Source organism: Vreelandella nanhaiensis (assembly GCF_003990185.1).
Taxonomy (GTDB): Bacteria; Pseudomonadota; Gammaproteobacteria; order Pseudomonadales; family Halomonadaceae; genus Vreelandella; species Vreelandella nanhaiensis.
In genome coordinates this window covers 57,769-113,751 of sequence record NZ_RZHF01000022.1, presented here as the reverse complement: position 1 = coordinate 113,751, position 55,983 = coordinate 57,769, and the positions used below count along the sequence as shown (strand labels likewise).

At 55.1% G+C, this 55,983-nt stretch carries 53 protein-coding genes and 1 tRNA gene (2 of these 54 cut by a window edge); 24 read left to right on the top strand and 30 right to left on the bottom strand.

The features are described from left to right. From ELY38_RS14755 to ELY38_RS14735, 5 genes are all read right to left on the bottom strand, one after another. On the bottom strand, window positions 1-481 hold the 5' portion of the coding sequence (locus ELY38_RS14755; protein ID WP_185858995.1) for a ribose-phosphate pyrophosphokinase. The gene continues 461 nt to the left of window position 1, outside the view; the window shows 481 of its 942 coding nt (coding positions 1-481); the start codon lies at window positions 479-481; its stop codon lies beyond the left edge, outside the window. 57 nt (window positions 482-538) lie between these two features. Beyond that, window positions 539-613: transfer RNA gene (locus ELY38_RS14750), tRNA-Gln, on the bottom strand. A gap of 30 nt (window positions 614-643) precedes the next feature. Further along, window positions 644-1,495: a 4-(cytidine 5'-diphospho)-2-C-methyl-D-erythritol kinase gene (gene ispE, locus ELY38_RS14745; RefSeq protein ID WP_127063006.1), complete on the bottom strand. Its 852-nt coding sequence runs from the start codon at window positions 1,493-1,495 to the stop codon at window positions 644-646. Window positions 1,496-1,520: 25 nt separating this feature from the next. Continuing rightward, window positions 1,521-2,159, bottom strand: coding sequence for a lipoprotein insertase outer membrane protein LolB (gene lolB / locus ELY38_RS14740; RefSeq protein WP_127063005.1), 639 nt, complete (start codon window positions 2,157-2,159; stop codon window positions 1,521-1,523). Between the two features lie 122 nt (window positions 2,160-2,281). Beyond that, complete coding sequence (locus tag ELY38_RS14735; protein ID WP_127063004.1) at window positions 2,282-4,060, bottom strand: tetratricopeptide repeat protein; 1,779 nt, start codon at window positions 4,058-4,060, stop codon at window positions 2,282-2,284. Window positions 4,061-4,304: 244 nt separating this feature from the next. On the opposite strand from ELY38_RS14735, the gene hemA reads away from it, so the two are divergent. The 5 genes from hemA (at window position 4,305) to ELY38_RS14710 (ending at window position 8,875) form a co-directional block, all read left to right on the top strand. Continuing rightward, entirely contained in the window at window positions 4,305-5,615 is a 1,311-nt protein-coding gene (hemA, locus tag ELY38_RS14730; RefSeq protein WP_127063003.1) for a glutamyl-tRNA reductase, read from the top strand. Further along, window positions 5,612-6,700 carry a peptide chain release factor 1 gene (prfA, locus tag ELY38_RS14725; protein ID WP_127063002.1) on the top strand — a complete coding sequence of 363 codons (1,089 nt, stop codon included), beginning with the start codon at window positions 5,612-5,614 and terminating at the stop codon, window positions 6,698-6,700. The genes hemA and prfA overlap by 4 nt, the downstream gene beginning before the upstream one ends. Further along, window positions 6,700-7,542: a peptide chain release factor N(5)-glutamine methyltransferase gene (gene prmC / locus ELY38_RS14720; protein WP_127063001.1), complete on the top strand. Its 843-nt coding sequence runs from the start codon at window positions 6,700-6,702 to the stop codon at window positions 7,540-7,542. Before prfA ends, prmC begins: the two co-directional genes overlap by 1 nt. A gap of 72 nt (window positions 7,543-7,614) precedes the next feature. Continuing rightward, window positions 7,615-8,115 (top strand): Lrp/AsnC ligand binding domain-containing protein, encoded by a 501-nt coding sequence (locus tag ELY38_RS14715; protein ID WP_127063000.1) that lies wholly within the window; start codon window positions 7,615-7,617, stop codon window positions 8,113-8,115. Between the two features lie 4 nt (window positions 8,116-8,119). Then, complete coding sequence (locus tag ELY38_RS14710) at window positions 8,120-8,875, top strand: HesA/MoeB/ThiF family protein (RefSeq protein WP_127062999.1); 756 nt, start codon at window positions 8,120-8,122, stop codon at window positions 8,873-8,875. Window positions 8,876-9,120: 245 nt separating this feature from the next. Here ELY38_RS14710 and ahpF read toward each other — a convergent pair whose 3' ends face one another. Next, window positions 9,121-10,677 (bottom strand): alkyl hydroperoxide reductase subunit F, encoded by a 1,557-nt coding sequence (ahpF, locus tag ELY38_RS14705; RefSeq protein WP_127062998.1) that lies wholly within the window; start codon window positions 10,675-10,677, stop codon window positions 9,121-9,123. A gap of 234 nt (window positions 10,678-10,911) precedes the next feature. Next, a complete protein-coding gene (ahpC, locus tag ELY38_RS14700) occupies window positions 10,912-11,475 on the bottom strand; it encodes an alkyl hydroperoxide reductase subunit C (protein WP_127062997.1) in 564 nt (187 codons plus the stop codon). 315 nt (window positions 11,476-11,790) lie between these two features. On the opposite strand from ahpC, the gene ELY38_RS14695 reads away from it, so the two are divergent. From ELY38_RS14695 to ELY38_RS14680, 4 genes are all read left to right on the top strand, one after another. Then, window positions 11,791-12,894, top strand: a complete 1,104-nt coding sequence (locus tag ELY38_RS14695) for a polyamine ABC transporter substrate-binding protein (RefSeq protein WP_127062996.1) — start codon at window positions 11,791-11,793, stop codon at window positions 12,892-12,894. A 92-nt stretch (window positions 12,895-12,986) separates the two neighbouring features. Then, the gene (gene potA / locus ELY38_RS14690; protein WP_127062995.1) at window positions 12,987-14,159 is read left to right on the top strand and encodes a polyamine ABC transporter ATP-binding protein; all 1,173 of its coding nucleotides are present in this window, start codon (window positions 12,987-12,989) and stop codon (window positions 14,157-14,159) included. Between the two features lie 34 nt (window positions 14,160-14,193). Beyond that, window positions 14,194-15,105: an ABC transporter permease subunit gene (locus ELY38_RS14685; RefSeq protein ID WP_127062994.1), complete on the top strand. Its 912-nt coding sequence runs from the start codon at window positions 14,194-14,196 to the stop codon at window positions 15,103-15,105. Next, on the top strand, window positions 15,102-15,944 hold the full coding sequence (locus ELY38_RS14680; RefSeq protein ID WP_127062993.1) for an ABC transporter permease subunit: 843 nt from the start codon (window positions 15,102-15,104) through the stop codon (window positions 15,942-15,944). Before ELY38_RS14685 ends, ELY38_RS14680 begins: the two co-directional genes overlap by 4 nt. On the opposite strand, the gene ELY38_RS14675 is transcribed toward ELY38_RS14680, so the two are convergent. Beyond that, entirely contained in the window at window positions 15,941-16,150 is a 210-nt protein-coding gene (locus tag ELY38_RS14675; RefSeq protein ID WP_127062992.1) for a zinc ribbon domain-containing protein, read from the bottom strand. The genes ELY38_RS14680 and ELY38_RS14675 overlap by 4 nt on opposite strands. Before the next feature lie 137 nt (window positions 16,151-16,287). On the opposite strand from ELY38_RS14675, the gene ELY38_RS14670 reads away from it, so the two are divergent. Beyond that, window positions 16,288-16,716: a DUF3617 domain-containing protein gene (locus tag ELY38_RS14670; RefSeq protein ID WP_127062991.1), complete on the top strand. Its 429-nt coding sequence runs from the start codon at window positions 16,288-16,290 to the stop codon at window positions 16,714-16,716. A gap of 63 nt (window positions 16,717-16,779) precedes the next feature. Here ELY38_RS14670 and ELY38_RS14665 read toward each other — a convergent pair whose 3' ends face one another. Together ELY38_RS14665 and ELY38_RS14660 are read right to left on the bottom strand one after the other, a co-directional pair. Beyond that, window positions 16,780-19,917, bottom strand: coding sequence for an efflux RND transporter permease subunit (locus tag ELY38_RS14665; protein WP_127062990.1), 3,138 nt, complete (start codon window positions 19,915-19,917; stop codon window positions 16,780-16,782). Continuing rightward, window positions 19,917-20,984 (bottom strand): efflux RND transporter periplasmic adaptor subunit, encoded by a 1,068-nt coding sequence (locus tag ELY38_RS14660; RefSeq protein ID WP_127062989.1) that lies wholly within the window; start codon window positions 20,982-20,984, stop codon window positions 19,917-19,919. The genes ELY38_RS14665 and ELY38_RS14660 overlap by 1 nt, the downstream gene beginning before the upstream one ends. 124 nt (window positions 20,985-21,108) lie before the next feature. Between ELY38_RS14660 and ELY38_RS14655 the strand changes: the two genes are divergently transcribed. After that, window positions 21,109-22,293: a BaiN/RdsA family NAD(P)/FAD-dependent oxidoreductase gene (locus ELY38_RS14655; RefSeq protein WP_127062988.1), complete on the top strand. Its 1,185-nt coding sequence runs from the start codon at window positions 21,109-21,111 to the stop codon at window positions 22,291-22,293. A gap of 24 nt (window positions 22,294-22,317) precedes the next feature. Here ELY38_RS14655 and ELY38_RS14650 read toward each other — a convergent pair whose 3' ends face one another. The 4 genes from ELY38_RS14650 to ELY38_RS14635 all read right to left on the bottom strand — a co-directional run bounded on the left by ELY38_RS14650 (window position 22,318) and on the right by ELY38_RS14635 (window position 24,460). After that, window positions 22,318-22,620 (bottom strand): YqjK family protein, encoded by a 303-nt coding sequence (locus ELY38_RS14650; RefSeq protein WP_127062987.1) that lies wholly within the window; start codon window positions 22,618-22,620, stop codon window positions 22,318-22,320. Further along, complete coding sequence (locus ELY38_RS14645; RefSeq protein WP_127062986.1) at window positions 22,592-22,999, bottom strand: phage holin family protein; 408 nt, start codon at window positions 22,997-22,999, stop codon at window positions 22,592-22,594. Before ELY38_RS14645 ends, ELY38_RS14650 begins: the two co-directional genes overlap by 29 nt. Next, window positions 22,999-23,331, bottom strand: a complete 333-nt coding sequence (locus ELY38_RS14640; protein WP_127062985.1) for an ElaB/YgaM/YqjD family protein — start codon at window positions 23,329-23,331, stop codon at window positions 22,999-23,001. The genes ELY38_RS14645 and ELY38_RS14640 overlap by 1 nt, the downstream gene beginning before the upstream one ends. 94 nt (window positions 23,332-23,425) lie before the next feature. Beyond that, on the bottom strand, window positions 23,426-24,460 hold the full coding sequence (locus tag ELY38_RS14635) for a phospholipase A (protein WP_127062984.1): 1,035 nt from the start codon (window positions 24,458-24,460) through the stop codon (window positions 23,426-23,428). A 108-nt stretch (window positions 24,461-24,568) separates the two neighbouring features. Here ELY38_RS14635 and mscK point away from each other — a divergent pair, with 108 nt between their 5' ends. Next, window positions 24,569-27,970, top strand: coding sequence for a mechanosensitive channel MscK (mscK, locus tag ELY38_RS14630; protein WP_127062983.1), 3,402 nt, complete (start codon window positions 24,569-24,571; stop codon window positions 27,968-27,970). Here mscK and ELY38_RS14625 read toward each other — a convergent pair. Genes ELY38_RS14625 through ELY38_RS14615 form a run of 3 tightly spaced genes read right to left on the bottom strand, consistent with a single transcriptional unit; the run spans window position 27,967 to window position 32,050 of the window. After that, window positions 27,967-28,725 (bottom strand): TlyA family RNA methyltransferase, encoded by a 759-nt coding sequence (locus ELY38_RS14625; RefSeq protein WP_127063051.1) that lies wholly within the window; start codon window positions 28,723-28,725, stop codon window positions 27,967-27,969. The genes mscK and ELY38_RS14625 overlap by 4 nt on opposite strands. A 28-nt stretch (window positions 28,726-28,753) precedes the next feature. After that, on the bottom strand, window positions 28,754-30,796 hold the full coding sequence (locus tag ELY38_RS14620) for a hypothetical protein (protein ID WP_127062982.1): 2,043 nt from the start codon (window positions 30,794-30,796) through the stop codon (window positions 28,754-28,756). Between the two features lie 30 nt (window positions 30,797-30,826). After that, window positions 30,827-32,050: an ATP-grasp domain-containing protein gene (locus tag ELY38_RS14615; RefSeq protein WP_127062981.1), complete on the bottom strand. Its 1,224-nt coding sequence runs from the start codon at window positions 32,048-32,050 to the stop codon at window positions 30,827-30,829. 208 nt (window positions 32,051-32,258) lie between these two features. Between ELY38_RS14615 and ELY38_RS14610 the strand changes: the two genes are divergently transcribed. The 3 genes from ELY38_RS14610 to ELY38_RS14600 all read left to right on the top strand — a co-directional run bounded on the left by ELY38_RS14610 (window position 32,259) and on the right by ELY38_RS14600 (window position 33,977). Then, window positions 32,259-32,588: a DUF1820 family protein gene (locus tag ELY38_RS14610; RefSeq protein ID WP_127062980.1), complete on the top strand. Its 330-nt coding sequence runs from the start codon at window positions 32,259-32,261 to the stop codon at window positions 32,586-32,588. Between the two features lie 80 nt (window positions 32,589-32,668). After that, window positions 32,669-33,298: a TIGR04211 family SH3 domain-containing protein gene (locus ELY38_RS14605; RefSeq protein ID WP_127062979.1), complete on the top strand. Its 630-nt coding sequence runs from the start codon at window positions 32,669-32,671 to the stop codon at window positions 33,296-33,298. A gap of 46 nt (window positions 33,299-33,344) precedes the next feature. After that, window positions 33,345-33,977 carry a thiopurine S-methyltransferase gene (locus tag ELY38_RS14600; RefSeq protein ID WP_127062978.1) on the top strand — a complete coding sequence of 211 codons (633 nt, stop codon included), beginning with the start codon at window positions 33,345-33,347 and terminating at the stop codon, window positions 33,975-33,977. 21 nt (window positions 33,978-33,998) lie between these two features. On the opposite strand, the gene ELY38_RS14595 is transcribed toward ELY38_RS14600, so the two are convergent. The 5 genes from ELY38_RS14595 to cysP all read right to left on the bottom strand — a co-directional run bounded on the left by ELY38_RS14595 (window position 33,999) and on the right by cysP (window position 38,490). Beyond that, window positions 33,999-34,592 (bottom strand): YajG family lipoprotein, encoded by a 594-nt coding sequence (locus ELY38_RS14595; protein WP_127062977.1) that lies wholly within the window; start codon window positions 34,590-34,592, stop codon window positions 33,999-34,001. Window positions 34,593-34,697: 105 nt separating this feature from the next. Beyond that, entirely contained in the window at window positions 34,698-35,792 is a 1,095-nt protein-coding gene (locus ELY38_RS14590) for a sulfate/molybdate ABC transporter ATP-binding protein (RefSeq protein ID WP_127062976.1), read from the bottom strand. After that, window positions 35,789-36,616 (bottom strand): sulfate ABC transporter permease subunit CysW, encoded by an 828-nt coding sequence (gene cysW, locus ELY38_RS14585; RefSeq protein WP_127062975.1) that lies wholly within the window; start codon window positions 36,614-36,616, stop codon window positions 35,789-35,791. The genes ELY38_RS14590 and cysW overlap by 4 nt, the downstream gene beginning before the upstream one ends. Next, the gene (cysT, locus tag ELY38_RS14580; RefSeq protein ID WP_127062974.1) at window positions 36,616-37,470 is read right to left on the bottom strand and encodes a sulfate ABC transporter permease subunit CysT; all 855 of its coding nucleotides are present in this window, start codon (window positions 37,468-37,470) and stop codon (window positions 36,616-36,618) included. The genes cysW and cysT overlap by 1 nt, the downstream gene beginning before the upstream one ends. A gap of 9 nt (window positions 37,471-37,479) precedes the next feature. Continuing rightward, window positions 37,480-38,490, bottom strand: a complete 1,011-nt coding sequence (gene cysP, locus ELY38_RS14575) for a thiosulfate ABC transporter substrate-binding protein CysP (RefSeq protein WP_127062973.1) — start codon at window positions 38,488-38,490, stop codon at window positions 37,480-37,482. A gap of 291 nt (window positions 38,491-38,781) precedes the next feature. Here cysP and rpe point away from each other — a divergent pair, with 291 nt between their 5' ends. Then, a complete protein-coding gene (gene rpe / locus ELY38_RS14570) occupies window positions 38,782-39,477 on the top strand; it encodes a ribulose-phosphate 3-epimerase (RefSeq protein ID WP_127062972.1) in 696 nt (231 codons plus the stop codon). A 10-nt stretch (window positions 39,478-39,487) separates the two neighbouring features. Here the strand turns inward: rpe and ELY38_RS14565 are convergent, their stop codons facing one another. Further along, a complete protein-coding gene (locus ELY38_RS14565; RefSeq protein WP_127062971.1) occupies window positions 39,488-40,786 on the bottom strand; it encodes an NAD(P)/FAD-dependent oxidoreductase in 1,299 nt (432 codons plus the stop codon). Between the two features lie 176 nt (window positions 40,787-40,962). Here ELY38_RS14565 and ELY38_RS14560 point away from each other — a divergent pair, with 176 nt between their 5' ends. Continuing rightward, window positions 40,963-41,664: a phosphoglycolate phosphatase gene (locus tag ELY38_RS14560; RefSeq protein ID WP_127062970.1), complete on the top strand. Its 702-nt coding sequence runs from the start codon at window positions 40,963-40,965 to the stop codon at window positions 41,662-41,664. Window positions 41,665-41,684: 20 nt separating this feature from the next. Here ELY38_RS14560 and ELY38_RS14555 read toward each other — a convergent pair whose 3' ends face one another. Beyond that, the gene (locus ELY38_RS14555; RefSeq protein ID WP_127062969.1) at window positions 41,685-42,599 is read right to left on the bottom strand and encodes a metal ABC transporter solute-binding protein, Zn/Mn family; all 915 of its coding nucleotides are present in this window, start codon (window positions 42,597-42,599) and stop codon (window positions 41,685-41,687) included. Between the two features lie 303 nt (window positions 42,600-42,902). Between ELY38_RS14555 and ELY38_RS19120 the strand changes: the two genes are divergently transcribed. Beyond that, window positions 42,903-43,064: a hypothetical protein gene (locus tag ELY38_RS19120; RefSeq protein WP_185858994.1), complete on the top strand. Its 162-nt coding sequence runs from the start codon at window positions 42,903-42,905 to the stop codon at window positions 43,062-43,064. 80 nt (window positions 43,065-43,144) lie between these two features. Here the strand turns inward: ELY38_RS19120 and ELY38_RS14550 are convergent, their stop codons facing one another. Beyond that, the gene (locus tag ELY38_RS14550; RefSeq protein ID WP_127062968.1) at window positions 43,145-43,342 is read right to left on the bottom strand and encodes a hypothetical protein; all 198 of its coding nucleotides are present in this window, start codon (window positions 43,340-43,342) and stop codon (window positions 43,145-43,147) included. 226 nt (window positions 43,343-43,568) lie between these two features. Here ELY38_RS14550 and ELY38_RS14545 point away from each other — a divergent pair, with 226 nt between their 5' ends. Genes ELY38_RS14545 through trpC form a run of 3 tightly spaced genes read left to right on the top strand, consistent with a single transcriptional unit; the run spans window position 43,569 to window position 46,027 of the window. Continuing rightward, on the top strand, window positions 43,569-44,159 hold the full coding sequence (locus tag ELY38_RS14545) for an anthranilate synthase component II (protein WP_127062967.1): 591 nt from the start codon (window positions 43,569-43,571) through the stop codon (window positions 44,157-44,159). Window positions 44,160-44,195: 36 nt separating this feature from the next. Next, window positions 44,196-45,218, top strand: coding sequence for an anthranilate phosphoribosyltransferase (gene trpD, locus ELY38_RS14540; RefSeq protein ID WP_127062966.1), 1,023 nt, complete (start codon window positions 44,196-44,198; stop codon window positions 45,216-45,218). Between the two features lie 5 nt (window positions 45,219-45,223). Further along, the gene (trpC, locus tag ELY38_RS14535) at window positions 45,224-46,027 is read left to right on the top strand and encodes an indole-3-glycerol phosphate synthase TrpC (RefSeq protein WP_127062965.1); all 804 of its coding nucleotides are present in this window, start codon (window positions 45,224-45,226) and stop codon (window positions 46,025-46,027) included. Window positions 46,028-46,046: 19 nt separating this feature from the next. On the opposite strand, the gene ydiJ is transcribed toward trpC, so the two are convergent. From ydiJ to ELY38_RS14520, 3 genes are all read right to left on the bottom strand, one after another. Continuing rightward, window positions 46,047-49,151 (bottom strand): D-2-hydroxyglutarate dehydrogenase YdiJ, encoded by a 3,105-nt coding sequence (ydiJ, locus tag ELY38_RS14530; RefSeq protein ID WP_127062964.1) that lies wholly within the window; start codon window positions 49,149-49,151, stop codon window positions 46,047-46,049. Window positions 49,152-49,240: 89 nt separating this feature from the next. Then, a complete protein-coding gene (locus ELY38_RS14525) occupies window positions 49,241-49,822 on the bottom strand; it encodes a DUF4202 domain-containing protein (protein ID WP_127062963.1) in 582 nt (193 codons plus the stop codon). 90 nt (window positions 49,823-49,912) lie between these two features. After that, the gene (locus ELY38_RS14520; RefSeq protein WP_127062962.1) at window positions 49,913-51,169 is read right to left on the bottom strand and encodes a dicarboxylate/amino acid:cation symporter; all 1,257 of its coding nucleotides are present in this window, start codon (window positions 51,167-51,169) and stop codon (window positions 49,913-49,915) included. A gap of 202 nt (window positions 51,170-51,371) precedes the next feature. Between ELY38_RS14520 and serS the strand changes: the two genes are divergently transcribed. After that, window positions 51,372-52,649, top strand: coding sequence for a serine--tRNA ligase (gene serS, locus ELY38_RS14515; RefSeq protein WP_127062961.1), 1,278 nt, complete (start codon window positions 51,372-51,374; stop codon window positions 52,647-52,649). Here serS and ELY38_RS14510 read toward each other — a convergent pair. Further along, window positions 52,594-53,412, bottom strand: a complete 819-nt coding sequence (locus ELY38_RS14510; protein WP_127062960.1) for an SIMPL domain-containing protein — start codon at window positions 53,410-53,412, stop codon at window positions 52,594-52,596. The genes serS and ELY38_RS14510 overlap by 56 nt on opposite strands. 181 nt (window positions 53,413-53,593) lie before the next feature. Here ELY38_RS14510 and ELY38_RS14505 point away from each other — a divergent pair, with 181 nt between their 5' ends. Then, a complete protein-coding gene (locus tag ELY38_RS14505) occupies window positions 53,594-54,739 on the top strand; it encodes an AI-2E family transporter (protein WP_127062959.1) in 1,146 nt (381 codons plus the stop codon). A gap of 42 nt (window positions 54,740-54,781) precedes the next feature. On the opposite strand, the gene trxA is transcribed toward ELY38_RS14505, so the two are convergent. Continuing rightward, window positions 54,782-55,105, bottom strand: a complete 324-nt coding sequence (gene trxA / locus ELY38_RS14500; protein ID WP_016914369.1) for a thioredoxin — start codon at window positions 55,103-55,105, stop codon at window positions 54,782-54,784. A 318-nt stretch (window positions 55,106-55,423) separates the two neighbouring features. Between trxA and cysB the strand changes: the two genes are divergently transcribed. After that, window positions 55,424-55,983: the 5' portion of an HTH-type transcriptional regulator CysB gene (gene cysB / locus ELY38_RS14495; RefSeq protein ID WP_127062958.1), read on the top strand. The gene runs 415 nt beyond the window's last position; only the first 560 of its 975 coding nucleotides appear in the window; the start codon lies at window positions 55,424-55,426; the stop codon falls past the right edge of the window.

The window sequence follows — 55,983 nt, the reverse complement described above, 5'->3', positions numbered from 1 at the left end:
AGTTCTGACGCTCAATATCATCCAGAAGAATAGGCGAGCCGTAGACGTTGTCCACCGGCACGTCGAAGAACCCCTGGATCTGATCGGCATGCAGGTCCATGGTCATCACTCGGTCAACGCCAGCTTTGACCATCATGTCCGCCACTACCTTGGCAGAAATGGGAACACGCGCAGAGCGCACACGGCGGTCCTGGCGGGCGTAGCCGAAGTAAGGAACCACTGCGGTGATACGAGCCGCCGAGGCGCGACGCAGGGCGTCGACCATCAGGATCAGCTCCATCAGATTATCGTTCGTCGGTGCACAGGTGGACTGGAGGATAAACACGTCCTTACCGCGCACGTTCTCATTGATCTCGACTGCGATTTCGCCGTCACTGAATTGGCCAACCGTGGCGTTACCCATGCGGCTGTCCAAGCTCTCGGCAATCTTGTGAGCGAGTTCGGGATTGGCATTCCCGGTGAAAACCATCAATTTTGACACGCGCAGCCACCTTTGCAGTGTTTGGAATCAGGGGAGAAAACGCAGATCATGTCAGGTTGGCTGGGGTACCAGGATTCGAACCTGGGAATGCCGATACCAAAAACCGGTGCCTTACCACTTGGCGATACCCCAGCAATAACCTAATGCGATGACCGGGCGCTTTCAGCAGCCCAGAGCATCTTGTAGGGGAGAGGTGTTAAGTCCGCGTGCTACCCATGTCGGCCAGCATTGACCTGCCAATTCAGCGACTGTGCGTGCGTCTTTTTCGGATTCGAAAGTCGCAAACAAACAGGCGCCAGTACCGGTCAGCCGACTAGGTGCATACTGCGCGAGCCAATCAAGCGCTTCCGCCACTAGCGGATAGCGTTTTTTAACGATGGCCTCGCAGTCGTTACGCCACTCAGACACTCCCCCCTGCAGTGCGCGCGCCATAGTAATGGGGCGGCTGTCGCGTGTCAATTCCGGGTCCTGGAAGATCAGGGGTGTCGAGACGCTCACGCTTGGGTGAATAATCACAAACCAGGGCGTATCCAGCGCGACGGTGGTCAGCTTTTCTCCGATACCCTCCGCCCAGGCGCTGTGGCCGTGAATAAATACCGGTACGTCCGCCCCCAGCTGCAATCCCAGCGTGGCCAGCGCCTCACATGACAACCCTAGCTGCCACAGCTGATTCAACCCGGCAAGTACAGTGGCGGCGTTGGAGCTGCCACCGCCCAGCCCGCCCCCCATGGGAAGCTTTTTTTCGATGCTAAGGGTTACCCCTTTGGTGGTGCCTGACGTACGTTGAAGTAGGCGGGCTGCGCGCACTATCAGGTTATCTTCATTCGCGACGCCACTTATCGGCGTGGCAAGCTGAATCTCGCTATCCTCGCGCAGCGACAAGGTGAGCCGATCGTTTAGGTCGATAATCTGGAATAGTGTCTGTAGCTCGTGATAGCCGTCATAGCGACGGCCCACAATATGCAACATGCGATTGAGCTTCGCGGGTGCTGGCAGTGTTAATGAAGCTGACATGACAACTCACTTACTAAAACGTGGATCAGGAGCGCCACTGATTAACGACCAGGGTGATGCGCACATCTTCATAATTCATGACCAGGCGTCGCGGCAGCCACATGCCTTCCACTTCTTCCCAGTCGCGGTAGTCAATTTCCCAGCCATCCTGCTGCAGGTTGCGAGGAAAGCCCAGTTCATCGGTTTCCAGTTGGTAGCTTGCGTGCTCACCCGGCAGGCCACGTACCCAGTCGGGCATGGCGCTAACCGGCAGCGACCAGCCAAGCTGCTCTTCCATCAGGGCTTCGGGGGTTTCAGCTTCGAAGCGGCCTTCGCCTGTGGTGAGCGAGAAGCGGCCTTCACGGCCTTCAAGCACGCTGCGCCCACCGCCAAATGGCCCGCTGATTAACATGCGAAAATAGTGAGGGTGCTGGCTCCAGTCCAGGTTGGCGCTTTGATTCTCCTGCGGTGTGCGCAGGCCTGCTTTGCCGATCATTGTCCAGGTGTCGAATGCCTTGACCTCTGTCTGTTGGCGCTCCCACTGGCCTGCCTGGCGACCGCCAGCTTCAAGAGGCGCCTGTGAGGCACAACCTGCCAACAATAGCAGGGCCATTGCGGCAAGCCATAGCCGCAGGGTAAATGCTGTGCCGGTCGAGTATTTGGCGGTAGGCCGTGTGGTCAACATAATAGACTCCATGTCCATGTAGTAAAATCGATGTCATTAAAGCGGCGCTTTAATAGTTAAGGCGGCGCATTCAGCATGTACTACGCGTATCACGCGCGTCTGTTGATAATTTGGCCAGCTAGTTAGGGTGCGTCTGCCGGGGTTAGTTCAGGGTAGCGCTCAAGTAGCTCATTAATCAGTGGGTGGCGTGAGGTGCTCTCTTGTATGCGCCTGATCACCTCGCGTGCTTCGTCGCTGCGCTCCAGCGCATGCAGCACTTCTGCCAAGTGAGCAGCCACTTCCTGATCGGGCAGTTGGCTATAGGCACTTTCCAGCCAGGCGAGCGCGTCTTCTGGTCTGCCCAGGCGGAAATAAACCCAGCCCATGCTATCGAGAACGGCTGGGTTGTCAGGGTCAGCCTCATAGGCGCGCTCAATCAGCGTACGTGCCTCTTCCAAACGGCCCGGTAGATTCAAATCTGCTAGCGTATAACCCAGCGTGTTCAAAGCGACCGCGTTGTTAGGCTCAATGCGCAACAGCCGGCGCAAGTCTCTTTCCATGCCCGAAAGATCACCTGCCTCCCAGGCGCGCATGGCACGTAAATAGAGCAGGTTGGTGTCATCGGGCGTGCGGGCCAGTTCACGGTTAAGCAGCGCCGAGGCCTCATCAGGTTGTTTGAGCTGATCAAGCAATTGGATTTCCAAGGCTACCAAGTCGCCAAAATAGCGGTCGTAGCGCATCCTCTCAATGCGCAGGAAAGCCCGGGCATCAATCAGCCGATCATCTTCAATCAGCATTTGCGCGGCGGTAGCGCGGGCAGGCAGAAACTCATCGCCTTCGCTTACCTGACGATAATAGAGCAGTGCGTTATCAATATCGCCTTGTGACTGGGCAATAGCCCCTAATAGGTAGTAAGCCAGGTTAGGTACGCGCTCCTGACCAATAAGCGGCTGCAGCAGACGATAAGCAGGCTCGCTATGTCCTTCTTCCAGATAGAGCTGGGCAAGTGCCAGGCGTAAATCTTGATTGCCGCCGTGGCTATCCAGTAAGGCGTCAGTCTGGGTTTCGGCAGCGGCAATATTGTTCAGGCGAATTTCAGCCTGTGCCAGCATGAGAATAAAACGCACGTCATCTGGGGCAATGCTGACGCCTTGCTGGGCGGCGCGCCGGGCGGTTTGCAAATCGTCGGCTTCCAGCGCCAGGCGTGCCTGGGCAAGCCAGAGCGATGGTGAAGCGGGATCGCGCTTGGCAACCTCATCCAGGCGTGCCTGGGCTTGGCGGGTGTCGCCGAGCGCTGCTTCAAGCAGGGCGGTAGCAAGCAGGACATCGCTATGGTGCTCAAGCTGCTCAGCGCCAGGCTGGGCCAGGTGGTCGCGCATTTGCCGGGCGAGCAGAGTCAAAGGCGCACTTTCCTCACTCACAGCAACTTCGGCAAACGGGGTTAATTCGCCGTTGCCACCCGCTTGGGTAATGGCCAGACGCTGCTCCAGGCTGTCCAGCCAGTCGCCACGTTGCAAGGAGATCGAGGCCAGCAGCCGATTGGGTAGTTCTGCTTGTGGAGCCAACTCCTGCCAACGTAAGGCCGATGCTTCCAGAAGGGTTATATCTTCGCCAAAGCGGGCTGCGAACGTTGCCCGTTCAGCAAGCGCTGGCACACTATAGCGCTGCGAGGCCTGTAAATACCCCTGACTGGCGTAGCGGTAGTCGCCACGCTGGCCGGCAAGCTCCGCACTAAGCAAGGTACGCAGCCCATCGGCATCCAGGCCGCGTGTGACAGGCGGTGCTGAGCGCATGGGGTCATCGGTAAACAGGCTGGTCGAGCCACCTTTAAAGGAGGGCGATGATTGGCAGCCGCTCAGGAGTACCACGGTGGCGGCCAGGGGCAGCAGGGGTGAACCCGATAATAGTGAGCGAAGGGGCATGCGTCTCTCATTTAAGTGGCCGAATGCTCAGCATAGCGGCTTGACTGGCTGCGGCAAAGTGGTGTGCGCCAGATGTTGGTGTGCTGTGATAGAATAGTTGACCTTGAAAGGTAGCCATACAAGCGCAATTGAAGATTTTAGAGACGCTGCCAAAGCTTGCGTTACCAAGCGCAAGACATATAAACCGAGATTTCAAGACCGATAGCGACGTGACGACCCAACCACTAGCGAAGACGCATACCGCATGACGCTTCTTGCCCTGGGAATCAATCATCGTACTGCCAGTGTGGCCGTACGTGAGCAGGTGGCTTTTTCACCGGCGCAGTTAGAGCATGCGCTGGAGCAACTGCGTGCCCTGCCACATATCAGCGAAGCCGCGGTGCTTTCAACGTGCAACCGTACAGAGCTTTATTGCGTAACGGATGCCGCCGGCGAACAAACCGTTCTTGAATGGCTTGGGCGTTTTCATAACCTGAGCATTGATGAGCTGACCCGATGCGCCTATCACTATCTGGACAACGACGCTGCCCGTCATTTGATGCGCGTGGCCGTTGGTCTTGATTCCATGGTGCTGGGCGAGCCACAAATACTCGGTCAATTAAAAGATGCCTATCAGCAGGCCCGCCAGATGCAGGGGCTGGGCGGCGAGCTTGAACGTCTGTTTCAGCATACCTTTGCAGTCGCCAAGCAGGTACGCACCGAAACCGGCATCGGTAAAAACCCGGTGTCGGTGGCTTATGCCGCTGTGAGTATGGCCAGCCGCATCTTTGATGATTTCAGTCGTTCACGTGCGCTATTGATCGGCGCCGGCGAAACGATCGAACTGGTGGCTCGCCATCTACATGAAGCCGGTGTGCGCGAGTTGACCGTGGCGAACCGTACCCGCGAGCGTGCTGAGCTTGTGTCTTCTCGGTTAGGGGGAAGGGCAATCACGCTTCCCGAAATTCCCGCTGCGCTGGAAGAAGCCGATATCGTGATCTCTTCCACCGCCTCGCCGCTGCCGATTCTGGGTAAGGGAATGGTCGAAAGCGCGCTGAAAAAGCGCCGCCACCGCCCAGTCTTTATGGTGGATATTGCCGTGCCGCGTGATATCGAGCCTGAGGTAGGCGAGCTGGCCGATGTTTTCCTGTATACAGTCGATGACCTGGAAGAGGTTATCGAAGAGAACCGCCGTCATCGCCAGGTGGCTGCTGATCAAGCTGAGTCCCTGATCGAGCATGGTGTGGGCAGCTGGCAGCACGAGCGACGCATACGCAGCGGCGGTGAGCTGATTCGTGAGTATCGTCATCACGGCGAAGCGCTACGTGATGAGTCGCGTGATCAGGCGCTGGAACGTCTGGCGCGTGGCGAAGATCCGGCCAAGGTGATTGAGCGACTGGCACACCAGTTGGCTAATCGCTTGATGCACCAACCCACCCAGGCGATACGCGATGCGGCTTCTCAAGAACATCATGAGTTCCTTGAGGCCGCGCCACGCCTGTTGTTACCTGTTAAACCTGCCTTTGAAAAGCCCGCGCCCAAGGCTAACCGTCAGAAGGATAATACGCCCGCATGAAAGATACCTTGCGCCAACGCCTGGACAGCTTTACAGAACGCTTTGAAGAGCTGGCGATGCTGTTGTCTGACCCTGAGGTAATTAACAACCAGCAGCGGTTTCGCGATTATTCACGCGAGTACGCTGAGCTGGATGAGCTGGTGGCCGCATGGCAGCACTATCGAAGCGTGGAAGATGATATTGAATCGGCCGAGCAGCTGAGCCGGGACAGCGACCCCGAGATGCGCGAGCTGGCCGAAATGGAAATTAGCGACGGCCGGGAAAAGCTGGAAACCCTGGACACGGAGCTGAAGCGCCTGCTGGTGCCCAAAGACCCGGACGATGGCCGTGGCGTGTTTCTAGAAGTGCGTGCCGGTACGGGCGGCGATGAGGCGGCGATTTTTGCCGGTGATCTGTTTCGCATGTATTCCCGCTATGCCGAGAAGCGTGGCTGGCGCGTGGAAGTAGTCAGCGCCAGCCACGGCGAGCAGGGGGGCTATAAAGAGATTATCTCCCGCGTTAAGGGTGACGGCGTCTACGCACGGTTGAAGTTTGAGTCGGGGGCTCACCGGGTTCAGCGCGTGCCGGCAACGGAGTCCCAAGGACGTATCCATACCTCTGCGTGTACCGTTGCGGTTATGCCAGAAGTCGAAGATGTTGGCGATATCGACATCAATCCAGCAGATCTTCGCGTTGACACTTATCGCTCAAGCGGCGCGGGCGGCCAGCACGTTAACACCACCGATTCGGCCATCCGGATTACCCACTTGCCCACAGGTGTTGTCGTTGAGTGTCAGGAAGAGCGCAGTCAGCACAAGAACCGCGCGAAAGCGATGTCTCTGCTGGCAGCCAAACTCAAGCGTAACGCTATGGATACCCAGCGCCAGGAACAGGCCGATGCGCGCCGCTCCCTGGTTGGCTCGGGCGATCGTAGCGAACGCATCCGTACCTATAATTTCCCTCAGGGGCGGATAACCGACCACCGTATCAACCTGACACTTTACAAGCTCAATGAAGTCGTCAGCGGTGAACAGCTGGATGAAGTGATCGAGCCTTTGATTCACGAGTACCAGGCCGAACAGCTCTCAGCGCTTCAGGAAGCGTAATGACCTTTGATACCCTGTTGAAGGCGGCTGCCAAGCGAATAAAGGAGGCGGGCTCTGCGTCTCCACGGTTGGATGCTGAAGTGTTGCTGGCGCATGTGATCAAGCGCGACCGCACCTGGCTTTACACCTGGGGAGACCGTGAATGCCCGCCTTGGGAACATGCCCGTTTTGACGCGCTGATCGCCGCGCGTGTTCAAGGCCAGCCAGTGGCCTACCTGACCGGCGAACGCGAGTTCTGGGGGCTTAGGTTGGACACGTCAAAAGACACTCTGATCCCCCGGCCGGATACCGAAACGCTGGTCGAGGCCGCTCTTGGTCGTGTTGTCTCGCCTTCTGGGCGGCTGCTGGATCTAGGCACCGGCACCGGGGCCATCGCACTGGCCTTTGCCAATGAACAGCCTGGCTGGCAGGTGGTGGGTGTGGACCTTCGTGAAGAGGCCGTTGCCCTGGCCCAGGGTAATGCCCGGAAACTTGCGATTACCAACGTCCGGTTCAAGCAAAGCAACTGGTTTAGCGCTTTTGCTCAGGGCGACACTGAGCGGTTTGACCTGATCGTCAGTAACCCGCCCTATATTGCGGCCGATGACCCCCATTTACACCAAGGGGATGTGCGATTTGAACCAGCGAGTGCGCTTGTGGCAGCTGGGGATGGCTTGGCGGACCTGATGCATTTAATAGCCACGGCGAGGCGTTATTTAAGCGCTTCAGGCTGGCTATTGCTCGAGCATGGCTACCGCCAGGCGGCAGACGTGCGCGCGGCGCTGGGTAAAGCGGGCTACCAAAGCGTTGAAAGCATTTGCGATCTTGGCGGGCACGAGCGCATTACGTTGGGTAGGATTTAAGCCGCTAGATAGTCACTGATAGCAACGAGCCGCCTTTAACAACGGCCTGGTTTATGTGTATTGGATCCTGCCATGAAACCCAAAAATAGAACGCTGGACCGTATCGACCTTAAAATTCTGCGCTGTCTGCAGGTAAATGCACGTATTTCCTATGTAGATTTAGCCACTGAAGTCGGGTTATCCACAACCCCTTGCCTGGAGCGCGTCAAGCGTCTGGAGCGCGCCGGTATTATTCGCGGTTATCAGGCTATTCTTGACCCCGGGGCATTGAAAGCCAATTTGCTGGTATTTGTCGAAATCAGCCTGGAAACGCAATCACCGTCGGTTTTCGATGAGTTTCGACGGGCGGTGGAAAAACTGCCGCAAATTCAGGAATGCCATCTGGTCTCTGGGCAGTTTGACTACATCCTGAAATGTCGCATTCCCGAAATGGCAGCCTATCGCCAGCTGTTGGGAGAGGTGGTGCTGACCCTGCCCGGCGTCAAGGAATCAAAAAGCTACGTGGTAATGGAAGAGGTTAAGGAAAACGTTAGCCTGCATATACCCAGCTTCGAGGAATTTGAGGATAAGTAAGCCAATGATGGATGACCAGGCCCTGCTACGTTACAGCCGTCAAATCATGCTGCCTGAAGTGGATATTGAGGGCCAGGAGCGTCTACGTGGCGCCCATGTACTGATAATTGGTGCGGGCGGGCTGGGATCTCCTGCGGCTCTTTACCTGGCCGCTGCAGGCGTAGGACAGATTACTATTGCTGATGCCGACATGGTTGAGCTTTCCAACCTGCAGCGCCAGATTGCCCATCAGCAGGCAAGCATAGGGCAAAACAAAGCTGCTTCTGCTAAACAGAGCATGCAGGCGCTTAACCCCGAGTGCCGGATTACGGCGCTTGAGTTTCACGCCGAGGGTAATGAGCTCGACAAACTGGTTGCTTTGGTCGATGTTGTACTGGACTGCACTGATCGCTTTTCAAGCCGTTATGCCGTTAACGCGGCGACTCAAAAAGCTCGTGTGCCGCTGGTGTCTGGTGCGGCGATCCGGTTTTCAGGGCAGCTTGCCGTCTTCGACCCTCGCGATTCTGATAGCCCCTGCTATGCCTGCCTTTACCCGCAGGATGAACTGGGTGATGAAGCCCTTAGCTGTGCCGAAAGCGGGGTAATGGCGCCGCTGGTCGGGCTTATCGGCTGCTTCCAGGCAATAGAAGCTTTCAAGCTTTTAAGTGGTGCTGGGCAGACTCATCAAGGGCTATCCACGTTTGATGGTTTAAGCGGTCAGTGGCGAAACTTCAAGGTGCCACGTGACCCTGAGTGTGCGGTGTGCGCTTCTCGTACATAGTGTGAACAAGTTAGCTCCGTACAGCGCTTGCTGCTCAATAAGAAAAGCGTGAAACAAAAAAAGCCCGCTGGATAGCGGGCGTGACGTCACGGTCTTTTACGTCAAAAAGGATCAGGGGGAGGGCAGGCTAGGGGCAGCGTTACTATCAAAAAAGTCCGCTGCCCGACGATGCCTGTCATCTTAAATTCAATCGGTTTAAAGCCTGATTGAATGAAACCTGCTATTCAATTCCTGGCAAGTCTGGCTTAGTTGCGAATCAGGTAATCAAATGCGCCCAGTGACGCTTTGGCACCTTCGCCCATGGCGATAATGATCTGCTTGTAAGGCACCGTGGTCACATCGCCTGCGGCAAACACGCCTGGAACGGATGTCATGCCATGAGCATCGACGATAATCTCGCCACGCGGTGACATCTCGATGGGAGAGTCCTTAAGCCATTCGGTGTTGGGCACCAGGCCAATCTGCACAAAGATGCCTTCCAGCGCGATATTCTTGACCTCATCAGTGTTGCGGTCTTTATAGGTCAGACCGTTTACACGGCTTCCATCACCCGTCACTTCGGTGGTCTGAGCATTCAGGATAATATCCACGTTGGGCAGGCTCTTGAGCTTTTTCTGAAGCACGGCGTCAGCGCGCATTTCGCCCATAAATTCAAACAGGGTAACGTGGCCGACAATACCTGCCAGATCAATCGCTGCCTCAACGCCCGAGTTACCACCGCCAATAACGGCGACACGCTTGCCCTTAAACAGCGGGCCATCGCAGTGGGGGCAGTAGGCGACGCCTTTATTGCGGTACTGCTGTTCGCCGGGTACGTTCATTTCGCGCCAGCGTGCGCCGGTTGCAAGCACCAGTGACTTACTTTTCAGCTTGGCACCAGATTCAAACGTTACCTCATGAAGCCCGCCCTCGGTTTCAGCAGCCTTGAAGGCCGTGGCACGCTGCAGGTTCATCACGTCAACATCGTACTCCTTGACGTGTTCTTCCAGCGCGCTAACCAGTTTCGGGCCTTCGGTATGAGTCACTGAAATAAAGTTTTCGATGCCCATGGTGTCAGATACCTGGCCGCCAAAACGCTCAGCGGCAACGCCGGTATTGATACCCTTGCGTGCTGAATAGATAGCCGCTGCGGCACCCGCAGGGCCACCACCGATAACCAGCGTATCGAAAGCGGCTTTTTCGCTGAGTTTTTTCGCTTCGCGATCAGCGGCACCGGTGTCTACCTTGGCGAGAATTTTCTCAAGGGTCATGCGGCCCTGGTCAAACGGCTTGCCGTTCAGATAAATGCTGGGTACGGACATGATTTCACGCGCTTCCACTTCATCCTGGAAGAGCGCCCCGTCAATCGCGACGTGGCGAATGTTCGGATTAAAGATCGCCATCAGGTTTAATGCCTGAACCACATCGGGGCAGTTCTGGCAGGAAAGCGAATAGTAGGTCTCGAAAAGCATCTCGCCTTCGAGCGCTTTAATCTGGTTAAGCACTTCATCGGATGCTTTGGGTGGATGGCCGCCTACTTGAAGTAGTGCCAGTACCAGGGAGGTAAATTCGTGGCCCATGGGGATGCCAGCAAACACGACACCGGTCTCTTCGCCTGAGCGATTAAGGGCGAATGACGGAGTGCGGCTATCCTGACCATCAGTTTTCAGAGTGATCTTATCACTCAGGCCATTGATATCTTCCAACAGGCCTAGAAGTTCACGCGACTTGGCACCGTCATCAAGGGACGCAACGATCTCGAACGGTTGAGTCACTTTTTCAAGATAAGCTTTCAACTGATTTTTTAAATTGGCGTCCAGCATGATAATGGCTTCCTCGTAATCTTTAGAAGGTGTTCTCGATCCATAGTCACACGCAGCCAGCGTGCAAACGAGTCACGGAGTAGCCAGGTGTCAATGGAGAGAATCAGTAGCGCGTTTAGGATGGAACACCCGGACTGATGCGCCCGGGTGTTGAGCAACCGCCGTTCAAACACGGGAACTATCTGGTTGATAATCCAACACTGCTTGTATAGGACAGGCGGTTGCGTTCGCCGTTTAGATTTTGCCGACGAGGTCTAAAGAAGGTGCAAGTGTTTCTTCACCTTCTTTCCATTTGGCCGGGCATACTTCGTTGGGGTTTTCACGAACGTACTGAGCAGCTTTAACCTTGCGCAGCAGTTCTTCGGCGTTACGACCGATGTTGCCCGCATTGATTTCAACGATCTGAACTTTGCCGTCCGGATCAATAACGAAGGTGCCGCGCTCTGCAAGGCCTGCTTCTTCGATCAGAACTTCGAAGTTGCGCGAAATTTGCAGGGTCGGGTCAGCCAGCATGGGGTACTGAAGCTTGCCGATAGTTTCAGAACTGTCGTGCCAAGCTTTGTGGGTGAAGTGGGTGTCAGTTGAAACGCTGTAAATTTCGACGCCCAGTTTCTTGAAAGCTTCGTAGTTGTCAGCCAGATCGCCAAGCTCGGTCGGGCAAACAAAGGTAAAGTCAGCCGGATAGAAGAAGAAAATGGACCATTGGCCTTTCAGGTCGGCTTCGGTTACATCAATGAATTCGCCGTTAAGATAGGCAGTTGCTTTAAACGGTTTTACTTCAGTATTGATCAAGGACATCCAGCTTTTCTCCGTGTCTTATGCATGAAGGTGAAAACGATATTGGTCATGGTAAGTGCTTTAGACTAATAGCTAAAATTGGAAAATGCCATTCACCTAATAGCTTGCACCTATAAAAAATGACTCAACGTCGTTTCACTGCTCCTCTAGTGGGGGCAGTGCCACTATAATGCAAGAATCTTTCACATTGACTTGCGATAGATAACGCTGCAACGCAAAATTCGCAGGTTCAGCAGAAAGGCCTAAGTTAGTGCTGACAGCTAACATACTCTGTAAGCTTAGGTAATACCGTTTTTGGAAATCAGGAGCAGCGTAATGGGGAATATCCACAAACTTTCTGGGGCCGTTGCGGCCGTCTCTTTTGCCGCAGCGGCGTCTGTCGCCCAAGCCGATGAGGTGCGGGTTTATAACTGGTCTGACTATATTGCACCGGAAACGCTGGAAAAATTTACCGAGCGTACCGGTATTGACGTTATCTATGATGTTTACGACAGCAACGAAACCCTGGACGCGGCACTTTTGGCTGGTCGTTCGGGTTATGACGTGGTCGTACCTTCAACGCATTTCTTTACCCGCCAGCGTAACGCGGGTGTATACCAGCCACTGGATAAGGCACAGCTGCCTAACCTAGAAAATCTTAACACTGAGCTTACCGACAGTCTGGAAGCGATTGACCCTGACGGTGAGTACTCCGTGCCTTACATGTGGGGTACCAACGGCATTGGCTACAACGTTGAGCGCATTCGGGAAATTCTTGGCGACGATGCACCCGTTGATAGCTGGGCCATGCTGTTTGATCCTGAAATCACCACGGCATTGAAAAAAGCCGGCTGCGGTATTTCCATGCTGGATACTGGCGAGGAGATGATTCCCGCTGCCATGGCGTACCTGGGCCTGGATCCGCTGAGTCAAAGCACCGAAGACCTTGAAGCGGGCGGCGAGCTGATTGGCGCTATTCGCGATAATATTACCTATTTCCATTCCTCGCGTTACGTGTCGGATCTTGCCAATGGCGATATCTGTGTAGCGGGTGGATACTCCGGCGACGTTTTCCAGGCTGCTGAGCGTGCTGAAGAAGCTGGCCGCGATTTTGAAATTGGCTACAGCATTCCCAAGGAAGGCGCTGCCCTGTGGTTTGACGTAATGGCGATTCCTGCCGATGCACCCAATACGGAAAACGCCCACGCGTTTATCAACTTCATTCTGGACCCCGAAATTGCGGCAGAAATCACCGATTACGTGAGCTATGCCAACCCTAACGCGGCGGCCGATGCCTACCTACCAGAAGAAATTCTGAACAACCCGGCTATTTATCCGAAAACCGAGGTCATGAACAACCTGTATGTGGCGATTGATATGCCACAGCCGGTACAGCGCGTTCGTACGCGTATCTGGAACCGAGTTAAATCTGGCCGTTAAGCAATACGCTATCTGACAGCGAGTCTGGCCTGCCAGGCTCGCTGTTCGTCTTTTAATGCCCGGGTTTTCGGGCCTTTTGATGGGAGTGGCGAATGCTCACTACGCCCCTGTCGAACGAACCCTCAGCAGCATCCCCTGCAGCTCAACGCCCCCAGGGTAAAACCCCACGGTTTGCTGAAGATATCGTGCTTGAGGTCAAGCGCTTAAGTAAGCGGTTTGATGACGCTTTGGCGGTCGACGATGTGAACTTAAAGGTAAAGCGTGGAGAGATTTTTGCGCTTTTAGGCGGTTCAGGGTCAGGCAAGTCCACGCTTTTGCGCATGCTGGCCGGGTTTGAAACACCTACAGAAGGGCGAATTTTACTGGGTGGCGAAGATATTACCGCCATGCCCCCCCATAAGCGCCCCATCAATATGATGTTTCAATCCTATGCGCTGTTTCCGCATATGAGCGTTGAGCAGAACATCGCCTTTGGCCTTAAGCAGGACAAGTTGCCCAAAGCCGAGATAGAGGCGCGCGTTGCGCAGATGCTGAAGCTCGTGCATATGGAGCGATTTGCCAAGCGCAAGCCGCACCAGCTCTCGGGCGGCCAGCGACAGCGGGTGGCGCTTGCGCGTTCGCTTGCCAAGCGGCCAAAGCTTTTGCTACTGGATGAGCCCATGGGGGCGCTTGATAAGAAGCTGCGCACCGCAATGCAGCTGGAAGTGGTCGAGATCATCGAGCAGGTAGGCGTGACCTGCATCATGGTGACCCATGACCAGGAAGAAGCCATGACCATGGCAGATCGCGTGGCTATCATGGCCGACGGCTGGATCGAGCAGGTCGGCTCGCCAGTGGATATTTACGAGAGCCCGGCCAGCCGCATGGTGGCGGAATTCGTGGGCACAGTGAACCTGTTTGAAGGTGAAATTATCGAAGACGCCGCCGATCACTGTCTGATTTCTGCACCTGATCTTGAGCGGCCCATCTATATTGATCATGGGATTACCACCCAGGCCGATGATCGGCGCGTGTGGGCGGCGCTGCGCCCGGAAAAAATCTGGTTGACCCGTGAAAAGCCCACGGAAGACTATAATTGGGCCGAAGGAAAAGTGGACGATATCGCCTATCTGGGCGGCTTCTCTCTTTACTATATACGCACTGCGTCTGGCCAGATGATCAAAGTCAGTATGGCAAACACCGAACGGCGAGGCGACCGGCCCACCTGGGAAGACAGCGTGTATGTCTACTGGGAAGACCACAGCGCTATCGTGTTGAACCGTTAATGGGTCTTTTCGGCCCCTCAGGAGATTGGCTTTAATGATGCTATCTCACTTAACTACCATGTTCAGGCGCTGTCAGTTAGGCCGCCGTGCGGTGATCGCCTTTCCGCTGATATGGCTTTTACTGTTCTTTTTGCTGCCCTTTGCGTTGGTACTGAAAATCAGCCTATCGGAAGGGGCAGTGGCGATTCCTCCTTATGGACCGCTTGTTGATTATGCCGACCAGACCCTAAGTATTTTTCTGAACCTGGGCAATTATCTGTTTCTGCTCTCTGACTCTCTTTACATCGCGGCGTACTGGGGGTCGGTGAAAACGGCGTTTATGTCTACTGTGGTCTGCCTGCTAATCGGCTACCCCATGGCGTATGCCATGGCGCGCGCACCGGCACGCTGGCAGCTCTTGTTGCTGCTGCTGGTCATGCTGCCTTCCTGGACATCGTTTTTGATTCGGGTTTACGCCTGGATGGGCATTCTAAGTAATAGTGGACTGATCAATAACCTACTGATGGGGATGGGGGTTATCGAGACGCCGCTGCGCATGATGAATACCCAGTTTGCCGTAGTGATCGGCATCGTTTACGCCTACCTGCCTTTTATGGTGTTGCCGCTTTATGCCCACCTGACCCGGCTGGACAACTCGCTGCTGGAAGCGGCGTCAGATCTTGGTTCTCGCAAGCTGAACACCTTTATCAAGGTAACTCTGCCGCTGTCGATGGGCGGAATTATCGCGGGCTCGATGCTGGTGTTTATTCCGGCGGTCGGGGAGTTTGTTATTCCTGAACTGCTGGGTGGACCGAATACCTTGATGATCGGCAAAGTGCTATGGGAAGAGTTTTTCCTTAACCGCGATTGGCCAATCGCCTCGGCACTGGCAATGGTCATGTTGCTACTGCTACTGATACCCATCGTCTGGTTTCATCGCTATCAGTCTCGGGAGCTTGAGAAATGAGCCTAGTACGTCGGCGGCCCCACTTTTCAACCGTTATGCTGATCATTGGCCTGCTGTTTCTTTATCTGCCAATGGCGGTGTTGGTGGTCTACTCCTTCAACTCCTCCCGGTTGGTTACCGTATGGGCAGGCTTCTCGACCCAGTGGTATGCCGCGCTGTTTCGCGATCAGCAAATTCTTTCGGCAGTATGGACAAGCCTTGAAATCGCCTTTTTCGCCGCCAGTATGGCCGTCTGCCTGGGTACGGTAGCCGCATTTGTCATGACGCGCTTTGGGCGCTTTCGGGGTAAGACAGCGCTTTCCAGCATGGTGACTGCGCCGTTGGTCATGCCGGAAGTCATTACCGGGCTATCATTGCTACTGCTATTTGTGCAGATGGCCCAGCTAACCGGCTGGCCTGCCGACCGTGGGGCGGTAACCATCTGGATTGCGCACACCACGTTTTGCAGCGCCTATGTAGCGGTCGTGGTGGCAGCGCGGCTCCGCGAGCTTGATAGCTCCATTGAAGAAGCTGCCATGGACCTGGGTTCGCCGCCGCTGAAAACGTTCTTTTTTGTAACCCTGCCCATTATTTCTCCGGCGCTGGTGGCGGGTTGGCTGTTAGCCTTTACGCTATCGCTGGATGATCTGGTAATCGCAAGCTTTGTGTCAGGCCCTGGAGCGAACACGCTGCCGATGGTGGTTTTTTCATCGGTGCGCATGGGAGTCTCACCCAAGATCAATGCCCTAGCGACGCTGATTATTTTGACGGTATCACTGGCAACCTTTTTGGCGTGGTATTTCATGCGCCGCAATGAAGCCAAGCGGCAGGTCATCTTGCAGCAGGAAGATGCCGGTTAGAAAACATCGTCGTCCCGGCCGGTGAGCACAGCTTCAAGCTCACCGGTCATCGGCGAGACCACGATTTCCAACTGGATCGGCGCGCAGCATTGGTGGCAATCTTCCCACGTCGCATGGCTACCTTGGGATGTATCAATCACGAAGGTAAGCGGTGCATCGCAGTAGGGGCAATGAAAATCGTGGTTGACTAAGGCGTCATCGTGCATAAACGGCTACCTTTAACAATTTGAAGCTTAAAGTCAGTGTAACAGCCTGATGCCGAGCCAAGCACCCGCGCAATGAATCAGGTAGGATAGACGCGATTTCCCACGTACTGTTTTTTCACGTGCTATAGAGAGAAGCGATGATGTTACGAAACATGGCAGTAGCGGCCGTTTTGGCCTTCCCGATGGTCGCCTTGGCGGAGACACCTAATGTAACGCCAGGCGAGTGGGAGTTCGTCAGCGTAACCAGCATTAGTGGTGATATGGACATTCCGGATCAAACGGAAACCGAGCGTCAGTGTATTACCCAGGACGAGCTTGAAGGCGCTGAGTTCGGGTTTATCGAAGAAGAGGAAGGCTGCGAGATTCTCAATCAGGATATGAATGCTGATGGCCTTTCCTACAGCATGGTATGTCGCGCAGAAGGTGGCGAAGCCACTATTGATGGCGAAATGAGCTTCATGGGTGAGCAGATCGACGGCAGCGTTGATATTCTGACTCAATCGCCGATGGGCGAGCTGGCCATGAATACCTCGATTAAAGGCGAGCGCGTGGGTGAGTGTGAATAATCACTTGCGCTAGCTAGCCAAAAGGGCACCTCTATAGAGGTGCCCTTTTTGTTTGGCAAGCCATTAATGCCCCGGATGGTCATGCAAGTGATTGTCTGTAGGGGCGCTTGCAATCTCCGCTTCAAGCTGGCGTTTAACCGCCCCCGGCGAGCCGGTATGGCGTGCCAGAAGGTCATAGGCAACGGGCACTACCAACAGGGTGAACAGCGTCGCTGCGCCAACGCCCGCCATGATGACGGTACCAATGACCAGACGCGATTCAGCACCTGGGCCGCTTGAGAAGATCAGCGGTATGGCGCCTGCCATGGTCGTGATCGCGGTCATAAGAATAGGCCGCAGGCGAGTAACCGAGGCCTCGATCAGTGCGGTACGAAAGGCTTTTCCTTCATCCCGAAGCTGGTTGGCGAACTCCACAATCAGAATACCGTTCTTTGCAGCCAGGCCGATGAGCAGCACCAGACCTACCTGACTGTAGATATTGAGCGACTGGCCGCTCAACAGCAGGGCGAGCAGGGCACCGCTCATGGCAAGCGGTACTGTTAGCATGATCACCAATGGGTGAATGAGGCTTTCGAACTGCGCCGCCAGCACCAGAAACACCACCACCGCACCAAGTACGAGCAAAAAGGTGGTGGCGCCACTTGCCTGCTGAAAATCTCTTGAAGGGCCGGCCACATTGGTTTGCGCTTCTTCAGGCAGCAGGGTGCTGGCGGCATCTTGCAGATAGGCAAGCGCCTCGCCTAACGGGTAGCCGTCAGCCAGATTGGCCTCAATGGTAATCGCTCTTATGCGGTCAAAACGGCTTAAGGTGCTGGCCCCGGCAAAGTCAGAAAGCGTCACCAGGCTTGCCAGGGGAATCAGCGCGCCGGAACGTGCCGAACGTACCTGAATGTTATCCAGTGCTCGAGGGCTGTTCTGGCGGGCACGATCACCCTCCACGATCACATCATACTCTTCGCCATCGTCTACATAGCGGGTAACGTTACGCCCGCCCAGCAGCACTTCCAGCGTGCGGCCGATTTCCGTTACCGTTACGCCAAGAGCCGCGGCGCGTTCATAGTTGATATCCACACGAAGCTGCGGCTGCGTTTCATTGTAGTTGCTTTCCAGCGCGGCCAGGCGAGGGTTATCTTCTCTGACATGGTCGATGAGTATGTCGCGCCAACGGGCAATTTCCTCATAGGTGCCGCCACCCAGCACAAACTGCACGGGTTTTTGCGTGCGCTGCCCAAACCCTTGGCGCATGACCGGAAACGCCTGAACGCCAGGTAGCGCTCTTAACTGCGTGCGTACGTCGTCCATGATTTCCCAGGCGCTGCGACGGCTTCCCCAATCAGCCATGTTAATAATGATAAAACCGCTGTTGAAGTTTTCGATATTGCCAAACCCGCGCGGCGCACGCACCACGACCCGCTCAAATTCACCGGCTTCGATAAACGGCGTCAGACGCGCTTCAATTTCATCCATGTAATCCATCATGTAATCAAAGGTGGCGCCTTCGGGGCCGTTCACCAGCACAATAAAGTTGCCTCGGTCTTCCTGTGGCGTGTACTCATTGGGTAGCTGAGTCGCCATCCAGGCCGTCATGGCCATCAGCAGGAAAAATAGCCCGACAACCAGCCAGCGCTTATCCAGCAACCATTTCAGCAAGCGCTGATAACGCTGTTGGGTGGCGCCGAGAAGCCGTTGCACGCCTTGGCCAATTCGGCTGTCGTGCATACCTGGCTTGAGAATCTTAGAGGCCATCATGGGGGTGAGTGTGAGTGCCAGCAGGGTCGAAAAAACCACAGCGGCGGCCATGGTCAGGGCAAACTCGGAAAAAAGCCGTCCAATATCGCCTTGTAACATGCTTAACGGCACAAACACCGCGACTAGTACCAGCGTGGTGGCAATCACCGCAAAGGCAATTTGACGGGTACCGCGAAAGGCGGCAACCAGCGGTGTCTCACCATAGTCGTGCATGCGGCGATTAATGTTTTCCAGTACCACGATGGCGTCATCGACAATTAGGCCGATGGCCAGCACTAGGGCCAGCAGGGTCAGCAGGTTAATAGAGAAGTTCATGACGGCAAGCGCGGTGAATGCGCCGATAACTGCAATGGGCACGGTAACGGCAGGTATCAAGGTAGTGCGCAGGTTGCCCAGAAACAGAAAGATCACCACCACGACCAGACACATGGCGATAAACAACGTCATCACGACCTGGTCAATGGCGCCGGATACAAATACTGAAGCGTCGTAATTCAGGCTAAGAGTCATGCCGTCAGGCAGGGTGGCTTGAAGGCGGGTAAGCTCGCCCTGAACCGACTCGGAAAGCTCAATAATATTGGCGGTTGACTGCATAATCATGCCAAGGCCCACCATGGGAATACCGTTGGCCCGGAATACAGAGCGGTCTTCTACCGAGCCGACTTCAACTCTAGCCACATCAGCCAGGCGTACCAGGTAGCCGTTTTCGCTTTGGCTAAGCGCCAGGCGCTTGAAGTCATCGGCAGTCGCGAAGCTGCGCGGCAGGCGAACGATAAACTGGCGATCTTCCGACTCGAGAGAACCTGCCGGTAACTCGACGTTTTCAGCGCGTAGTGCATCTTCAATATCGCCAACGGTCAAGCCGCGCGCAGCAAGGGCATTGCGGTTTAACCAGACGCGCATGGCGTAGTCGCGCCCACCACCTACCCGAACCCGGGCTACACCTGGCTGAACGGAGAGGCTATCGACCAAAAAACGGTTGGCATAATCGGTCAGTTCAGTGATTGAATAATCGGCGCCCGACAGGCTTAGCCAGACAACAATCTCTTCGCTGCTATCTGCCTTGGTGACTTCCGGCGTATCGGCATCGTCTGGCAGGTTACGCAAAGCGCCCGAAATGCGGTCACGAATATCATTGGCGGCCGCGTTGATATCCATATCAATGCTGAATTCAATTTCAATGCGTGAGCGGCCGTCCTCACTTTGAGAGGTAATCAGCTCGATACCCTCAACGCCTGCAATCCTGTCTTCGAGCACCTGGGTAATTCGCGTTTCAACCACGTTGGCAGCGGCGCCGGGGTAGCGGGTATCAATGCTGACAATAGGAGGGTCCACGGTGGGATACTCCTGTAGTGGAAGCCGATCAAGCGCTAGCAGGCCAAAGGCAATAATCAGTGCGGCAATCACCATGGCGAGCACGGGCCGCTGAACGGAGATATCCGATAGGCGCATCAGCGGTCTGCCTCCAGCAGGGCACGAACGCCCGTTTCGTCATCCGTGATGCCCAACACGCGTACTTCCAGCCCGTCTCTGGCAAGCTGTAAACCGTGCACGACTACTAAATCGCCTGCTGCCACGCCCTCCAGAATCTCGACATCACCATAGCGCCGCTCGCCGATCACCACCGATTTTCTTTCCAGGCGCGCGGTGCCGCCGTCCTGGTTGATCAGCATGACATAATGCTGGTCGCCGCTGGGCTCCAGGGCGGCTTCGGGCAGTATCACGGCATTCCGAACCCGCTGCTGCACGATCACTTCCATCAGCATGCCAGGGCGAAGCCGCATACCGGGGTTTTCAAGCTCGGCGCGTATATCAATGCTTCTTGATACCGGGTCAATGCGAGTGCCAATACTGGCAATTTGCCCACTGAACACATCATCGGGGTAGGCCGCCGTGGTGGCGCTCAACGAGAGCCCGGTAGACAGGCGGCCCAGGAAACTTTCCGGCACGCTGAAGTCGAGCTTCATCACATCAAGCTTATCAAGCGTGACCAAGGCCATGCCCGGTGTCACTAAGGTCCCTGTACTGATGTTACGAAAACCCACTCGACCACTGAAGGGGGCCTTGATTTGGTAGTTGGCCAGGCGTGCCTCCAGCGCCTGGATATTCGCTTGGGCCTGACGCAGCTGGGCTTGAAAGTCTTCAACATCGGCGCGGGGTGCCAGATTACGCTCCTGAAGTTGCGTGGTACGGCCAAGCGCGTTACGCCGCTCGTCACTGATCGCCTGGGCCGAGCGGAGCTGGGCCTGCTCTTCTGCGTCTTCAAGGCGTACCAGTAGTTGCCCCCGCTCTACCTGTTGGCCGTCCTGAAAGTTGATCTCCGCGACGATGTCGGTCACCGTGGCTGAGAGTGTGACGCTTTCATCGGCACGCAATGTGCCGAGCGCTTCCAGCGGGTCGGACCAGGTTGCCAGCTCGGCGCGGTTGCCAATAACGGAAGGTACCGCTTGACCAAGGGCGGGGCCAGAAAGGAGGAAAATCGCTAGAACGCTTAGACAGTGTCGGACATGCACGTGCATGGGCTTCTCTATAGTGGGCTCGGTGAATACTTTTATATTGCGTAATTAAGCATGAAGAAAATTTCATCCCTACCTTGAGCTGCTAAAATACGCGTTCTTTTCTTTCTCAAAGAGCTATTTTTTTATGGTTTATGATGTCGTGGTTATTGGCGCAGGTGCTGCAGGCTTAATGTGTGCAGCACAGGCAGGATACGCTGGACGGCGTGTGCTGGTGCTTGATCATGCTAATAAAGCCGGTAAAAAAATACTCATGTCGGGCGGGGGGCGGTGTAACTTTACCAACCTTGGAACGACACCTCAGCACTTTTACTCAGAAAACCCCTATTTTTGTATTTCGGCCCTCAAGCGCTATCGCCCAGAACATTTTGTCGAACTGGTTGACCGGCACGGCGTGGAATATGTGGAAAAGGCACCAGGGCAGCTGTTCTGTGCCACGTCAGCCAAAGAGATACTTCGCGTTCTGCAAACCGAGTGTGAATGGGCCGGTGTTGAAATCAGGCTACAAACGCAGCTTACCCGTGTGGAACGGCAAGGCGACGCCATGCGTCTGACGACATCGCTGGGTAGAGTGGATGCTGGTGTGGTTGTGGTAGCGAGTGGCGGTCTATCGATCCCGACCATGGGCGCCACCGGGTTTGGTTACGAACTGGCTCGCCAGTTTGGCCTGCAGGTGTTACCTACCCGGCCTGGGCTAGTGCCTTTCACCTTGAGTGATGCGTGGAAGGCGAGATGTGCCGAGCTATCGGGTGTTAGCTTGCCAGTGGCTGTAAGTAGTGGCGAAAGGCGCTTTGTTGAACCCATGTTGTTTACCCATCGTGGGTTATCAGGACCTTCCATGCTGCAGATATCCAGCGTATGGCAGCCGGGCGGCACCATCGAGCTTGATTTATTACCTTCTGAAAATGCCGCCGATTCACTGCGCCATGCACGTAATGCCACCCCTAAACGCCAAGTATCAACCTGGCTAGGCGAGCGTTTCCCCAAGCGTTTTGCACAGGCACTGCTTGAATGGTATCCCGATACCTACGTAAGCAAACCGCTGGCTCAGTACAGTAATGATGAGTTGGACCAGTGGGGCTATCGGCTGAATCAGTGGCAGCTCAAACCGGCGGGTACAGAAGGGTGGCGCACGGCAGAAGTCACTATGGGAGGGGTTAGCACGGAAACGATTTCGTCGAAAACCTTTGAGGTGAAGGATGTGCCTCAGCTGCGGTTTATTGGCGAAGTGCTGGATGTGACGGGCGAACTGGGTGGGTATAACTTTCAATGGGCCTGGGCGAGTGGCGTGGCCTGTGGGCAGGCCTGCTAGGCTGCAATGAGCAGCCTAGCAAACTCAGGTCGCAATTTTAGTCAGTAGCTTGAACTTGCGAAACAGCATATATCCTGCCATCCCTTTACGGGCCGCTGCCATTATGCCCCCCGGGCGTTGCACAAATTTATACGCAAGTAAGCCACCAGCCGCATAAAGCGGCAGCTTGAAATTGCGCCAGTTCTGATCAAGCGGAGAGGTTGAGCGTTGCAAATACTCGCTACAAACTAATATATCAATGCGCTGCTGCTCTAATTGAGCCAGTAAAGCCGCTTTACGTTCGGCGCGGCTTAATGGCTCAGCGCTCTTGTCGATTTGCTTCGTCATCGTTTCTCATCTCAAGCAAGGCACGGTCAGCTGCCAGCTGTTTAAGCGTTTCTTTTAACAGCGTATGCTGCCTGGCCTGATGAGCTGCTATAAATGCCAAGAGTAGACTTGCCCCAATCAGTACGCCTGCACTGGCACCAATCGCTAATAGCCGGTAAGAGTCCCAGAAAATGACTACTACCAAGGCAGTAAGCGTGGCGACTCCCAGCAGTAAAAGCAATAAGCTGGCACCCGCCAGCAGTATCAGGGTCAAAAGACGTGCGCGCTCTTCCTCAAGTTCTAAAACCGCCAAACGCAGGCGGGTTTCACTGTTAGCAACCAGTGATTTCAGCAGGCGTTTGGCGGCGGAAAATACGCGTTGGGTTGGCCCCAGAGACATTAGCGACGACCGAGCAGCATACCTACCAGAACACCAATGGCAGTACCAATACCAATGCTAGACCAGGGGTTTTCGCGCACGTAGCGGTCGCAGCAGTCAACCTGCTCGGAAAGTGTTTCGCGAGTGTCTTCATAAAGGCGCTCGCCGCGAGCTTCCAGCTGCGCACGTGCCTTTTTCAAGCGGCTTTCAGCACGGGCACGCAAATCGTTCATTTCGCCACTGGCATCCTTGGAGGTCGCATTAACCAGCTCTTCAACCGTGTCGCTCAGGTGGCGTAGATCTTCTTTGAGCTGGTCTGCACGGGAGTCGCTACCGAATTGACGTTTAGCCATTGTGTCTTCCTTTGACGAATGAATGATTTAACCTATATCAGCATAGCAGCCAACACTTGATAGGCAAGGCTATTTTACGATTGGTTCCATTGCCTTAGCGATTCAAACCTGTTGCACTGAACAGAGGGTTTAAACTAAAACCGATACTCAAACGGTGCACGCTGTTGTCATAGTCAATCATGCTTTCCCCGTACCCGTAGTAGTACTGCATGTGGGCACGCAAGTTGCCAAAGGCAGGCCAGCTGTAATCAAGCTGCACACCGTGGTGGTCTGCGTTGGGGTTGCCGCGCCATTGGGCACTGACTTCGTGATTGTTGTTGAGCCGTTTGGCAAGGCGTATGTCGCCATAGCCCATATAGCGTTCGATATCCGGATTGTCGTCATCGCTATCAGACTCCGGTACCCGCCAATGCGGGGCCAATGTCAGAGCCCAGTCGCCACGCTGGAAAGTGCTTTCCAGATAAACCCGGTTCCAGCTGCGCGAGAGCGGGTCTGAGCGCCCGTTGGACTGATGATTGAAGGAGACACGATTACGCGTATTCACCCAGCCCAATGCACTCCAGGCGTTATCAAAATCAATAAAGATTTCGGGCTCATAGTTGGTTTCCCGAAAGGGGGATGAGGCATCGGTATTATATGCCTGCCACCAGCTACGCTGGGTGTAGCCGAAATACACGTCACCCACTTCGCCAAAAATATCTTCGGCCAGGTTCACCTTGACGCTCAACTGAAACTTGACTTCGTTGCTGCCGGGCGATGAATCGGTGGAGACATTTTTGAAGTTCTCTTCATTCTGCCTGGAGTTATAGCTAATAGGGAAGAGATAGTTAGTGCGGTGAGTGGTAACCGCAAATGGATTACGGGTGGATTCCTGCTCCCACTGTCGGCGTTCATTGAGGTCTTCACGGGCAATTTCTTCCGGCTGCATATCAAAAGATATGCTTGTTGACGAAGTATTATCCGAGGTTTTAGCGTCATGTAGCTGTCGGCGAAGTTGGTAAAGCTCGCTATTAAGCTCACGGATACGCGCCTCAATTTCCTCTTGTGAGTTGGCCAAGGCAGCGCTACTCAGCGCGTCAGCACTTAATAAAGCCATTAAACTTACAAACAGCAGTTTTCGGGTAACCATCTAGGTGGCTCGCAAAATGAAGGGAAACAATTTTCAGCGTTGTTTCTATACACGCTGTGCGTGTAAGTCAACTTCTCTTCATTGCGCTTATCAATATAACACCTGACAATGGCGGCTATTCCGTATCGGCGGGTTACTTGGTGTCTGTTGAGGGGCGCATCCAACGTGGTTAGATTCACCAGTGGTTGGTTAGTAAAGAGGCTTTATACGCTTTGTCTGTTAGTCGTTTGTTGCGGTACTTATGCTGAGGCAGCCGTTGAAATTGATCAAGTACCTTCTCAGGAAGAGCTTACTACTCGCCTGGCAGAACTGGAGGCGCCCGAAGGCGAGCTTACTGCCCAGCAAGAACGGGATAAAAATGCCTTAACTGCTGCTCTGCAAACCTACGAACGTCTGGATGCCATTAATGAGCGATTGGATGCGCTTAACCAACGGGTTGAGCAAGCGCCTGAACAGCTGATTCAGCTGGAACGCGAGCTCAACGAGCTTGAAGATAACAATCAACAGCTATCCGTCAATAGCTTAACCGATACGCCGCTGGATGAGCTGGAAAGTCAGCAGAGCAACGCGGTAATTGCACTTCAGCAGCTGCAAAGCCAGTTGGCTGAAGTAAATTCCCAGCTGCTGGCGGCACAAACGTTACCCGAACGCGCTCAGCAGGCTATTTCCGATGCGCTACAGCGCGTGGAAACCTTGCGCCGCCAGCACGACGAGCGTGAAGCGCTATTGTCAGACCGGCAGCTCTCTGCGGCGAACGATGCCCAACTCATCCAGCTGCGCCTGGAGCGTGCCTTGGCGGAGCGTGAAGTTGCATTTAACCAGCGAGAACTTGGCGCCAACAGTCGACTGCGCGAACTCGCCCAACAGCGTCGCGATTTGCTATCACTGCAAATTGATCAGCAGGAGCAGCGTTTGAACCTGCTGCAAGGCGCGATCGATCGGCAGCGACGCCTTCAGTCAGAGCAGGCTATTGCCGACGCGGCCAGGGATGATCCGCTGATTGCCGAAGGCCATCCGGTAGTATTACGTGCCCAACAGATCAACCAGGAACTCAGTTTGGAACTGCTTCGCGCCACGGACCGGGCCAATAGCATTGTGCGTGAGAATATCGAAGCGCAGCGCCAGCTGGATCACGTACGCCAGCTGCAACGCAGTCTGAATGAGCAGATTGACGCCATTCGCGGTAGCCAGTTGCTATCGCGTATTTTACGCGAACAGCGCCAGTCGCTGCCCTCGATTATGCCGCGCCGAGATTTACAGGATGAAATCGCAGATCTGCGCTTGAAGCAATTTGACTTGATTCGCCAGCGCGACCAGCTGCGCCAGGGAGAGCGTCTGGCCACCCAGCGTCTGGAAGAAGCCGGTCTTGAGGTAACGCCAGGTCTGGTCAGTTCGCTTTCCCGGCTTTATCAGTCCCGCCGGGAGCTGGTCGAACAGCTGGAGCAATCCTATGGCAGCCTTTTGAGCGCAGCCATTGAGCTACAGCTTAACCAGCAGCAGCTTTTAACCACCACACGTGAATTGCGTGCCACTATAGACGAGCAGCTGTTCTGGGTTGCCAATAGCCGCCCACTGGATATCAACTGGCTACGCCAGCTGCCCAATAACACACGTCAGGAGTGGCGAGAGGGTGAGTGGCGGGCCATTTTGCCGTACCACTGGCAGGGGCTTTCCTGGCAAGTGTTAAGCGGTGCTCCGCTGATACTCGTCAGCCTGCTGTTACTAGGCTTGCGGCCACGTATCAAAGCGCGTCTGGCCGCTATCCATTCACAGATTGGTCGTCTCAAAAGCGACACTCAATTGCATACCCCCAAGGCTGTGTTGCTAAACGCTTTATTGGCTATCCCTGGCCCGCTCGCACTGGCGGGTATAGGCGTTGGGCTGCAGAATACTCAAGGGTCACTTGCAGAAAGTGTAGCGCCGGCGTTGCTCCAGTTGGGGCTAAGTTGGGGAGTCGTTGCCTGGGGGCGCCGCCTGCTGGTGTCTGACGGCGTGGCAGAACGCCATTTTACCTGGTCGAGCAATTACAATGCGCGGCTTCGCGAATTGCTGCGCGGGCTGGGGGTTGCCCTGGTGCCGGTAGTTGCCATTGCGGCCATGTCGGGGCAGATGGAGACGCCCTTAGCCCAGCGCCCCGTCGCTTTAGCGCTGATTACCACCGGGCTTTTGGCCATGAGCTGGTGGCTTGGCCAACTGATCTTGTCGCATATCCCATTTTTTGGCGTTCGCCTGTTTCGTTTGATGCTAGGGCTTGCCATGGCTTCCATACCGCTGGTGCTGCTAGGTCTGGTGGTGTGGGGGTATGAATATACGGCGCTACGTCTGGTGGGCCGCTTTGCCATTACGCTTTACCTGCTAGGGCTGTGGATTGTGGTTGAGGCAACAGTAGTGCGCAGCCTAGCTGTTGCCGCCCGGCGCCTAGCCTACCGGCGCGCGCTTGCCCGTCGCCGTGCCCAGGTGCAGGAGGGAGCTGAAGGGGGGCTTGAGGTAGTGGAAGAGCCGCCGCTGGATATGGAGAAAATCAACTCTCAATCGCTGCGCCTTTCCAAGCTGATTTTGTTGATTGGCTTTAGCGCGCTTTTATACCTGGTATGGTCTGATCTTTTGTCAGTGCTTGGGTATCTGGATCACGTTTCGCTGTGGGATGCCGAAGAGGGGGATCTGGTTGGCAACGCGCTGTCGATTTCCGATGTATTCACTGCGCTCTTGATTGTTGCCATTACCATTATCATGGCCGGCAACCTGCCAGGGCTTCTGGAAGTGATGGTGCTTTCACGCTTGGCCCTCAAGCAGGGCAGTGCTTATGCCATCAGCTCACTGCTGTCTTATGCCATTGTGGGGACGGGTGTAGTAATGGCACTGGCAACACTAGGGGTTTCCTGGGACAAGCTGCAGTGGCTGGTAGCCGCGCTTAGCGTGGGGCTGGGCTTTGGCTTGCAGGAAATTTTTGCCAACTTTATTTCAGGTTTGATCATTCTTTTTGAACGCCCCATCCGTATCGGCGATACCATTACGTTGGGTAACCTGCACGGCACCGTGAGCCGTATTCGGATACGCGCCACGACGGTCACGGACTTTGACCGTAAAGAGATCATTATCCCCAATAAAACCTTTGTGACCGACCAGCTTATCAACTGGTCGCTATCGGATAATATTACTCGGGTGGTGCTAACCTACGGCGTTGCCCATGGGTCTGACCTGGCCAAGGTGCATACGCTTTTACGCCAGGCTGCAGATGAAAACGAGCGGGTGCTGGTAGACCCTGAGCCGCAGGTGTTCTGCCTGAGTTACGGGAACCATAGCCTCAATTTTGAGCTGCGCATCTTTGTAAATGACCTGGTAGATCGTCTGTTTGCTGCCGATGAAGTCAACTGCCGGGTGGATGAGCTTTTCCGCGAGGCGGGAGTGCGCGTCGCGTTTGAGCAGGTGGATGTATGGCTGCACCGTGACCAAGGAGACGCTGCCAAGGTACAGTCTGTCAAAAAACTACCGCCACCTACTTTGAGTTAAGCGAGTTTAAGCGCGTGTAGTAGAAACTCCCGGTTACCGTCTCCTCCGGTAATCGGGCTTTCCTGCCAGTGATGTATAGCCAGCCCGCAGGTATCACATGCGGCCCGAATTTTATCTTCAACCTCCTTGAAGTAAGCGGGCTTGCGAACCACACCCCGCTTATCCAGCGCGCCGGGTGTCAGTTCAAACTGCGGTTTTACCAGCGAGATTAGCTCGCCACCCGCGGGCAGCAGCGCGGCAATTTCCGGCAGGATCAGGGTTTGGGAAATAAACGATACGTCCATCACTGCCATATCGACCGGGTAGGCGGCGATTGCCTCATGTAGCGGGACGGCGATGCTCATGTGACGGGCGTTAAGGCCTTCCAGGCAGGTGACCCGAGGGTCCTGACGCAATGCTTCGGCAAGCTGCCCATGGCCGACTTCAACACCAATCACGTGGCGGGCACCAAAGTGCAGCGCGCAATCGGTAAATCCGCCGGTAGATTGCCCCACATCCAGTACGACCTTTCCTTCCAGCCGCCTGTTTAACACCGTCAATACGCCTTCAAGCTTCAGGCCTGCTCGGGAAACGTAGCGCTCCTCCGGATCATCCTCGATCTCGAAGTGGGTATCAATCGGCCACTTTTCAGAAGGCTTGGTAAGAACGCGTGAAGGGGATGCCAGGCGAACCCGGCCATGGCGAATAAGGCGTTGGGCACGGGTACGCGAATTGGCCAGCCCTTGGCTGACCAGAAGTTGATCAAGTCGTAGCATAGAAGACATGGGTTAGTTAAACGCGCGGTTATACCTTGTTAAGTGGCAAGTGGGCATCATTTTTGGCCTGCAGCTCGGCATCTGGGACGCGGGATGCCCCCCAGCTGCGATAGAGATACTGCTTGACGCTATCCAGTTCGTGTTCGGTCACCGTCGCAAGCTCTCCGTGTTCCAGAGGGTCGAAGTGGTAGATATACAGCCTCGACGTAAACTGATCGAAAGGCAGTGAAGCCTCCCCGAAACGCTCGCCGTTACCGGCAGTGCTGACGATCACGCCATCGCCCCAATCCTGACCGCTGTCGTTGTTGGGATTATAAAAATACAGACGCATGACATCTGACGGGTCGAGTGACGCCCGCAGTATCGTGATCGCATGCCAACCGATAAAGCGAGCGGCACTGTTGGTAACTGCAATGCCCGCTGGTTGTGGGTGAATCAGCGGCTGGTTGCCATTGTAATAGGGATGATAACAGGCATAAAAGTGACGTATAAAAGTGTCAATGTCGATTAGCTCCCCGGTCGCGACATCCACATTGATACAAAAGCCGCGCCCTGACCACCAGCCATGGAATTCGGGGTTGACCCAACGGTGAGGATCGCCTTCGCGACCAATGCAGCGCCTACCCATTTCGGCATATACCCGGTCCAGGTGAGGCACCACGATCAGCGAGACAGGATCAAGGTCCATAGGAAGCTCAGAGGCCACGCCTGACTGGCTTTCATTGGAGGAGATAGGCTGGCCTTCAAAATGCATGATGATTTCATCATCGCGCGCCGCCCAAGCGACCATTTGCAGCAGGTAGTCAGGGTCGTTATACGCCCACATGGAGAGCGCCCTGGCCGATTGACAGGTAGGGTTATTGCCCTGACCAACCCCCAGCGGTAACCCGAGCATGCATAGCACACCTTCAATCAACCGGGCCCGGGGCGTTGCCGTTTCACCGTAAGTTAGATTCAGCCGGGCCTGGGTCCAGTCAGAAAGCGGCAGATTGAGCTGGCGCCACATGGCGGGTGCGACAGGAGGCTGATAAAGAATGCCCCGCTCTAGCAATAAGGCCAGCCCATAAACTGACTGGGCGGTAGCCGGGTAGATGCCACCCCGAATCAAGGCATGTACTAGCTCTCGGTAGCAAAGCAGGCAATCTCGCCCGGTCGATGAAAGCCCCAAGGCCTCGGTCAGCAGGTAGTCGCTTTCATCCACCAGGTAGCGCATGAGTACCGCGTGATAAGGCGATACCAGCCCGGTATCGTGCATGGCGCGAGCAAAGCCCATGGCTTCAGCCTGTAAAGCAGTGGTATCCATGCGCCCGAGGCGTTCGCGGTAAATATCCACGCCTGGGTCTTCGCGACAGGATTGGGTCGGCCCAAAGAGCGAGCTTACCAGCCGATCAGCTCCCTGGCCGCTGGCGCCGAGATCGATTTCCGGATTGGCCTGGCACAGCGCAATCTGGGTAATCATCTGCTTGATAGCGTCTACCTGGATGGGCCGTTGTTTCAAAATACGCCAGATTTCATCTATCAACTGGTCAACGACGTGCTCATAGCCAATGCGCTCAGCCAGGTGGCTGAACAGAGAGCGGGGGATGGTGGCAAGCCGCCCTTGGGTTTCCCGCTCGGCTTCACTTGGCGCCCCAAACAGTAGCCCAAGATTAATAGCCATTACCTGAGTGAGGTAGTGGCGTGCATATTCCTGAGAAAGTAGCGCGTGTTGATAACTGCCCGTGGCAACCGCTAACAGGCGCAGCTCACTCAAGGCTTCGATGACTACTACATTCGCATCGGCGCTTTTCAGCGAAAACGTGGTCAGGGCAGGTAGCAGGTATTGAGGCGTTTCCCAGTCAGAGCCTGCAAAAACGCCAGCGTTCTCAATCGCCGATGCACGTGCTTCAAGCGCGTTACAGCCGCTGTGCTGCAGTAGCACACGGCGGGCCGTGTCCAGTACACGAGGCAATTTAGAGGCCTTTGAAAAAGCAGGCGCCTGATTCAGCAGCTCAAGGGCTTCATCAAACTTTATGAGCAGCTCGTCAAGCTTGCCTGCGTCGTCTGGAAGCGACGTGTTGGGAAGCGTCACAATGGCTCCTTGGCCCGGAAACAGCCGCCATTATACATAGAAGTCGAGTTCTTCCTGGTGTTTGAGAAGGTCGCGCAAGGTGTGGGCATCATCGCCTTTAAAGTAAATGAGGCCCCAGTGCGTGCCAAAGGCGGTGCGCTTGGTGACCGTCTCTTCAAGGGGAGGTGTTAACTCATGAGACTCGAAATAAGGATGATCCTCGGTCTCTTCAGGTATTTCCAGACGGCTGACCACCCGGCGGCGTGGATACACGCCAAAACAGCCCGCAAAGCCGTTGGCATCGACCACCTCTTTGGGGAAGAAGGCTGCCACTTCCTCGGGTGTGCTTCTGGGATCAAAGACCAGCATGGAGGCTTGGTAGGCATTGAAGCCATAAACGCGCTCAAGCAGTTCAAAGACCTTGAAGCCAGGCGGACGATAGGCCACTTCGCCGAAATACATTTCACCGTCGCTGGTTACAAAGTATTCCGGATGAATTAGGCCGAATTCAATATCGAAGGCCTTGATGAGTTTTTCGATCTGGGTCGTGATCTGCTCGCGGTACCTTTCAAGCTCGGGAGAAGCGGGGACAAAGACCGAGTAGCCGAGCGTGACGTATTCGGAAATATTCAAAAAGGCAATCTTGCCATCATGAATCCAGGCTTCAACGGCAAATTCCCAACCGTCCAGATGCGATTCCATCAGCACCGGAAATTCTTCATCAGGGATAGCGTCGATTTCATCCGGGGTTCGGATCACACGGTGGCCAAGGCACCCAGCCTTATCAAAAGCTTTGAGATGAATAGGATCATTAGGGTCACCATCGAGCTTGAGCAGCGTCTGATTAACACGTTTTAAAAAGCGAACGACGTCTTCCTTATCGTGGGCTTCTTCAAAGATGCCTACCCGAATGCCGCCCAGCTGGGCACGACGCTTCATCAAGGCCTTGTCACGCAGCAACAGCGATTGACCATAAAGCCTTGGGTTATCAAGCAAAACGGAATTAATGGCGCCGGCCCATTCGACTGTTTCTTCAAATAATGGAATCGCCACGTTCACTCCTTTTTCCTTAAGCGTTACAGCGATCTCCAAGGAGCGGTCGTTAAGGCGTTCGAAGTTCCATGATACGTAAGGGATTTCATGCTTTCGGCAATATTCTTCAGCCCATTCAGGCGCGACTACGATATAGCGTCGGTCAAATTTTTCTGCTGCCTCGATGGCGTTTAGGCTCCAGCCCAGCAGCGCAATATAGCCTTTATTTGGATCCTTTTGCATAACCGTTACTCCTATGGAGTGAGTGTAATGCCTTGTCTCTCTCTTCACCCTACACGATGCTTGGGATATCGGCTAATTAGTAAGCTGTTAACGCATCAGTTAGCGTTTATTAACGTTTTGAAGTACGCCAGCTAAGGCTCGCCTGATCAGGTTATGGTACGCTAGGCCGGAAAATTTTACGTTCAAGTGGCAAGAGGAATAGGCCAAGATGGCGGCCAAGCCGATATACCGGGTGGTGGTTCACCAACAGGGTGAAATTTGGGATTTATACGTTCGAGAGATATTTCAAAGCGAACTTTGGGGCTTTATTGAAGTCGAGGAGTTTGTCTTTGACGATGCATCACGTGTGGTCGTGGATCCTGCAACTGAAAAGTTGCAGCGAACCTTCGAGGGTGTCAAACGTAGCTACCTCCCATTAAATGCCATTATGCGCATTGATGAAGTGGAGCGTGAAGGCCCTTTGAAGGCTGTTAAAAGCGATGCCCGAGTCGCTGAGTTTCCTCGTCCCTTTACTCTACCGCCGCGTAGCGAAGGGTAAGCGCCCAAGACAGGCGCGGCGCTGTAAGCGCTGGTGGCTTCGTCCGCCATGCAGCGTTTTTTTAATCAGGACATGACGTCATGCAAGCAGATAAATTTCGTTTTTCTAATATCGCTGCCAGTGTATTGCTGAGTGTGGTTAGCGTTCAGGCAACGGCGCAAACTGACAGCCAGGCGTGGGTAAGTGATGAGCTAAGCACGTATGTACGCAGTGGCCCCACCGATGGTTACCGCATCATTGGCACCCTAAACGCGGGGGAGCAGGTTGAAGTGCTGGAAGAAAGCGGCGATTACTCACGTGTGCGTGGCCAAAGCGGCGATACGGTGTGGGTACTAAGCCGTGAGCTTCAGGAGACGCCGAGTGCCCGTCAGCAGTTACCCGAGCTGCAGGCCCAGGTCGATGAGCTTACCGCGGAGCTTGATGGTATTAACGATACCTGGGAGCAGCGTACCTCTTCCATGACCGAAACGCTGGAGCTGCGCGAGCAGCGCATTGCTGACCTTGAAGCACGCAATAACGAGCTTGATAACGAAGCCGAACAGTCGCGTCAGCAGGTGCGTGCGCTTCAGGCACGGCTGGATACCCAGGAGGAAGATCTGCTGATGCGCTACTTCATGTATGGCGGCGGTGTGGCTGGCGCTGGCTTGCTGGTCGGGCTTATCGTGCCACATTTGCCGCGTCGGCGTAAAAAGCGTGATCGCTGGTTCTAACTGTATAGGCGGGTGTTAGCTGCATAGAAGAGAGAAGGGTGGCCCCATGAGCACTTCCTGGCGACAGCGCTGGCAAGAAGGCCGTATCGGTTTTCATTTGCAGCATACCCATCCCGCCCTGGCGAAGCACTGGCCGGGCCTGGCCATCGCGCCGGGTACGAAAGTACTGGTGCCGTTATGTGGTAAGAGCCTGGATATGCGCTGGCTTTCAGAAGCTGGACATCCGGTGCTGGGGGTTGAGCTGGCGCCGGAAGCCATCGAGCAATTTCTGGCCCAAAGCAAAGTGCCGGTATCACGCTATACCCAGGCTGGGTTTGATATTTCGCGCCAGGGTAGCGTAGAGCTTTGGTGTGGGGATTTTTTTCACCTGCACATTCAGGAGGCGGCAGAAATAGGCGCCTTTTATGATCGTGCCTCGCTGATTGCCTTACCGCCCGCCACGCGTGAGCGCTATGCGTTCCATCTGGCCCAACTGATTCCACCGGGGGCGAAGGGGCTTTTAGTCAGCCTTGCGCATCCTGATCATGGCGCAGGCCCACCCTATAGCGTGCCTGACACGGAAATACACCAGCTATTTACCGCCAACTTTCGCGTGACGCTACTTGAAGAGAATAGCCCCGATGAACGGGGCCGGGCGGAGTCGGTATGGTCGCTTACGCGGCGCGGGCCATTGGCATAACCGATGACCCGCACAAGCATATTAGCGAGCGAGCAGGCGGCCTAGTTCCGGGTCGCTGAATGCTCGGTTCAAACCATCGCTGAGCAGGTCATTCAGCATGCGAGTGTTGGCATCTTCGCCAGGTTTGACGGCATAGCCCTGGGTACGCCGTGACGTGTAAGTGCCGGTGTAGGTTGTGCCCTTGTTTTTGGCAATCGCGCGGAACACGCCTTCAATGCGTGCCTCATCCACAAGGGGCTGGCCGCTGTTGCCTTGGCCGTAGTTCAGGCTGGCAAGTTCCAGGGTCAGCATTGGGCGGCCTTGAGCCTGCTCTGTTGTCGGATTAAAGCCCATGTCACGCACCGCGCGCTCGGCTTCGGCCTGCAGCGTGGGGATCAACTCGTGGCTGCTGACGGTGATCTGTGCAGTTGACATATTGCCACCCGAACGGGTGCCGATGACCTCACGTTCCCGTGCATCCACGGCAACCACGGTTACTTGCTGGCCTGAACCGGTTTGCGGTACGTTGGCACTGCGCTCCGGGCTGAGCTGAAGGTATTGGGGGCTTGCACAGCCTGCTAACAAAGCGCCTGCCAAAAGCGCGCCTGATAAACGTAAGAACTGACGCCGAAGCATGTTTTTTCTCCGCAGTAACGGTTTGTTTCAACAACTAGCCGCCCAAACTATGCCGTTGTTATCCTTAAAACGCCAGTAGCTTACCCTCTAAACACTGAGGAAAACTTATGCTGTGCGCGTCTGTCGGGCTGCGCTTTGAGTGTTTTCTTCAAACCGGTGCCATTGGCGTGGATGAGCAAAGAGGTGCTGGCCGCGTTTCATGGCTAGGCGCTCAAAATCTGCATGGCGTACAGTGGCAAGCCAAGGTTTGGCCAGCCAGTCAGCTTCCAGCTCAACGCGTACTTCAGCGCCGACAGGAGAAATCGCTGTGACGACCACGGGCAGGTGGCAGGTGTCGCTTGCCTGCTCGGCTAGACGGACTTCATGAGGACGCAGCAACAGCTCTTCAGGGCCATCAGGCAGGTCAACGTGCAAATAGGCATTACCGCAGGTTAGAACGCCGTTATTGACGCTGCCTTCCAAATGGTTCACATCCCCTAAAAACTCAAACACAAAGCGGTTTTTGGGCGAGTGGTAGAGCGTATCCGGTGCGTCGATCTGCTCAATGCGCCCGTTACTCATGACCACCACTCGGTCGGAAAGCTCCAGCGCTTCTTCCTGGTCGTGGGTAACAAATACACTGGTAAAGTTAAGCTCGCTATGCAGACGACGAAGCCAGCGGCGCAGATCCTGGCGTACTTTAGCATCGAGCGCGCCAAACGGCTCGTCCAGCAATAGCACGTCGGGTTTTACCGCAAGCGCCCGGGCAAGCGAAACGCGCTGCTGCTGGCCGCCGGAAAGCTGGGCTGGGTAGCGCTTGGCCAAATGTTCAAGCTGAACCATTTCAAGCAGGCGAAACACGCGGGCGCGGATCTCACCGTTTGAAGGACGCTCTTTTTTGGGCATGACGGTCAGGCCAAAAGCGACATTGTCATAGACGCTCATATGCCGAAACAGCGCATAGTGCTGGAACACAAAGCCAATGCGCCGATCGCGTACATGTACCTGGGTCACATCGCGTTCACCAAACATGATCCTGCTGGGCTGAGCGGTGCGGTCAGCGCTTTCAAGGCCGGCAATAATACGCAAAAGTGTCGTCTTGCCTGACCCGGACGGCCCCAGCAGGCCGACTAGCTCGCCCTCATAGATATCTAGGTTCACGGGCTCCAAGGCCTGCGTATTGCCAAAATGCTTGGCAATGTTCTCTAAGCGAATGCTCATAAGAGCGCCTCCCGACGCGATGCGCGCCATTCAAGACTTGCCTTGGCCGCCAGAGTGAGCAGGGCGATCAAGGCCAACAGTGCGGCGCAGGCAAAAGCGCCAACGGCGTTGTAATCCTGATAAAGCTGTTCAAGATGAAGGGGTAGCGTGTTGGTTTGCCCACGAATGGCCCCTGAAACCACCGATACGGCACCAAATTCACCCACGGCCCGGGCGTTGGTCAAGATCACCCCATAGAGTAGCGCCCAGCGAATATTGGGTAGCGTTATCCGCCAGAATGTTGTCCATCCGCGGGCGCCCAGCGTGGCGGCTGCCTCTTCTTCACGAGAGCCCTGGGCCTGCATCAATGGTATAAGCTCGCGTGCTACAAAAGGGCAGGTGACAAATACGGTGACCATTAAAATGCCCGGCCAGGCAAACATCAGCTGAATATCATGGCCGTCCAGCCAACTGCCAATCCAGCCGTTACGCCCGTAAAGCAATAAATAGATAAGCCCGGCTACCACCGGCGATACGGCAAACGGGATATCGATCAGCGTTTGCAAAATACGCCTGCCTGGAAAGCTGAAGCGGGTAACCAGCCACGCCAGCGCCACACCAAACACCAGGCAGATGGGAATGGTAAGAAGCGCCACACCCAGCGTCAGGCCAATGGCGTGCAGGGTGAAGTAGTTACTGACGTTGGCCCAGAAAACCGCCATGCCCTGAGAAAACGCCTGAGCAAAAATGGCTACTAACGGCAGCAGGAGAAACAGCGCCGACAGGACAAGGGCTGCGCCAACCAGCAGGCGCTTGACGGCCGGTGCATCACCAATTCGACGCATTAGCCTTTACCTCCATGCAGGCGGCGGACAAAACGGCCCTGCCAGATATTGATGGCTAGCAGCAACGCAAGCGATACAAACAGCACCACAGAGGCAATTGCTGAGGCACCCGCGTAGTCATACTCCTGCAGCTTGACGAAAATCATCAATGCGGTGATCTCGGTCTCATACGGCATGTTGCCCGCGATAAAGATGATCGCGCCAAACTCCCCCAGAGAGCGCACAAACGCAAGGCCAGTGCCGGTTACCAGGGCTGGCCACAAGTGCGGCATGATCACCCGGCGAAAGGCGATGGCGTCGGTGGCACCCAGTGACATGGCGGCTTCATCCACCTCGGCAGGCAGGTCTTCAAGCACAGGCTGTACGGTGCGCACGACAAACGGAATGCTGGTAAACGCCATGGCCAGAGCGATGCCCACCCAGGTATAAGCAACCTGAAAACCTAACGGCTCAAGCAGTTTGCCCATCCAGCCGTTTCCGGCGTAAAGGGTGGCAAGTGTAATACCGGCCACGGCCGTCGGGAGCGCAAAGGGCAAATCCATCAGGGCATCCAGCAGGCGTTTGCCGGGAAATTCGTAGCGCACCAGTACCCAGGCGAGCAGCAGACCAAAAACGGCGTTGATTAATGCCGCCACCGCCGCGGCACCGATCGTGACCATGTAGCTTGCCACTACGCGGCCCTCGGTAATGATTGCCCAGTACTGCGCAAGGCTTAGGCCTGCAAGCTGGCCGAAAAGCCCCGTGATCGGCAGTAAAAGTACCAGCGAAATAAACAGCACGCTGATACCCATAGAAAGGCCGAAACCCGGCAACACTCGCGTGTTGCCGGTTAATCGTAGTGCACGTTGATTCATGATGATCGATTAACGACGCTGCAGTTGATCAAGAAGGGCACCGCCTTCAAAATGAGTTTCCATCGCTTCGTCCCAGCTGCCGAACACATCTTCTACGTTAAACAGTTCGGTTTCCGGGAACTGGTCGGCAAACTCTTCCACCACGGCTTCATCGTGAACGCGATAGTTGAAGCCGGCCAGCAGGCGCTGTGTATCTTCACGGTATAAAAACTCAAGATAGCCATGAGCCAGATCGCTATTGCCGTTACGCTCGGCATTCTGTTCGACCACCGCAACCGGGAACTCGGCAAGGATGCTGATCGGCGGAACGATAACCTCGTAGTCATCGCTGCCGTACTCGTTACGAATGTTGTTGACCTCGGATTCGAAACTGATCAGTACATCGCCAAGACCACGTTCAATAAAGCTCGTTGTCGCGCCGCGGCCGCCCGTATCAAACACCGATACGTTACTCAGAAAGGTGCGCATGAACTCCTGAATTCGCTCTTCATCACCGTCGAATTCCTTATCGGCAAACCCCCAGGCAGCCAGATAGGTGTAGCGGCCGTTGCCCGATGTCTTGGGGTTGGGGAATACCATGCTGACATCTTCCTTCACTAGGTCGTCCCAGCTTTCGATTCCTTTGGGATTGCCTTTGCGTACCAGAAATGCGGTGGTGGAGTAGTAGGGCGAGGCGTTGTTTTCAAGCGCCTGCTGCCAGTCTTCGGCAACCAGGCCAGCGTCTGCCAGTACTTGCACGTCGGTGACCTGATTGAACGTGACTACGTCAGCGCGCAGGCCTTGCATGATAGCGCGCGCCTGCGCCGAGGAGCCGCCATGCGACTGGTTAACGCTGATTGCTTCATCGTGTTCTTGTTGCCACCAGGCTTCAAACTCGGGATTGATCGCGCTGAACAGCTCACGGGCAATATCATACGACGAGTTCAAAAGCTCACGCTCTTGTGCCATGGCGGGCGTGGCAATGCTGGCACCGAGGGCAATGGCTAGCACGCTGCGGCGGAAAAAGGCAGGTAACGTCATGATAGGTTCCTTAAGCGGTTAGCGGTTTGGGCGCAATGGGCATACGATAAACCTGACAATATGGAATTACAATATTGGTTTATATTCTTTTTGGGAATAATGCTGTGCGAAGTTGCGTGCTCAGTTACTCTTGCGTGATCGGGTTTTAGTGCGTGAGCTTTAGCGCGATAAAACAGCGCCTGTTTTTTTAACCCGCTCTGTTAAAATGCCCACTTTTACACGGGCATTACTAGGTTTGTATCCTGCACAAGCCGGTTATCCCCTCTTTTAACGGTTAATCAGGAGTGTGCCATGAGCGTTACGCATGATTATTTAATTGCCCCTTCAATTCTGTCGGCTGATTTTGCCCGCCTGGGAGAAGAGGTGGATAACGTGCTGGCCGCTGGAGCAGACATTGTTCACTTTGATGTCATGGACAACCACTATGTGCCTAACCTGACCATTGGCCCCATGGTGTGCAAGGCGCTGCGTAACTATGGTGTGACCGCGCCTATTGATGTGCACTTGATGGTCAAGCCGGTTGATCGCATGATCAGTGATTTTATCGAGGCAGGGGCCAGCTATATTACGTTTCACCCTGAGGCCTCAGAGCATATCGACCGCTCGCTTCAATTGATTCGTGATGGTGGCTGCAAGGCTGGCCTGGTCTTCAATCCGGCGACCCCGCTGTCTTATCTGGACTACGTCATGGACAAGATCGACATGGTGTTGCTCATGAGCGTGAATCCCGGATTTGGTGGGCAGTCGTTCATCCCCGGTACGCTGGACAAGCTGCGCGAAGCGCGGGCGCGTATTGATGCTTCAAACAGGCCGATTCGCCTGGAAATCGATGGGGGCGTGAAGGTGGATAACATCGCCGAGATCGCCGCCGCTGGCGCGGACACCTTCGTGGCTGGCTCGGCGATTTTCAATGCCCGCCAGAAAGGTGACGCGCACGGCTTCGATTCCGTCATTCAGAAGATGCGCGCGGCGCTGGCTCAGGTCTGAACCAGGCGCTTTAGTGCAGTTTCATGCGTGGCTTGAGGTAGCGATTCAACTTGTCCACCACCCAGGTAAGCCCGGTTCTGGGTACGCCATGGATCGAAACCTGATGCATACGGTAGAGCGAGGCGTAGGCGTTGCGCGCAAGCCAACCTTCAAGGAAAAGCCCCCGGGAGGCACCGCTGCGCATCAGGTTGCCGACGGCATCGTAACGGGCAAGCGATACCAGTGAGCCTTTATTGCGGAACTTGAAAGGCTTGAGCGGCTTGCCTTCCAGTGCCTTGCCTAGGTTGTCGGCCAACACCCGGGCCTGCTGGCGCACCGCTTGTGCCGTCGGCGGTACCGTTGAGCCGTCCTCCTGAGGGCAGCTCGCGCAATCACCCATGGCGAAGATGCTCGTATCGTCCACGCTTTGCATGGTTTGCTCGACGCACACCTGGTTTTTCTTGTTCACCGAAAGCCCTAGGTCGGCAAGAAAATCCGGCGCCTTGATACCCGCGGCCCACACATTGAGATCGGTTTTGATCACCACGCCATCCTTGGTCACCAACTGGTGCTCTTTGGCCTCTTCAATGGCGGTTTCCACATGAATTTTGACCCCAAGCTCGTCAAGCTCCTTGTGAACCGTCTGGCTGATACGTTCGGAAAGCGCGGGCAGAATACGCGGCGCCGCTTCGATCAGGTGAACGCTGATCTGATTGTTGTCGACATCGGTCACGCCGTAGGCATTGAGCAAACGGGTGACATCCAGAAGCTCGGCGGCAAGCTCTACGCCGGTGGCGCCGGCGCCCACAATACCGACGCTGAGGGTCGTGTGCTCTCTGAGCGTCGGGTCGGTATAGCGCAGGAAGGTGTTGATCATGTCGCGCTGAAAGGCCTTGGCCTGCAAAGGCGAGTCGATGAAGTGACAATGCTCGGCCACGCCTTTGGTGCCGAAATCGTTCGACACGCTCCCTAAAGAGAGCACCAGATAGTCGTAGGTGAGAGTACGTTCGGGCAGCACCTCTTCGCCGTCTTCATCCAGAATAGCTGCGAGGTTGAGGGTCTTGTTGTCGCGGTCAAGCCCGGACAGGGAGCCCCGCTGGTAGCGGTAGCCATGTGCACTCGAATGCCCGCGAAAGTCGACCTCATCCATGGTGGAGTTCAAGATGCCGGTGGCAAGCTCATGCAACAAGGGTTTCCATACATGGGTAGCGTTGCGATCCAGCAGAACGATTTCGGCGCGTTTGCGTTTTCCTAGTGTATGCCCTAACCGGGTGGCGAGGGCTAGACCGCCAGCTCCGCCGCCGACAATAACAATTCGAGGTATGGCCATTGGTTTCTCCTTGGCTAAGCTAGCTTGAGCATAGAAGCTTCACGCCCGTCTGACTAATGCATTAGCACCACTGGAACAGTAAGATATTGAGTGAATGCATCATACAATGGCGTTGGCATCATGACTGTTGTCGTGACAAAACGTTCTCATCAGTCAGCATTTCAGGGAGTAGGTAAGTGCACGCCATATTACATGGGAAGCGGCTAATAGCCTTTGATCTGGATGGCACGTTGGTCGACTCGGTGCCCGACCTTGCGATAGCGGTGCAAAAAGCGCTGGGCGAGCTTAACCTGCCCGTTCCTGAAGAAGTGCAGGTGCGTGACTGGGTTGGCAATGGCGCGCCGATGCTGGTTGAGCGGGCATTGGCCTGGGCCGTGCAGCAGCCGCCTGAAGCCAACCTTCAGGCGCGGGCCTTTCAGGCCTTCATGACGCATTACGGCTCAGCGCCTAATGCGTTGACCAAGCTCTATCCCGGCGTGAAAACAGCGCTTGAAGAACTTTACTGCGCAGGTTTTACGCTGGCGCTGATTACCAATAAGCCTGAGCGTTTTATCGCGCCGATTCTTGAACACTTTGGCCTGAATGCGTGGTTTTCGCACTGCATAGGAGGAGACACCCTGGTAGAGAAGAAGCCATCACCGCTACCGCTTCTGTACGTCGCTGAAGCGGGCAGTTTCTCTCCAGATGAATGCCTGATGGTGGGAGACTCACGCCATGATATCAATGCGGGCAAGGCCGCAGGGTTTGCAACGCTGGCACTCCCTTACGGCTATAACCACGGTGAACCCGTTGAGCTTAGCCAACCCGATATCGTGCTGTCTTCGCTGCTTGAACTGGTGCGCCCGGCTACCGCTTGGGACCGTATCGGTTTGGCTTAACGGCGTTTAGAAGGACGCGGTTACTCAGGCCTTGCGCCACCCAGCGCTTCATGAATAAGTTCGGCGTTATAGCGCAGCATGGTCGTGTAATTAAAAGCGGGCCCGTCCTGAGGGCTAAGCGAGTCCACATAAAGGGGGCCTGCTAGTGAAATACCGGTTTCGCGGGCCAGGGAGTCTGCGTGAATACAACTCACCGTGCTTTCATAAAACAGGGCAGGAACGCGCTTTTCAGCCAGGCGCTGGCTCATTGTGGCCATTGCCAGGGCGTTGCCCTGAGTTTCATGATTAAGGCCCCAGATGGACGAGTACTCAAGGTTATAGGCGCGGGCAAAATAGCTAAATCCGCCCTCGCTGGTAAACAGTGACCGGTTGGTGTTGGGCACGCCGTCCAGGCGCTCTTCAATCGTCTGGTCGAGGGTCTGTAGCGCCAGGTAAGCTTCCTCGGCGCGGGCATGAAATGCATCGGCCTTATCCGGATAGTGTTCTGCTAGCGTATGAGCGATCACCTCAATGTAAGCAGCGGCTCCTTGCGGGTCCATCCACATGTGCGGGTCAGTCGCGCCTTTGTATTGCCCGGTCGTGATGGGAAGCGGGGCGAAATCCGCGTTTTCAGCAACGGAGGTAAGGGTAAGCGAGTCGTCTGACATGGCTTTAACATGACGCAGCCATGGCTCAAGCCCGAAACCGTTATAGAACATGATATCGGCTTCTTCGATGGCCAGCACATTGGGCGGCGTCAGCTCCCAGTTATGAACATCGGCATCCGCCGGTACCACCGTACTGACACTGATATCCTCGCCGGCAATACGTTTAACCAGGTCCCCGAGGACGGAAAAAGAGGCAATAACCTTAAATGATGAAGCGTTGGCCAGTGGTGATGCGCTCAATAGAATAACTAGCAAGAGCGTGCTGACCCGGTTCACTCGCTTATGCATTTCACGCTCCACTTATTTAAAGGCTCAAGATAATAAAGACTACCGCAGCCAATAGCTAGTTCCATGGAGTTTAAAAAACTAATCATAAGCTGTTGTTATTTATGGTATAAGTTTTGTGTAAGTGATGGTCTGAAAGACGGCAGTTAGCTCGCCTGAAGGTGGTTGAAGGAAAATATAAAGGCAGGCCTGCATAACCAGTGGGTATGTTGCTTATGACTTCCAAAGCGCGGCGCGAGCTTCTCACCAGGAAGGTTGTAAAAATGTGGTCTACCCTTGGGACTCTTTCATCCAAGGAGCAAAAGAATGAGCGAGTTTTACAAGGTGCAGGAACGTGACGGTGAGTTTCATGTTATCGATACACGCCCCGATGACTCTGAGGCTGATTTTACCTCGGTGGTCTCCTATCCCACCCGTCAGGAAGCCGAGGATGAGGCCAAACGCCTTAATGAGAACTCTCTGGGCTAGTTGGGATACTACAGGCCAAGGCAACGCCATAGCAGCAGGCCCCGGCTTGCTGCTATGGGATAACATAGAGTGGAAACGCGTCATTTTTTCTTACGCATAAAGGGAAAAATCTTTGCCATGGAATCGTTAATCACTTGGTCAAGCGGCTTGTGATCCAGGCTAATGGCTGCTCTGGCAGCGGTGTAGGTGCCCTTATATTCTCTGGCTATCTCACTGTCCGTCATGCTGTCAGGCAACTGTTCCTTTTCTCGAATAGCATCAATAATTGCCTTGTCCATGTTGTGCTCCTGTTTTACAGACCTGCTATTCAAGATAGTGCAGCGTTGAGCAAACCGTTAATCCAGTAAAAAAATTGGTTACAGCACAGCGGGCGTGGCGATTAAGCCCGCCTAGCGATACAATCATCTGTTACCAAGTAAAAAAGCAAGCAATGAGCTACCTGGGTAAGCTGGCTGGGTGACATGCCATTGATTGCCACGCAACTGTTAAGGTAATCAGAACCTTATGGCTCAAAAAGTCTTGATGCTGGATAATTATGACAGCTTCACCTTCAATATCGTCCAATATTTAAGAGAATTGGGGGCGGAGGTAGTAACGCACCGTAACGATGCGATCAGCCTTCAGGAGATCGAGGCGCTATCGCCAACGCATCTGGTGATTTCCCCAGGACCTTGCACGCCAGATGAAGCTGGTATTTCCATGGCGGCTATTCGCCACTTTGCAGGTAGGCTGCCCATTTTGGGCGTGTGCCTTGGGCACCAGGCAATTGGCCAAGTGTTTGGTGGTCAGGTGGTTCGCGCACCCCAGGTAATGCATGGTAAAACGTCGTTGGTTGTACACCTTGATCAGGGCGTATTTGAAGGCCTGCATAACCCTGTAGAAGTCACTCGTTATCACTCTCTGGTAGTGGATAGACAAACGCTGCCTGACTGCCTGGAAGTAACTGCCTGGACCGCTGACGATGACGTTACCCCCGGTTTGATCATGGGGCTACGCCACTGCACACTGGATGTGGAAGGGGTGCAGTTTCACCCTGAATCAATACTGACTCGCCAAGGCCACGAGCTATTGGCTAATTTTTTGAAACGTGGCTGATTGCCTGGTTCACACGCTTTAGAGGCTCCTCTGCTCATGCAAATGCGAGATGCAATTAATGCGGTGATACACCGTGAAGACCTCCCTTTCGATGTTATGCACGCCTTGATGCGCCAGATAATGACTGGCGAAGCGACCGATGCCCAAGTGGGCGGCCTGCTGGTGGGGCTTGCTATGAAAGGTGAAAGCGCTGTGGAGATTAGTGCTGCCGCCCAGGTAATGCGTGATTTGATGCGACGTGTTGAGCTTAATGCTGAAAATATCGTCGATATCGTGGGCACCGGCGGTGATGGTGCCAATCTTTTTAATGTATCCACCGCATCGAGCTTTGTGGCGGCGGCGGCGGGCGCCCATGTGGCCAAGCACGGTAACCGCAGCGTGTCATCCTCATCTGGCAGCGCCGACCTTTTTGATATTGCAGGTATTTATCTGGACCTTAAACCTGTTCAGGTGGCTCGCTGCATCGAGCAGGTGGGGGTGGGCTTCATGTTTGCGCCTAACCATCACCCGGCGATGCGGCATGCCATTGGCCCGCGCCGTGAAATGGGCGTGCGCACGCTGTTTAATATCCTGGGGCCATTGACCAACCCGGCGGGCGCGCTTAATCAGGTGGTGGGGGTCTATGCGCCTGAGCTTGTGCCGTTGATGGCCGAGGTATTGAAGAAGCTGGGCAGTCGCCACGTCATGGTTGTTCACTCAGAAGATGGACTGGACGAGATCTCCCTGGCAGCCCCGACGCGGGTGGCTGAACTTAAAGAGGGTGAGATTACCCAGTACACCGTTTCGCCGGAAGAGTTTGGAATTGAGCGTCAGAGCCTGGCAACCTTAAAGGCAGCCAATGCAGAGGACAGCCTGCGGCTGGTAAAGGCGGCATTGAGTGGCGAAGGGCCAGCAGCCGATATGGTGGCATTAAATGCAGGCGCCGCCCTTTATTGTGCTGGCGTCGCCGATACTTTGAAAGAAGGCGTCATGATCGCCCAGGATGCCCAGGCGTCTAAATTACCGCTTGAGAAGCTCAGAGAGCTTTCGCACTTCACCAGCGTTTTTAAGAGTAAGTGACCGCTATGACTCAACAGGCAACCCCTACCATTTTAACGCAGATTCTAGCGCGCAAGGATCAAGAGGTCGCCGAGCGGCGTCAGGCGGTTCCAGAAACGGACCTGATCGCGCTTGCTGACAGGCAGAGCGCGCCTCGTGGTTTTATCAGGGCGCTTGATCGACGTATTGCGGCAGGTGATCCGGCGGTTATCGCGGAAGTTAAAAAAGCTTCTCCTTCTAAAGGCGTGATCCGCGAAGAGTTTCACCCCGCTGATATTGCCAGAAGCTACGCCCATGGCGGCGCTGCATGCCTTTCGGTATTAACCGATGCTGACTTTTTCCAGGGCCATGAAGATTACCTGATTGCTGCACGTGATGCGTGTGAGCTGCCGGTTATTCGCAAGGATTTTATTACCCACGGCTATCAGGTTTGTGAGGCGCGAGCCATTGGTGCCGACTGCATCTTGCTGATTGTGGCCGCGCTGGATGATGCCAAGCTGCGAGACCTGCACCAGCAGGCCAATCAGCTGGGAATGGATGTACTGGTAGAAGTACACGATGCCGATGAGCTGAGCCGGGCGCTGAAACTTGATTTGGCACTGGTAGGGATTAATAACCGGAACCTGCATACCTTTGATACCAGCTTGAACACCACGCTGGATCTTCTTTCACAAATTCCACAAGGCGTTACCGTGATTACCGAATCGGGTATCCATACCCGAGACGATGTGCAGCTGATGCGTGACCATCAGGTAAATAGCTTTTTGGTAGGCGAAGCCTTTATGCGCCAGGCCGATCCAGGCGAGGCGCTTAAAAAGCTCTTTTTCTAATCCCCTTTTAAAACGGCCCTTACTGACTGCCGGCACTGCGCAGGACTTCAAGCAGTGCCTGCAACGGGTGGGGGAGTGCCTGGTCCGAAAACCGCTTTACCTGGCTACGGCAGGAGTAGCCGGTAGCCAGCAGCCTGTTCGCGTTCTCTTCGGCTTCCACCTGAGGCTGCCAGGACTGGGCGTAGATAGTCTTGGAGGTCTCGGCGTTGCGGGTTTCATGGCCGTAGGTACCGGACATGCCGCAACAGCCGGTATTCACCAGTTCAAGCGTTAGCCCAAAGGCGGCAAACACCTGTTGCCACGCCTTGGGGCTGCCCGGCGCGTTGGTTTTTTCGGTACAGTGAGAGAGCAACCTGAAGCCGGGGTCGACCAACTTCAGCAAGCCAGGCGGTAGGGCTGCCGTGCGGGTTATCAACCACTCCTGCAGCATCAGCACGTCGGGTACCTTCTCTGCACCCAGTGCTTTTACGTACTCCTGGCGGTAGGCCAGCGTCATGGCTGGGTCGATGCCCACCATAGGCACTCCAAACTCCTGTAACGCCCGCAGCCGTTTAGCCTGTTTTTCCGCCGTGCGCTCAAAGGCTCCTAGGAACCCCTGTACATGGAGCGGTTTGCCGTTGGCGCTAAAGGGCATGACAAAGACCCGCAGGTTCAAGCGTGACAACAGCTCTACTATGTCCATGACCAGCTTGGCTTCAAAGTGAGTCGTAAAGGCATCCTGAACAATGATCACGCTGTGAGCGCGCTGCGCCTCAGTAAGCAGGGCAAGCGAAGTTGGCGTAGCTTCGGCCACGCCCCAGGCGCGCAGCTGCTTTTTCACGCTGGCGCGGGAAACCAGGGGCGAATCACTCATGCCCAGTGTGCGGCGCATCAGCTGTTCAACCCAGCGTTGGCCCATCAACGCGTTATACAGCGGCGCCGCTTTGGCGAGGGTCGGCAGCATGAACTCAGTGCCGCCAATCACGTAGTCGCGCAGCGGGCGAAGGTAGCGCCCGTGGTAGACCTCGAGAAACTGCGAGCGGAACTGCGGCACGTTGACCTTGATCGGACATTGACCGGCACAGGACTTACACGCCAGGCAACCCGCCATGGCCTCATACACTTGATGAGAGTAGTCATGATGCTGCTGGCGGCTGAATGTATTGGCAACTCGCTGAGGGAAGCTTTTCACGAACCCCCAGGTACGCTCGGCTTTCTTTTTACGAGATTCCTCTACCACGTCGATCCCCGCCTGAGACTGCAGACGCAGCCACTCGCGGATCAGGCTGGCGCGCCCCTTGGGTGAGTGAATGCGGTCACGGGTCGCCTTCCACGAGGGGCACATAGGGTCGTCCACATCGTAGTTATAACAGGCGCCGTTGCCGTTGCAGTACACCGCCGCGTCATAGGCTTGCCAGGCACGCTCATCAATGGTGCGGTCTAGCTGGCCGCGCATGGGCACGCCATCGATGGTGAGTAGGTCAGGATCGCTATCTTTGGCGATCAGTTCAGCGTTATCTGCTGCTGACGCAATCTTGCCGGGGTTGAGCTGGTTGTACGGATCAAAAGCGGCTTTTACTCGCTGTAGGCTGGGGTACAGCGAACCAAAGAATTTAGGCGCGTACTCGGAACGCACGCCCTTACCATGCTCCCCCCATAACAGGCCGCCATATTTTTGCGTCAGCGCGGCCACTTCGTCGGAGATTTCCCGTATCAAAGCTTCTTGGGTAGGGTCTTTCATATCTAGGGCGGGGCGCACGTGGAGAACGCCAGCATCTACATGGCCGAACATGCCATAGGCGAGCCCGCGAGCATCCAGCGCCGCGCGGAACTCGGCAATAAAGTCGGCCAGGTGCTCGGGTGGGACAGCGGTATCTTCCACAAACGGCAGCGGGCGTTTTTCGCCCTGCACATTACCCAGCAAACCCACCGAGCGCTTGCGCATGGCATAGACGCTGGTGATCTGCTCGCGCCCCTCTGCCAGAGTATAGCCAAGCCGGGCGACGGTCGTATCCTGCGCCAGGTGATGGGTAAAGGCGGCTACCCGTTCGGCCAGCACCTCGGGGTCGTCATCGTTGAACTCGATCAGGTTAATGCCGCGAATGGGCGTTTCGCCCTTCGGGAAAAAGTCCGCTACGCCATCCCAGACAAAATCTGCCATGGCAAGCGTGAGCACCGTGTCATCGATGGTTTCAATCGAGATGGGTTTAGCATTCGCCATCAGCGCCTTGGCATCGCGCAGGGCATCCATAAAGCTTGAGTAGCGTATATTGACCAGCGTGGCATGTTTGGGAATTGGCAGCACATTGAGTACGGCTTCGTTAAGAAAACCCAGTGAGCCCTCCGATCCACACAGCAAACTATTGAGGTTAAGTTTTCCCGCCTCATCGCGCAGGTGGGCCAGATCGTAACCGGTCAGACAGCGGTTCAGCGGTGGAAAGGTCGCCTCAATCAATTCACGCTGGTGGTCGATAATGTCGGCGGCTGTCGTATGTACTCGGCCAAGTAAGCCTTTCTGCTGTCGCGCTGCCTGCTCTTCGTCTGATGTTAACGCGCGGCTATGCAGGTGCTGACCGCCCAATAGCACGGTATCCAGTTCCAGTACGTGGTCACGGGTTTTGCCATAGGCGCAGCTGCCCTGGCCACTGGCATCGGTCGAAATCATTCCCCCAATCGTGGCCCGGTTGGAGGTGGATAGTTCAGGGGCAAAAAAGAGGCCGTGAGGTTTGAGCGCCGCGTTGAGTTGATCTTTAACCACCCCGGCCTGAACCCGTACCCGGCGGTTTTCAACGTCGATGTCCAGAATTCGGTTCATGTGCCGCGAGACATCCACCACGATCCCGTCGGTCAGCGACTGGCCGTTGGTGCCGGTGCCGCCGCCGCGTGGGGTTAACACCACGTCGCGGTAAAGGGTTTCGGCTGCCAGCTTGGCCAAACGCTTCAGATCTTCTGCATGGCGAGGAAATACGGCGGCCTGAGGCAAACGCTGATAGAGCGAGTTATCGGTGGCCAGCACCGTACGCTGAGCGTAATCCGGGGCAATTTCGCCCTCGAAGCCGCGTGCTTTCAAGGCTTCCAGAAATCGCAGATAAGGGGAGCCCAGGCATTCAAAGGGGGCGGTACGCGAGTCCAGGGATGCAATCATATTCGTTCAGGCCATTATTGCTGGGGCATCAAAAGAAAGAGCGCTACTTTACCTCAGCGCCTGTTTAGCTGCACCTTGCGCCCAGTTGCTTAGCTTAGCGCTTCTTTAACCAGGGCAGCAGAGTCATCAGACATCGGTAAGGTAAGCGCCAGTTCGTGGGCTTGAGGTGACATCTTGCGCCAGGTTTTTTGAATAATCCGCAGCATATGGTCGTGTTCGACCTTGCGCGAGAAATCGGCAAAGTAGTTTTCCAGGAATACCAGGCAGGCGCAGTCTTCAAGTGCCTGCACGTCCGGGTCGCGGCCCAAGCCTTTCTTATTGATCAGCGTGGCCACCCGCTGGGTATCTTCAGCAGAATAGCCTGCTTCGTTCATTAGCTGGGCGACGGTATCCCCCGCACGAATCCCCTGATCGCGTCGCCAGGTCAAGTAGCCCACACGGCCTTCAGGATACGCGTCGCGAGGCACCTGCCAGCGCTGTAGGTGCTGGGCGCGAACGGCAATTTGCAGACACTCGCCAGGCGCCTGGTTGAGCGTGGCAAGCAAAGTGCTCATGCGCTGGGCATACAGAAGCTCTGCTGCGATCGGCTCACCGTCTAGATCAACGTGCTGCGGGTCTTCGCCGTGAAGGTGGTCGAGTGCGTTGATTACCTGTTCAAGGCGGTTGGTCATTGGGCGCTCCTCATTATGATCGTAAATGCCCTGAAACGTGAGCTGTTTCAGGGCATGTTGGCTCTTGCTGTCGCTATTTTGCGATAGCTATTAAACCTTGTTGTCGGCGTTATAAATATCCAGGTTCAATTCACCTTCGCTTTTGCCGACCAGCGTGGTCACCATGATATCGCCTGCCACGTTAACGCTGGTGCGCGCCATATCCAGAATTCGATCAATCCCTGCCACGACTGCGATGGCCTCCAGGGGCAGGCCAATCTGCGCCATGACGATCGACAGCATAATAAGCCCCGCGCCAGGTACGCCAGCGGTTCCAATAGAGGCAAGCGTGCCGGTTGCCACGATCATGCCGTAGTCGACCAGCGTCAAATCGACGCCCAACATTTGGGCGATAAACAGCACTACCACCCCTTGGTAAAGCGCTGTGCCATCCATATTAATGGTAGCTCCGACCGGCAACACAAAGCTCGATACCCCTTCGGAAACGCCCAGATTCTTCTGTGCACAGCGAATTGATACCGGCAGTGAACCAGCCGATGAGGCGGAGGAGAACGCGATCATCATGGCATCCAGGCTGCCCTTTAGATAACGCATCGGGTTAAGCCGTCCCAAAAAGCTGATAAAGCCTGAGTAAACCACCAGTACGTGCAGCGTGCAGGCGAGATACACCACGCCAATCAGCTTGGCGAGTGGCAGGAGTATTTCCAGGCCGTATTGGCCGGAAATATGCGCCATCAGGCCAAATACCCCAAAGGGCGCAAATGCCATTACGATGCCGGTAAGCTTGTACATCGCTTCGGCAAAGCTGTCGAAAACGGTGACCAGCGGCTCGCCTTTCTCACCTACCAAAGTAAGCGAAATGCCTAGGCCAATCGCGAACACGATAATCTGCAGGATATTGCCGTTGGCGAGCGCATCAATCGGGTTACGTGGCACCAGATTAATCAAGATGGACGCCAGTGTAGGCGCCTCGTTTGCATTGACACTACCGTCAAAGCTTATGTCAACGCCGGCGCCAGGTTGCAGCAACGTGGAGAGCAGCAGGCCAATGCTGATTGCAAATGCAGTTGTCAACAGGTAAAGACCAATGGTGCGCGCGCCTATGCGACCCATCTTCTGCGGGTCGCGCATGGAAGTAATCCCCACCACCAGTGTTGAAAATACCAGCGGCACGATCAGCATCATGATGGCGTTAATGAAGATATCGCCTAGCGGCTTGAATATGCTGGCATTTCCACTCAATAAAGCCCCGGCTAGTATGCCTAGCGCCAAGCCAGCAAGAATTTTTTTCCATAGCGCAATACGACGCCACCATCCGAATGCGCCTTGTGATGTGCTCACGGGCATATCCTCCTTGTCATGCTGATTAATCGAAAGAAAGAGACGTTGGATTACAACTCGGCGCGCACTTTACCACCTTTTGATGGGGCAGCGGAGAAGCCTGTGGCGCTAACCCCATGGCCCCTTGCCGCGCTTTTGCCTACAATAGACGCCTTTGAGACTGGCGCTTGGCGCCGTGTTTAACTGAATTCAGGCCAAGGAATAACTCATGCTCGATCCGAAACTGCTGCGCGGTGATCTGGACGCGCTAGCGCAACAACTGGCGCGTCGCGGCTTTGTACTGGATAAAGAGGGGCTTCAGGCGCTGGAATCGCGTCGCCGTGACTTGCAAACGCAGACCGAGCAACTTCAGAGCGAGCGTAACTCGCGCTCCAAAGCCATTGGCAAGGCCAAAGCCAGTGGAGAGGATATTCAGCCGCTGCTGGATACCGTTAGCGACTTGGGCGACCGCTTGGATAACGCCAAACGTGAGCTGGCCGAGGTGCAGCAAGCGTGGGATGACGCAATCAGCGGGATTCCTAACCTGCCTCATGAGAGCGTGCCGGAAGGTAAAAGCGAAGACGACAACGTTGAACTGCACCGCTGGGGCACACCCCGTGAGTTTGATTTTGAAGTGCTTGATCACGTTGATCTGGGCAAACGGTCAGGCTACCTGGATTTTGAGCTTGCGACCAAGCTCACCGGCGCACGTTTTGCCGTGATGCGTGGGCCGATTGCCCGTCTTCACCGAGCACTTGCGCAGTTTATGCTGGATACCCAAACCGAACAGCATGGCTACGAAGAGTGTTATGTCCCCTATATGGTGAATCGCGATTCGCTGATGGGGACTGGCCAGCTGCCGAAATTTGGCGAAGACCTGTTCAAGCTGAATGATGAACGTGAGTATCACCTGATTCCCACCTCAGAAGTACCGCTAACCAACTTCGTGCGCGATGAAATTGTCGACCTGGCCGCGCTGCCCATGAAGCTGACCGCGCATACGCCCTGTTTTCGTAGTGAGGCGGGTTCACACGGGCGCGATACTCGCGGCATGATTCGCCAGCACCAGTTCGACAAAGTGGAAATGGTTCAGATTGTGGAACCTGAGAAGAGCTATGCAGCGCTTGATGAGATGCGTGGCCATGCCGAAGCAATCTTGCAAGCGTTAGAGCTGCCATACCGTGTAGTCACACTGTGTACGGGCGATATGGGTTTTGGCGCGGCGAAAACTTATGATCTGGAAGTCTGGCTGCCCAGCCAGGATACCTACCGGGAAATTTCTTCTGTCTCCAACTGTGAAGATTTCCAGGCGCGGCGTATGCAGGCCCGTTACCGCCATCCGGAATTGAAGAAGCCGCAGCTTCTTCATACCTTGAACGGTTCTGGGCTGGCCGTAGGCCGTTGCCTGCTGGCAGTGATGGAAAACCACCAGCAGGCGGATGGCTCGGTGGTTATTCCTGCGCCGCTACGTCCCTATCTTGGTGGTCAGGAGCGTCTGGCCCTTTAAGGGTCCATTCGACGTTAACCCCGGCATCAATACGAATGGTGCCGGGGTTGTAATCACTCTGTGCACTGCTAACGGCTGCATCGCTTTCAGCGCGCATGGCCATCATGCGGGGCTGGAAAATAGGTGACTGGGTTTCTTCGACACGCTGAATATGGCCCAGCTCGACGTCCATCGTGCTGGCCATCAGGTCGGCCTTGCGGCGTGCCTTCTCGAGTGCTTTTACCAACGCTTCATCGGTGGCGACATCTCTGTCCTGCAAATCAAACTGCACGCCATCCAGAGCATTCACACCGACCCCGATAAGGGCGTTCAATACTTCCGGCAACTGGTCGATGTCGGCCAGCTCGACGCTGAACGGGCGCTCGAGACGAGTGCGCTGCATGGTTTCCTGATCGCCGTTTTCGCTACGTGGTGCCGGGACGTAATCCGGGTAGACATTTAAAGAGCCTGCCGTGATGGCGCGGCGCTCGATACCCAGCGCCTCGATGGCCTCCATGAGCTCGCTGGCACGGCTTTCAAGACGCTCGCGCGCCTCGCCCAAGGCTTGGCTGTCGGTGTCTTCGAGCGACGATACCGTCGGGGTGTTTTCCCACAGACGAGCGGTCAGTGTGGCTTGATCAGGCTCGACTTCCACCCAGGACTGGGCTTGAACGCTCAGGCTTGGCGGGGCGGCAAAGGCAAGCGGAGTGCTGAGAAGCGCCAACAGAGCGCCGCTTAATATGCCATAACGAAAACGCGGTAAACGTGCTGATGTTGCGCTCATAGAGGATTTCCTTGGTAAATAAAGACGTACGTTAACCAGTGTAGACGTTGCTTGGAATAGCCCTGTAAAGGAAAGTTCATTACCAAAGAGGCACCGTAAAACAGTTGCTTATTGCTTGCATGGTTTGTGCAATGTGTATATTGCAGCCATTATGTACGGATAACTGGCAAAGGGTGGGGCTATGACAAAACTGTCGGATGAGGATTATCGAAGTCTTCCCTTGAATTCTACCTTGGCACTCGCGGCCTTGGTGGTTATTGTGGCGGGAATGAAGGCTGGCGCGGATCTTCTTGTGCCTCTCTTGCTGGCGGTGTTTATCGCCGTGGTCTGTACGGCCCCCGTGCAGTGGCTGCATCGCTGTGGCTTGAGCATGCGAGCATCAGCTCTTTTTACATTGGTTTTTTTACTGGTCTTTTTATCACTGATCGGCGTTCTGGTGGTTAATAGCTTCAGTACCTTTGTGGCGGCATTACCGGATATTCAGGCTCGGCTGTACGAATACTACTGGGATTTACTCAATACGCTGGCCATGCATGGTTTTGCCGTTGACCCTGATGAGCTTAGCGCAGCCTTTGAAATGGATGAGGAGGGCTCTTCTTGGGTGGCGACGCTACTGGGGGAGCTTGGCAATCTGGTGAAGCAAAGCATCATTGTGGGATTGCTGGTTATCTTCATGCTGTTTGAAACGCTTAATTTTCGCCAGAAGGTTTCGCGTGCTCTGGAAAATCCGGCGCCCAGCTTAAAGCGATTTAGCGAATTCAGTTTAACTCTAAAACGCTACCTGGCTGTTAAAACGGTCATCAGCCTGGCTACCGGCGTATTGATCTGGCTCTCATGCGTTATTGTGGGCGTGGATTTTCCGCTGCTCTGGGGGGTGCTGGCATTTGGGCTTAACTTTATTCCCAATATCGGCTCGGCCCTGGCCGCTATTCCCCCTGTGCTACTGTTGCTGGTGGCTCAGGACGGCGGTGTGTTTCAGGCGCTGCTATTGGCCTCGGCCTATCTGGTCATCAACTTTGTGCTGGGCAATCTGATTGAACCGCGGGTAATGGGGCAAGCGCTGGGACTTTCCACGTTTGTAGCCTTTTTATCCCTGGTAGTATGGGGTTGGATTTTTGGTGCTGCGGGGATGCTGCTATCAGTGGTGCTGACAATGACGCTCAAAATTGCGCTGGATAGCCATCCTCAAACGCGTTGGATCGCTCATTTTCTAGGCCCAGGAAAGCACCGCACTGGCCGCTATTTAAGCAAACGAGATGCCGGGCGTGCGCCATGGAAGCGTAATAATGAAGACCAGACTGGGCGTTTTAAGCAAGAGGATAACTAGGCGGGCAACCACCGCCGGCCCTGCCGGCGGTGGTCATATTCATCAAGCGTTTTGATCGATGAACTGAGTCAATTGAGACTTGGATTGGGCGCCTACCAGTGAAGCGACCTTGGTGCCTGACTTAAACAGCATAACGGTAGGTACGCCGCGTACGCCTTGCTCAGCGGCAATTTCCGGTGCGTCATCCACGTTTACACTCACCACCTTCAGATTATCGCCTCGCTCGGCAGCTACTTCATCAACAACAGGGGCCATGACTTTACACGGGCCACACCAGGGTGCCCAAAACTTCAGCAGGACAGGCTGTTCGGCATTGAGGACTTCTTGCTCAAAATTGGCGTTAGTGACATCAACATTATTAGCCATTTGCTTCTCCCGTTTGCGTTGCTCTTACAGTTTCGTTGCCTCAAATGGAGCAACGGTCATTACGCGTTAACTAGCGTACTTTTATTACGCCAAGTCGGCAGATGTTAGCGGGCGTGACGTTTGCTGGCAAATACCGATGATCGATTTGTTGGTTGATAGTAAGAATTAATAGATGCTAAAAGAGCTATTTTTTTATAATATAAGTGAATTACAAGGCATTTTTTTATGCTAAATAGTGATTTGAAATAGGCGAAGAATAGCTAGGTTGGCGTGAGAGAACCGCCAACTTGCTATGAGTATAGATGATGAGGTGACGATATGAAGCTACAACAACTTCGCTATGTTTGGGAAGTTAACCGACATAACCTGAATGTGTCGGCAACCGCCCAAAGTCTGTTTACCTCACAGCCCGGTATTTCAAAGCAGATACGGTTGCTGGAGGACGAGCTGGGGGTGGAAATTTTCGCGCGAAGCGGAAAACACCTGACACGAGTCACTCCTGCTGGCCAATCAATTATTGAACTGGCCGGTCAGGTGCTCAAGCTCACTGAAAATATCAAACAGGTGGCTCAAGAACATAGCGATGAGCGGCGAGGTAGCCTGTCGATTGCCACCACGCATACGCAGGCGCGCTATGCGCTACCGCCTATTATTAGTGAATTTACCCTGAAGTATCCGGAAGTTGCCCTGCACATGCAGCAGGGAACGCCTAAGCAGATCGCCCAGATGGTAAGCGATGGCCAGGCAGATTTTGCCATTGCGACCGAGTCGCTGGAGCTGTTTACGGATTTGGTGCTGTTACCCTGCTATCGCTGGAACCGCTGTGTGCTCGTGCCCAAGGACCACCCGTTAGCCGCGCTAGATGGGCCTTTGACACT

Excerpts from the sequence above, each read along its gene's own strand:
- ELY38_RS14735 (WP_127063004.1), bottom strand. The coding sequence starts at position 4,060 with ATGCCCCTTCGCTCACTATTATCGGGTTCACCCCTGCTGCCCCTGGCC.
- ELY38_RS14665 (WP_127062990.1), bottom strand. The coding sequence starts at position 19,917 with ATGCGCCTATCGGATATCTCCGTTCAGCGGCCCGTGCTCGCCATGGTG.
- ELY38_RS14715 (WP_127063000.1), top strand. The coding sequence starts at position 7,615 with ATGAAACCCAAAAATAGAACGCTGGACCGTATCGACCTTAAAATTCTG.
- ahpF (WP_127062998.1), bottom strand. The coding sequence starts at position 10,677 with ATGCTGGACGCCAATTTAAAAAATCAGTTGAAAGCTTATCTTGAAAAA.
- ELY38_RS14520 (WP_127062962.1), bottom strand. The coding sequence starts at position 51,169 with ATGCCCGTGAGCACATCACAAGGCGCATTCGGATGGTGGCGTCGTATT.
- prmC (WP_127063001.1), top strand. The coding sequence starts at position 6,700 with ATGACCTTTGATACCCTGTTGAAGGCGGCTGCCAAGCGAATAAAGGAG.
- ELY38_RS14525 (WP_127062963.1), bottom strand. The coding sequence starts at position 49,822 with ATGACCAACCGCCTTGAACAGGTAATCAACGCACTCGACCACCTTCAC.
- ELY38_RS14645 (WP_127062986.1), bottom strand. The coding sequence starts at position 22,999 with ATGTCTCTGGGGCCAACCCAACGCGTATTTTCCGCCGCCAAACGCCTG.
- rpe (WP_127062972.1), top strand. The coding sequence starts at position 38,782 with ATGAGCGTTACGCATGATTATTTAATTGCCCCTTCAATTCTGTCGGCT.
- ELY38_RS14590 (WP_127062976.1), bottom strand. The coding sequence starts at position 35,792 with ATGAGCATTCGCTTAGAGAACATTGCCAAGCATTTTGGCAATACGCAG.
- potA (WP_127062995.1), top strand. The coding sequence starts at position 12,987 with ATGCTCACTACGCCCCTGTCGAACGAACCCTCAGCAGCATCCCCTGCA.
- ELY38_RS14565 (WP_127062971.1), bottom strand. The coding sequence starts at position 40,786 with ATGGCCATACCTCGAATTGTTATTGTCGGCGGCGGAGCTGGCGGTCTA.
- lolB (WP_127063005.1), bottom strand. The coding sequence starts at position 2,159 with ATGTTGACCACACGGCCTACCGCCAAATACTCGACCGGCACAGCATTT.
- ELY38_RS14550 (WP_127062968.1), bottom strand. The coding sequence starts at position 43,342 with ATGGACAAGGCAATTATTGATGCTATTCGAGAAAAGGAACAGTTGCCT.
- trxA (WP_016914369.1), bottom strand. The coding sequence starts at position 55,105 with ATGGCTAATAATGTTGATGTCACTAACGCCAATTTTGAGCAAGAAGTC.
- mscK (WP_127062983.1), top strand. The coding sequence starts at position 24,569 with ATGGCGGCTATTCCGTATCGGCGGGTTACTTGGTGTCTGTTGAGGGGC.
- ELY38_RS14555 (WP_127062969.1), bottom strand. The coding sequence starts at position 42,599 with ATGCATAAGCGAGTGAACCGGGTCAGCACGCTCTTGCTAGTTATTCTA.
- ELY38_RS14640 (WP_127062985.1), bottom strand. The coding sequence starts at position 23,331 with ATGGCTAAACGTCAATTCGGTAGCGACTCCCGTGCAGACCAGCTCAAA.
- ELY38_RS14710 (WP_127062999.1), top strand. The coding sequence starts at position 8,120 with ATGATGGATGACCAGGCCCTGCTACGTTACAGCCGTCAAATCATGCTG.
- ispE (WP_127063006.1), bottom strand. The coding sequence starts at position 1,495 with ATGTCAGCTTCATTAACACTGCCAGCACCCGCGAAGCTCAATCGCATG.
- prfA (WP_127063002.1), top strand. The coding sequence starts at position 5,612 with ATGAAAGATACCTTGCGCCAACGCCTGGACAGCTTTACAGAACGCTTT.
- ELY38_RS14605 (WP_127062979.1), top strand. The coding sequence starts at position 32,669 with ATGCAAGCAGATAAATTTCGTTTTTCTAATATCGCTGCCAGTGTATTG.
- ELY38_RS14510 (WP_127062960.1), bottom strand. The coding sequence starts at position 53,412 with ATGAGCGCAACATCAGCACGTTTACCGCGTTTTCGTTATGGCATATTA.
- ELY38_RS14505 (WP_127062959.1), top strand. The coding sequence starts at position 53,594 with ATGACAAAACTGTCGGATGAGGATTATCGAAGTCTTCCCTTGAATTCT.
- ELY38_RS14685 (WP_127062994.1), top strand. The coding sequence starts at position 14,194 with ATGATGCTATCTCACTTAACTACCATGTTCAGGCGCTGTCAGTTAGGC.
- ELY38_RS14545 (WP_127062967.1), top strand. The coding sequence starts at position 43,569 with ATGGCTCAAAAAGTCTTGATGCTGGATAATTATGACAGCTTCACCTTC.
- hemA (WP_127063003.1), top strand. The coding sequence starts at position 4,305 with ATGACGCTTCTTGCCCTGGGAATCAATCATCGTACTGCCAGTGTGGCC.
- trpC (WP_127062965.1), top strand. The coding sequence starts at position 45,224 with ATGACTCAACAGGCAACCCCTACCATTTTAACGCAGATTCTAGCGCGC.
- ELY38_RS14680 (WP_127062993.1), top strand. The coding sequence starts at position 15,102 with ATGAGCCTAGTACGTCGGCGGCCCCACTTTTCAACCGTTATGCTGATC.
- ELY38_RS14650 (WP_127062987.1), bottom strand. The coding sequence starts at position 22,620 with ATGACGAAGCAAATCGACAAGAGCGCTGAGCCATTAAGCCGCGCCGAA.
- ELY38_RS14655 (WP_127062988.1), top strand. The coding sequence starts at position 21,109 with ATGGTTTATGATGTCGTGGTTATTGGCGCAGGTGCTGCAGGCTTAATG.
- ELY38_RS14595 (WP_127062977.1), bottom strand. The coding sequence starts at position 34,592 with ATGCTTCGGCGTCAGTTCTTACGTTTATCAGGCGCGCTTTTGGCAGGC.
- ELY38_RS14635 (WP_127062984.1), bottom strand. The coding sequence starts at position 24,460 with ATGGTTACCCGAAAACTGCTGTTTGTAAGTTTAATGGCTTTATTAAGT.
- ELY38_RS19120 (WP_185858994.1), top strand. The coding sequence starts at position 42,903 with ATGAGCGAGTTTTACAAGGTGCAGGAACGTGACGGTGAGTTTCATGTT.
- ELY38_RS14695 (WP_127062996.1), top strand. The coding sequence starts at position 11,791 with ATGGGGAATATCCACAAACTTTCTGGGGCCGTTGCGGCCGTCTCTTTT.
- ELY38_RS14625 (WP_127063051.1), bottom strand. The coding sequence starts at position 28,725 with ATGCTACGACTTGATCAACTTCTGGTCAGCCAAGGGCTGGCCAATTCG.
- ELY38_RS14610 (WP_127062980.1), top strand. The coding sequence starts at position 32,259 with ATGGCGGCCAAGCCGATATACCGGGTGGTGGTTCACCAACAGGGTGAA.
- serS (WP_127062961.1), top strand. The coding sequence starts at position 51,372 with ATGCTCGATCCGAAACTGCTGCGCGGTGATCTGGACGCGCTAGCGCAA.
- ELY38_RS14675 (WP_127062992.1), bottom strand. The coding sequence starts at position 16,150 with ATGCACGATGACGCCTTAGTCAACCACGATTTTCATTGCCCCTACTGC.
- ahpC (WP_127062997.1), bottom strand. The coding sequence starts at position 11,475 with ATGTCCTTGATCAATACTGAAGTAAAACCGTTTAAAGCAACTGCCTAT.
- trpD (WP_127062966.1), top strand. The coding sequence starts at position 44,196 with ATGCAAATGCGAGATGCAATTAATGCGGTGATACACCGTGAAGACCTC.
- cysP (WP_127062973.1), bottom strand. The coding sequence starts at position 38,490 with ATGACGTTACCTGCCTTTTTCCGCCGCAGCGTGCTAGCCATTGCCCTC.
- ydiJ (WP_127062964.1), bottom strand. The coding sequence starts at position 49,151 with ATGATTGCATCCCTGGACTCGCGTACCGCCCCCTTTGAATGCCTGGGC.
- cysT (WP_127062974.1), bottom strand. The coding sequence starts at position 37,470 with ATGAATCAACGTGCACTACGATTAACCGGCAACACGCGAGTGTTGCCG.
- ELY38_RS14670 (WP_127062991.1), top strand. The coding sequence starts at position 16,288 with ATGATGTTACGAAACATGGCAGTAGCGGCCGTTTTGGCCTTCCCGATG.
- ELY38_RS14600 (WP_127062978.1), top strand. The coding sequence starts at position 33,345 with ATGAGCACTTCCTGGCGACAGCGCTGGCAAGAAGGCCGTATCGGTTTT.
- ELY38_RS14615 (WP_127062981.1), bottom strand. The coding sequence starts at position 32,050 with ATGCAAAAGGATCCAAATAAAGGCTATATTGCGCTGCTGGGCTGGAGC.
- ELY38_RS14660 (WP_127062989.1), bottom strand. The coding sequence starts at position 20,984 with ATGCACGTGCATGTCCGACACTGTCTAAGCGTTCTAGCGATTTTCCTC.
- cysW (WP_127062975.1), bottom strand. The coding sequence starts at position 36,616 with ATGCGTCGAATTGGTGATGCACCGGCCGTCAAGCGCCTGCTGGTTGGC.